Raw genomic sequence first — 57,112 nt, forward strand, 5'->3', positions numbered from 1 at the left:
CGGCAGTGTCGCGCCCTACGTGGTGCGCGCCTGACCGGACGGACCCGGGGCCGCATCGCCGGCCTTCCGAAACGTGGTGTGTGCGAAAGCCTGGGATGACATGACGCACGCGTACTCCGCGTAACGCGGTGGCGAGCATGCTCATCAGGTGATGCGCGACATCGTGGAACGTGGTGTGCGCGTGGCTCATCCGAGGCGCGGCGGGGTCGCTGCGCACACCACTCATCGAGCGGGAACTCACGGCAAGTGACGGTGCCGTGGGTTCCCGCTCGAAGTGTGTTCAGTCCGGGTGCCGCTTTTGGGTTCAGTCCGGGTGCACCGTGAAGTCGACGCCGGTGAGTCGTTCCGCGAGCTCCCAGAGCTGGGCGGCGACCTTCTCATCGTGCGAGGCGGCATTGGAACTGACCCGGACCGGATGACCGCTCCAATTGAAGTGAGCCGGCCCGTAGTAGCCAGCGGGCTCCGCCTCGGGCGCGGTGGCGGCGAAAAGCGTTGGCAGCGCGCCCATATCGGCGTTCTGCGCGATCAGCCGATTGCCCAGATCGATGATCTGCTCCAGCAGGTTCTGGGTTTTGGAGTTGATCTCGGTGGCGGCGTAGCCGGGATGCGCCGCCAGCGCGAGTTTGGCCGATCCGGCCGCGAGTAGTCGCCGCTGGAGTTCGTAGGTGAACATCAGCACCGCGAGTTTGGTCTGCGCGTAGGCCCCGAAGCGGGAGTACGCGCGGCGCTCCCAGTTCAGGTCTTCCAGATCGATGCGGCCGATGTAGTGCGTGATGCTGGAGACGTTCACCACGCGTTCGGAAATGCGGTCCAGCAGTAGGCCGGTGAGCGCGAAGTGGCCGAGAAAGTTTGTGCCGATCTGCGTTTCGAAACCGTCGACGGTGTGGCCGTACGGCACGGCCATCACACCGGCGTTGTTGATCAGCCCGTGCGCGTGATCGACGGTATCGGCGAAGGCGCGCACCGAGGCCAGATCGGCGAGGTCCAGCACCCGGATCTGCGTTTTGCCCCGGATGGTCTTGGCGACCTCGTGCGCCTTGATCTCATTGCGGCAGGCCATGATCACCATCGCGCCCGCCTCGGCGAGACCGCGTGCGGTGGACGCGCCCAGCCCGCTGGTCGCACCGGTCACGATGTAGGTCTTACCGGTCAGGTCCGGGATATTCGACGTATTCCACCCACCCATAGATGAACCCTATGATGCCGGTGTCCGCGTGTCCTGCGGAAACGCGGTGACGAAGTGCACATGCCCAATGCGCCCGATCTCCGGTACCCCGGGTGCGGTCACCGCGAATCCATGCTCCCGCGTGCCTCAGTGGGCGGCGCGCAGCGCCTTCTTGTCGATCTTGCCGACGGCGGTGATGGGCAGGATGTCGTTCTGCCGCAATACATCCGGCAGCTTGTAGGTGGCCAGGCCGCGTTCGGTCAGGAAGGTCTTGATCTCGGCCAGGGTCGGCATATCCGCCTCGACAACCAGTACGGCGCAGACTCTTTCGCCGAGTACGTCATCGGGCAGCCCGACGGCGGCCGCGTGCCGGACGCCCGGATAGGCGAGCAGATGCTCTTCGAGCTCATCACAGGAGATGTTCTCGCCGCCGCGGTTGATGACGTCCTTGATACGGCCCGAGACCATGAGGTGCCCGCTGGGCAGGCGGCGCACCAGATCACCGCTGCGATAGAAGCCGTCGGGGGTGAAGGCGCGCGAATTGTGTTCCGGCGCACGGTAGTAGCCGCGCAGCGTGTACGGGCCGCGGGTGAGCAGCTCACCCTCCTCGCCGTCGGCGACGTCATTGCCCTCGGCATCCACCACGCGCACCTCGTCGGCGGGGGAGAGCGGTCGCCCCTGGGTGGTGCAGACGATCTCGTCGGAGTCCTCGAAGCGGGTGTAGTTGAGCAGTCCTTCCGCCATGCCGAACACCTGCTGGAGCTGAACATTCAAGGCGGGCCGCACTTCTCGCGCGTTGACCTCCGCCAGGCGCGCGCCGCCGACCTGGAGCAGGCGCAGGCTGGCGAGATCGGCCTCCTCCCATTCCACTGCCGCGGTCCACAATTGGGCCAGCGGCGGCACCACGGCGGTGACCGTCACGCCGTGTCGTTCGATGGCGGCGAAGGCGTGCTCCGGGCTCGGATCGGTGACGAACACCATGCCGCCGCCGGTGGCGATGGTGCCCAGAATGCCGGGGCAGCTCAGCGGAAAGTTGTGCGCCACGGGCAATGTCGCGAGGTAGACGTCCTCGGGGCGCAGTTCGCACACCGCGGCGCTGGCGGTGGCGTTGTAGTAGTAGTCGTCGTGCGTGCGCGCGATCAGCTTGGGCAGGCCGGTGGTGCCGCCCGAGACCAGCATCAGCGCGATATCGGTGGCATCGACCTCGGGCAGCGCACCGCCCGGGGTGGGCACCGAATGCAGATCGGTGAACGCGCCGGGATCGCCGAGCACCAGCACATGCCGCAGCGTGGGCACGGCGGCGCACACCTGATGGGCGAGCGCGCGATAGTCGAAATCGCCTGCCCTGTCCGCGATCACGTACGCGACCGCACCCGAGAGCCGGGTGAGATGCTCGATCTCGGCACGCCGATGCGCGGGCAGGGTGAGCACCGGAATGATGCCCGCGCGCAGCAGTCCGAACAGCACCGGCACGAATTCGAGCACATTGGGCAGCTGCACCACGACTCGATCACCGGGCACCAGGCCGAGTTTCAGCAGTCCGTGCGCCATGCGATCGGCGGCGGTGTCCAGATCGGCGTAGGTCGCGCCCGCCCCTGGCGTGCCCGGATCGCCGAGCAGGGCGATGCGGTCGGGCCACTGCTGCGCCGCGTCGCGGAGCAGTTCGCCGAGCGGGCGGCCGGCCCAATATCCGGCCTGCCGGTAGCTTTCGGCGAGTTCGGCGGGGAAGGGGACGAAGCCGTCGCGGTGGTCGCGTGCGGTCGATAGCGATGTCACGATGCTGAGCCTCTGGGAGTAAGGGTTGCTTTATGAAGGTTAGGCAACCCTATCTCAATCAGTGAGTGCCGGGCAGCTCGCATCCGCGGTCGAGGATGCCGAGATCGTGCGGCAGCTGATAACAGGCCGGATCATCGGGCAGCTTCCAGTGGAAGCCCTCCAGGAAGAACGTCGCCACCAGATTCACGATGATCACCAGCGCGAGGAAGCCGAAGGCCAGCTGCCCGGCCATCCGATGCGGCCGAGCCGGAATCGTCGTGGTCGACGTCGCGTACGAAAACGTCAGCACCACACCGATTGTCGTGATGGCGGCGACGAACAGAATCCACGCCCACACGTACAGGTGCAGGCCGAACACCGCGCCCATGTAGCCGGGATCGCCCGGCAGGATGTGCAGCATGGTCTGCCGCCACGCGGTGAAACCGCCGCCGAAACAGGCCACGATCGCCATACCCCAGCCGACCGCGTAATCGCGCGGCGCGATGGTGCCGGTCATGCCCTTGCGCACGATGTACGCGCCGCCGAGCGCGGCCAGCATCATGAAGTAGCGCTGCAGCATGCACAGCGGGCACGGGTACTCCCAGTTCACGAATTGGAAGCCGAGACCGCCGCAGATCACCCCGGCCCAGCCGACCATGAAGATCAGCGCCAGCCAGAATTGCAGCTGATTCAGTACTCCGCCACGGCTTTCCACGGTTCCGGGTGCGGTATCGGTCACCATGTCAGCCCCAATCCGAGGCTGCTGGTGATGTGCAGCTTCAGCAGTACGCCGCAGGCGATCGCCGCGATCCACCAGCCGGTCAGAATCGCGCGCCGCGAACTCTGTTTGAGAATCAGGTACAGCACGCATAGCAAACCCGCGAGTATGAGCGTGTCCATAGCCGCGGACGCTACCGCTTTGCCTGGTCAGGGCCTATCAAACGGACTCGGACACGCCGCCGTTCCGAATTGTTCCGCGAACGTATGGCGAATTTCGGGCACGGGCCGGTTGGTGGCGAGATCCGGCGGGCGGGCGCGCGCGCCCCTAGACTCGACCTCGTGAGTGGTTGGGGCATAGCCGACATCCCGGATCAGGCCGGCCGCACGATCATCGTGACCGGCGCCAACAGCGGGCTGGGCGCGGTCACCGCGCGAGCCCTCGCCGAGGCCGGGGCGCAGGTGATCATGGCCTGCCGCAATGAGGTCAAGGCGCGCTCGGTGGCCGACAGCATCGGTAAGAACGTGCAGGTGCGGCGACTCGACCTGGCCGATCTGGCCTCGGTGCGCGAATTCGCCGATTCGGTCGAGGCCGCCGATGTGCTCATCAACAACGCGGGCCTGATGGCGGTACCGCTCAAGCGCACCGCCGACGGCTTCGAAATGCAGATCGGCACAAACCATCTCGGCCATTTCGCGCTGACCGGGCTGCTGCTGGACAAGGTGAGCGATCGCATCGTCACCCTCTCCAGCGGGATGCACGCCATGGGCAAGATCGATCTGGCGGATCTGAACTGGGAGCATCGCCGCTATCAGCGCTGGCTCGCGTACGGGCAGTCCAAGCTGGCGAATCTCATGTTCGCCTACGAATTACAGCGCAGGCTGACCGCGGCAGGCTCATCGAAGCTGTCGCTGGCCGCGCATCCGGGCTACGCCGCGACCGAATTGCAGGGCAAGACCGAATCGTTCCAGGATTACTTCCTGGCGGCCGGTAACCGGCTCTTCGCGCAGAGCGCCGAAATGGGCGCGCTGCCAAGCCTTTTCGCCGCCACCGCCGCCGAGGTGCGGCCGGGCGGATTCTACGGCCCGACCGGATTGCGCGGCCTGCGCGGCAATCCCGGGCCCAGCGGCTCCACCGCCGCCTCCCGCGACGAGGTCACCGCGCGGCGGCTGTGGGAACTGTCCGAACAGCTGACCAAGGTCAGCTACGCGTTCCCGCGGCGGTAGCGGTGAGCATTCCCTTCGACCGGCGCGATCAGCTGGAGAAGATTCAGCAGGGGCTGCTTCAGGGTGAGACGATCCTGGCGGTGTACGACGCCATCGGGGTCGGCACCGGATTCCTGGGGCTCACCGATCGGCGCGTGATCATTCAGGACAACTCGTTCGTGGGGAAGAAGATCGCCATCACGAGCATTCCGTACGCGCGGATCAGCAGCGTCAGCGTGATCACCAATAAATCGTTCGCCGGACAGTTCTTCTCCTCCGGGCACATCGTGATCAGCACCGGGCACAACAACTACGAGGTCGAGTTCCGCGGCGATGAGAAGACGCGGCATGTGCACGATGTGATCCTGCACTACATCGCGCGCTAGCTACGGCTCGGCAATCAGGTTCCGAGCGGGCGATTTTCCCGAATGCCGTCCCAGTCGATGGGACGGCATCCCACTGTGTGTCGGCTGCCACACGCAATTTCCGTCATCTCTGATACTGTGCCGGGCATGCAGCGCGTGTATTTCTGGTTTAGCCAGCCGGCCCCGGGTGGGCTCGGCGGCGCGAACCTGCGCTGACCTTCTCCACCCCGAGCCGGATGAACAGACCGGCTCCGAGGGGTTCACAGTCAGAAATCCCCGTGGGTCGGCCTGAGAAAAGGAACCCACGAACATGACTACCGCTGCCGATCTCGATCCCCGGCATGCCGATCTCGATGACCAGCGCACTCTCAGCGTGAGCCCCTTGCGCTCGCCGGCCGAGGTGCGCGGCGACTACCCGCTCGACGATGCGCTCGCCGATACCGTGCGGGCGGGCCGCAAGGCCACCGTCGAGGTGCTCAATGGCGAGGACGACCGCCTGATGGTGATCGTCGGACCGTGCTCGGTGCACGACACCGCCGCCGCCATGGAGTACGCCCGCAAGCTCGCCGCCAAGGCCGCCGAGCTCGGCGACCGGCTGCACGTGGTGATGCGCGTCTACTTCGAGAAGCCGCGCACCACGCTCGGGTGGAAGGGCCTGATCAACGATCCGCACCTGGACGGCAGCTTCGACATCAACACCGGACTGAACGTCGGCCGCGAACTGCTGCTCGACATCACCGGGCTGGGTCTGCCAGTGGCGGTCGAATTCCTCGATCCGATCACCCCGCAGTACATCGCGGATCTGGTGTCCTACGGCGCCATCGGCGCGCGCACCGCCGCCAGCCAGGTGCACCGGCAGCTGTCGAGCGCGCTGTCCATGCCGGTCGGCATCAAGAACGGCACCGACGGCGATGTGCAGGTCGCGGTCGACGGCGTGCGCGCCGCGGCGGCCAGCCACGTCTTCCCCGGCACCGATCTGGACGGGCGTTCCGCGCTCATCCGCACCGCGGGCAACCCGGACTGCCACGTCATCCTGCGCGGCGGCAGCAACGGCACCAACTTCGACGCCGACTCCTGCGCGGAAGCCCTTATCCGCCTGGAGAAGTCGTCGCTGGCGCAGCGCCTGGTGGTCGACGCCTCGCATGGCAACAGCAATAAGGACCACAACAAGCAGGTCGATGTGGTCACCGATATCGCGGGCCGCATCGCCGCCGGTGAGGACACCGTCGTCGGCCTGATGATGGAGAGCTTCCTGGTCGCGGGCCGCCAGGACCTCACCCTCGGCCACCCGGAAACCCTCACCTACGGCCAGTCCATCACCGACGCCTGCCTGGACTGGGATGTCACCGCCACCCAGCTCGATGTGCTGGCCGATGCGGTAGCGGCCCGTCGCGCGGCGCGCGGCTGACCTAGCCTGGCTGAAATAGCCTGCGGGAGAGCGGGTTCCGGTGTCGGGCCGGAACCCTCCCGGTGCGGCCGCCTGCCCGGATCGACCCTTACCGCGCGGACGCGCGACCGGATCGAACCGCTCGGGCACGTCCCGAACCCGAACGCAAACCCTTGTCTTCCCGGCGCGTTTTTGGCCGGGATCCACTGAAACCTGTTGTCCGGCAGCAGGTGTGGATCCCGGCCAAAAGCATGCCGGGATGACGGGGGTAGTGCTGCTTGGGATGACGGGGGTAGTGCTGCTTGGAATGACGGGGGTAGTGCTGCTTGGGTGGGTGGTGTTGCTTGGGATGACGGGGGTGGTGTTGCTTGAGATGGGGGTCAGATTCCCGCGGGCCAGGTGGGGGCGGGGGCGGGGGGATCGGTGCGGAGTCGGGCGGCTATCCAGCTGTCGAGGCGGGTGCCGCGCTGGACGCAGCCGCTGCGGAGTAGGCCCTCGTAGTGGAAGCCCGCGCGGCGGGCTACGGCGGCGGAGGCGTGGTTGCCGACTATGGCGCGCCATTCGATGCGGTCCAGGGTGAGCCAGCCGGGGGCGAAGGCGGCCTCGCAGGCGAGGTGCACGGCCTGGGTCATGAGGCCGCGGCCGCGGACTTCGGCGGAGAGCCAGAAACCTATTTCGGCCGAATTGTGGTCGCGGCGTGAATCAATCGGGCCCAGGCCGATCATGCCGACGACCGGAGCGTGTTCACCCAGGCGCAGTGCCCAGGTGGGGCTGCGGTCGGCCCAGCCGGGGGTGACCATGTCGTAGATGAACTTCTCGGCGTCGGCGCGGATGTAGGGGACCGGCATGGTGGTCCAGCGGCCGACCGAGGGTTGTTGGCAGCACGCGGTGATGTCGTCGATATCCAGGGCGGTCGGCGGGGACAGCCACACCGTGCCGTTAGTGAGCGTCCGCGCGTCCATTCCGCCATGCTGTCACGGAACCTCGCACGGGCGCATCGGGTTTGCGGTGGTCGGCCGCGGTGGTGCGGACGCCGTCCGGGGCGGTGCCCGATTGGTCCGACCGCGACCGTAGGATCGGGTCGATGGTCGCCGCTCTGCTCACCGATTTGTTCGAAACCCATCGGCCACACCTGCTCTCGGTGGCCTATCGGTTGACGGGCAGCGTCGTCGATGCCGAGGACGCGGTGCAGGAGAGCTGGTTGCGGCTCGCGGTGGCCCGGCAGCACGAGATCGAGGATCTGCGCGCCTGGCTCACCACCGTCGTCTCGCGAATCTGCCTGGACCGGTTGCGCAGTGCCGCCGCGCGACGCGAGCAGTATGTGGGTCAGTGGTTGCCCGAACCCATCGTGACCAGCGCGCAACCCTCCAGCGCACCAGATCCACTGGCCGCGGTGGTGCGCAAACAGGATGCGCGGTTCGCCGCCCTGGTGGTCATGGACACCCTCACCCCGCCGCAGCGGGTGGCTTTCGTACTGCACGACGGCTTCGCGGTGCCGTTCGACGAGATCGCGGACATCCTGGGCGTTTCCGTCGAGGCGGCGCGGGCGCTGGCCTCGCGGGCGCGAAAAGCCTTGGCGCACAGCCCCGAACCGGTCACCGATGCCGAGCACAATGCCGCTGTGCAGCAACTGCTGGAGGCGCTCTACCGGGGTGACGTGAATGCCGTTGTGGCGGCGCTGCATCCGGATGTGCGCACCATCGGCGATGCGGGCGGCACCACCGCCACGGCGATCAATGTGGTTGCGGGCGTGGACAAGAACGCCCGGCTCTGGCTCGGGCTGCGTACCCGGCACGGTTTCGACGATCCGGCGGTCTACGAATCGGGCGCGTTCGAATTCGTGCTCGTCAACGGCCAATTGGGGATTCTGGTGCACGAGCGTGCCTCGGAACAGGGGCGTCCCGGGACCCCTCCGCGCGTCTACGGGTTCACCGTGCGGGACGGAAAGGTCTGGGGCGTCTACGATCTCGTCAATCCGGCCAAGCTCGAGGGCCTGCGACTACCGCACTGACGTACGGTCCCGAGACCCGATGGGCGGCACACCCCCGACCGACATGCCGCACATCGGCGCTCATTACTTCGGGGGGTAGGTGAACCCGGAGCCGGAGCTGCAATCCATACCGCCGGACAGGCTGACCGAACCGGTGGGCATGCAGTTTCCGATACCCGAACCGGTACCGGAGCCGGACCCGCCCGAGCCGGAGGGCGGGAAGCTGGAGCCGAGGTTGAAGTCCCCGGTCGACCAGTTGCCCGCAATAAGCTGATGCGCAATCTGATGTACGAAATCGACCGCCGCCGCCGGGTGCAAGAGAAGTTCTAAGTACGAGGGCATATTTCGCCCCTTTCGAGAAACCGCTGATAGGCGGTTGTGAGATAAAACACGGGCAGGCTAGCCGCCTTTAGGGCATTGCACAACGAGCCAGGTAGGGAGCTCGATCCCAAAGTGAAACATAGCCTTTCGCTATCGTTTCGCAACCATTGCGGCGGGTGGACTATCCTCCGGACATGCGCCCGATTCCGACCGTCGCCCGGCTGCGCCCGTACGCCTCGACGATCTTTGCTGAGATGACCGAACTCGCCGTCCGGCACGGTGCCGTCAATCTGGGGCAGGGTTTTCCGGACTCCGACGGCCCCGTCGGCATGCTCGATGTGGCCCGGCAGGCCATCGCCGACGGTTTCAACCAGTACCCGCCCGGTCGCGGCGTACCCGTACTGCGCCAAGCGATTGCGACCGATCGCGCCCGCCGCTACGGCACCCACTACGACCCGGACAGTCAGGTGCTGGTGACCGTCGGCGCCACCGAGGCCATCGCCGCCACCATCCTCGGACTGGTCGAACCCGGTGACGAAGTGGTGCTCATCGAGCCCTACTACGACTCCTACGCCGCCGCCGTGGCACTGGCCGGGGCGCAGCGCCGCACCGCGCGCCTGGTCCCGGACGGTGACGGCTTCGCCCTGGACCTGGACAGCCTGCGCGCCGCCATCACGCCCAGAACCCGCATGCTGCTGGTGAATTCACCGCACAATCCGACCGGCGCGGTGCTCTCGCGTGCGGACCTGACCGCGATCGCCCAGCTCGCCATCGACCACGACCTCTACGTCATGTCGGACGAGGCGTACGAGCATCTGACCTTCGACGGGCATCAGCACATCAGCATCGCCACCCTGCCCGGCATGTTCGAGCGCACCGTCGTGATCTCCAGCGCCGCCAAGACTTTCAGCGTCACCGGCTGGAAGATCGGCTGGGCCTGCGCCCCCGCCCCGCTCATCGACGCCGTGCTGGCCGCCAAACAGTTCCTCACCTTCGTCGGCGGCGGCCCCTTCCAGCCCGCTGTGGCGCACGCCCTGGAACATTCACAGGGCTGGGTGGCCGCACTGCGGGATACGCTCTCGGAGAAGCGCCTTCGCCTCTCCGCGGCCCTGTCCGAGGCGGGCTTCGGCGTAAAGCGCAGCGACGGCACCTATTTCGTCTGCGCCGACATCACCCCGCTCGGCGCGACCGACGCCTACGACTTCTGCCGCGAACTCCCCGAACGCCTCGGCGTGGCCGCGGTCCCGGTCAGCGTCTTCGCCGATGACAAAGCCTCCTGGAACCACCTGGTCCGCTTCACCTTCTGCAAGAAAGAGGAGACCATCGCCGAGGGCGTCCGCCGCCTCCGCGCGGGCCGCACCGCCTCCGCCCGCTGACCCGCCGGGGAGGACAAGGGGGCAGTCCACTCGGTTGTCACTGGCCCGCGACAGGGCGGGCCAGTTCGCGCAGGATCTAGGTCATGATCCAGATGGCCGCGGTTCTCGGTGTCGCGTCGATAGCGCTGGGCATGGTGCTCACGCCCGGCCCGAACATGATGTACCTGGTCTCACGGACCGTGTCGCAGGGCCGCCGCGCCGGATTCATCTCCCTGACGGGTGTGGCGGCCGGATTCGCGGTCTACCTGGCCGCCGCCACCGCCGGTATCACCGCGGTGTTCGCCATGGTGCCCGCGCTGTATCTGGCCCTGAAACTGGCCGGTGCCGCCTACCTGCTCTACCTGGCCTGGAAAACCCTGCGCCCCGGCGGCCTTTCGGCCTTCGCCCCCGAAGCCATGCCCGCCGACCCCACCCGCCGTCTGTTCGCCATGGGGTTCGTCACCAACCTGCTGAACCCCAAGATCGCCATCATGTACATGGCGCTCATCCCGCAATTCGTGGTCCCCGCCCGCGGTTCGGTCTGGTTGCAGAGCCTGAGCCTGGGCGCGGTCCAGATCGCCATCGCCATCACGGTCAACGGCCTCATCGTGCTCAGCGCGGGCGCTCTCGCGACCTTCCTCGCCGCCCGCCCGCTCTGGCTGCGCGCCCAGCGCCTGGTCACCGGCTCGGTGCTGGGCGTGATGGCCGCCCTGGTGGCGACCGACCGCGCCCGCCCGCTGCCCGCCTGACCGGTCAACAGCCGGAACAGGCGGCGCGGCTTGTGGTTTCGCCGCTCAGGAGCGCAGCGAGCCCGGGTAGAGGTATTCGTCGGCCGGGGGTTCGGAGCGGTCCAGCCAGGCTGCCAGGAAGCCGGTGAGGTCCACCGGGGTGCGGGACTGCATGAAACGGCGGAACTCCGGCATGGAGGCGTTGCCGTAGCGGTGACCGTCCACGAAATCGTGGACCGCGCCGAAGAACGCGGCATCGCCCATGGTGCGGCGCAGGGCGTGCAGGAAGAGCGGGCCGCGGTAGTAGACGGCGGTGAATTCGTTTCCGACACCGGGGTTTTGCAGCATGATGCGCCAGAACTTGTCCTCGCCACGGTATCTGGCGACGGTGTCGCGATACATCGCGTCGACGTCCTTGCCCCCCGTGCGCTCGGGCCACAGGTAGTCGGCGGTGTAGCTGGCGAAGCATTCGTTCAGGCAGATATCGGACCAGTGCTCGACCGACATGGAATCGCCCCACCACTGGTGGGTCAGCTCGTGCACCACCGTGTCCAGATCTGTCCAGGGCGCGTAGATGGGCCGGGACTGCGTCTCCAGGGAGAACTGCAGATCGGTGTCGACGTAGATGCCGCCCGCGGTGTCGAACGGGTACGGGCCGTACAGCTGCTCCAGGAAGTCCAGGAACTCCGGCAGCCGTGCCTCGGTATCGCGGGTGGACTGTTTGACGTCCGGGGCGAAGGCGCTCAAAAGCGGTGTGCCATTGGCGCGCTGCTGCGCCAGGAAATCGAATTTGTCGATGGCGATGGTGGTCAGATAGCCGACCACGGGCTGGCGCATCTCCCAATCCACCGTGCGATTGGCCCCGTGCACCTCATCGCGGATCTTCAGACCGTTGGACATGACCTCCCATTCGGCGGGCACGGTGGCGTGCAGCGCGAAAGTGGCCTTGTCCAAAGGGGTGTCGTTGAGCGGATACCAGGCCGAGGCCGAATGCGGTTCGCCCGCAACGAAAGCCCCGCCGCTGGGCGAGAGCACCCAGCCCTCGCCGTCGGTGCCGGTGATATCGCCGCCGTACTCCACCTGCACCGTGAACGGCAGGCCGGGCAGCAGCGGCAGCATCGGCGTGATCACCAGCTCGTGCTCCTGGGTGCGATCGAACCAGGCGGGCAGGTTGTTGACCGTCACCTTCGAGATCGCCGGGCCGCTGTAGTCCAGGTTGAACGTGCGCAGCGCCTGGGTGGCGACCGCGTCCACCCGGGTGGAACCGGTCATGGCGTGCGAGGCCGGATCGTAGCCGAGGGTGATGTCGTAGTTCTTGGCGTCGTACCCGCCATTGCCGTCCAGCGGGTAGTACGGATCGCCCAGTCCCGGCGCACCGGCGAACGGATCGCCCGGATCACCCTGTGCGGGAACGGCGTTCGCGCCCGCCAGCAGTATCGCGCCGACCACCGTGTACCGCCACCAGCTGTGCCTCATACGTCGAACCGCCCCTTTCCCGGCGCGAAATGAAAGAACCCCCGGGCGATGCTAGTCGCCGCCGCACTCAATGACTGGTGCCCGACACGGCCACGCTGGCGCCGAGTCCGATGATCATCACCCCGCCCGCACCGCCGACCGTCTCCAGCCGCTTGGGCGAGCGCGCGAACCAATCCCGCGCCAATCCCGCCACCAGCGCCCAGGCGCTGTCCGAGACCACCGCGATGGCCAGGAAGATGAGGCCGAGGATGAGCATCTGCACGGGGACCGGACCACTGTCCGGATCGACGAACTGCGGCAGCACCGCGGAGAAGAAGATAATGGCCTTGGGATTGCTGATCCCCACCAGGAACGCCTGCCGCAACAGCTTGCCGCCCTCGGCGACCTCGCGCCGCGATTCCCACGCCTCGCGCAGTGATTTGCGTTCGCGAATGGCCTGTACGCCCAGGTAGATCAGGTACGCGGCACCGGCCAGCTTCACGGTGTTGAGCGCGATGGCCGAAGCCGCCACGATCGCGCCGAGCCCGATCGCGACCAGGGTGAGCACCAGGAGCACGCCCACGGCGTGACCGAGTACCGATAGCAGGGCGGCCTTGCGCCCGGAGGTGAGCGCGCGGCCGATGACGAAGAGCACTCCCGGTCCGGGAATGACGATGAGGACGGTGGCCGCGACGAAGAAGGCGGCAAGATTCGCGCCGGGGATCATCGGATCATTCTACGTTCCGGGGCAAGGGATTTCGGGTCGCTTACCCCGGCGCCTACCCGGTTACCCGCCGGAGCTCCTCGGGGAGCTGTTGCGGATCCAGCAGCAGCCGTTTGGCATCCACGTGCCGCACCTTGTCCGCCAGATCCAGATTGTCGGTGAGCAGCTGCCATTCGACATCGCGGATCGTGGTGCGAGCGCGTTCGATGACATTGAGATCCCGGGTGCCCCAGGCGATCGGCATGGCGCTCACCGACTGCCACAGCTCCCCGACCGAACCGGGCGCGCGATCGATCCGCACCGTCACCGACGGCACCTGTTCGCCGACCCGCGTCCGATGCCCGGGCAGGGCGCGCACCGTGCGGGTCACCAGGGCGTACCGCGGGCCGTCGGTATTCGGCTTGGCCAGATCCACCAGCGCCAGCAGCGTCGCCCCCGAACCGCTGGTCTCCGACACCACCGCGGGCACCAGTTCGCCTGCGGCATAGAGCTTGTCGACCCGGCCCCGATGCGGTGTCCACAGGCCGATGAACAGCGAGGTGATGGCCCCCAGCAGGAAGGCCACCGCCAGCAGCCACGACCACGGGTGATTCACCCACACCAGGAAAGCGGTGCCCAGCCCCAGCACTACTGCCGCGCCCACCCCGAGCACCCGCAACCGCCGCAGATCGGCGACGACTTCGTTGACCGCCCGGGCATGCTCACGGTCGACCGCGAATTCGAAGCGTCGCACGTGCCTTCCCTCCCGCCTTCCGGAGGCTAGTCCTCCAGTTATCCTAACGTCGGCCCCAGCAGGTCGTCCGCATCGGTGATGCGATAGGCATACCCCTGCTCGGCAAGGAAACGCTGCCGGTGCGCGGCGTATTCGGCGTCCAGCGTGTCACGTGCGACAACGGAATAGAAGTGAGCCTGGCCGCCATCCTGTTTCGGCCGCAGCAGCCGCCCCAAACGCTGCGCCTCCTCCTGCCGAGACCCGAAAGTGCCCGAAACCTGCACCGCCACAGAGGCTTCCGGCAGATCGATGGAGAAATTCGCGACCTTGCTGACCACCAGCACCGGAATCTCCCCGAGCCGGAAGGATTCGAACAGCTTCTCGCGCTCCTTGGTGCTGGTGGAACCCTGGATGACCGGGGCATTCAGGTGTTCGCCCAGCTCATCCAGCTGATCCAGGTACGCGCCGATGACCAGGCTCGGCGAGCCCTTGTGCTGGGCCAGAATCGATTCCACCACCGGCAGTTTGGTGCGCGCGGTGGAGCACAGTTTGTAGCGCTCCTCGGGTTCGGCTGTGGCGTATGCCATACGTTCGGCATCGGTGAGCGTCACCCGCACCTCGACGCAATCGGCCGGGGCGATCCAGCCCTGCGCCTCGATATCCTTCCAGGGCGCGTCATAGCGCTTGGGTCCGATGAGCGAGAAGACATCGCCCTCGCGGCCGTCCTCGCGCACCAGGGTCGCGGTCAGGCCGAGCCGGCGGCGGGACTGCAGATCCGCGGTCATGCGGAAGACCGGCGCGGGCAGCAGATGCACCTCGTCGTAGATGACCAGACCCCAGTCGCGGCTGTCGAACAGCTCCAGATGCCGGTACTCGCCCTTGGTTTTCCGCGTAATCACCTGATAGGTGGCGATGGTGACCGGGCGAATCTCCTTGCGCTCACCGGAGTATTCGCCGATCTCCTCCTCGGTGAGGGAGGTGCGGGCCAGCAGCTCGCGCCGCCACTGCCGCCCGGCCACGGTATTGGTGACCAGGATCAGCGTGGTCGCCTTGGCCTTGGCCATGGCCGCCGCGCCCACCATGGTCTTGCCCGCGCCACAGGGCAATACGACCACGCCGGAACCGCCCGCCCAGAAGGAATCGGCCGCCATCTGCTGATAGTCGCGCAGCTCCCAGTGCCCGCCCTCGTAATCGAGGTCGATGGCGTGCGCCTCGCCGTCCACGTACCCCGCGAGGTCCTCGGCGGGCCAGCCGATCTTCAACAGCATCTGTTTGATGCGCCCGCGCTCGGACGGATGCACCACCACGGTGTCGTCGTCCACGCGCGCGCCGAGCATGGGGGCGATCTTCTTATGCCGGAGCACCTCCTCCAGCACCGCGCGATCCAGGCTGACCAGGGTGAGCCCGTGCGCCGGATTCTTCACCAGTTGCAGGCGGCCGTACCGGGCCATGGTGTCGACGATGTCCACCAGCAGCGGCTGTGGGACGGCGTACCGGGAGAACTTCACCAGCGCGTCGACGACCTGCTCGGCATCGTGACCTGCGGCGCGGGCATTCCACAGCGCCAGCGGGGTGATGCGGTAGGTGTGCACGTGCTCGGGCGCCCGCTCCAGTTCCGCGAACGGCGCGATGGACTGCCGGGCGGCATTAGCGGCCTCGTGATCCACCTCGAGCAGCAGTGTCTTATCGCTTTGGACGATGAGCGGTCCGTCGGTCACGGCACCTCCTGGCTTGTCGGCCCCGAACAGGGCCGTTGTCCATTGTTCCTGATGGCACCGACAGCGCGGCGGGGGGTAATTCGGCGAAAACGGTCAAGCCCCGAGTTTCGGTGGCTACGATCCCTTCCAACTTGGGCGGTTGTCCAGATAGTCCGTGTTGTGTCGAAGTTATGTCGAAAGCTGAATAGAGGTGCCGATGCGCAGGGTATTACGGGGCAGACGATGGCAGGTGGGCCTGGTCGTCGCGGCACTCGGGGGAGCGGTGCTGGTCACACCACCTACCGCGCAGGGCGCGCCGACCGGCACCGCGGCCGTTCACGCGGACGGGAACAGCTTCGTCGACGAATTCGGGCGGGTCGTGCTGCTGCACGGGGTCAACAATGTCGACAAGGACGCGCCGTACATCGAACCGGGGGACGGGTTCACCCTCACCGCCGAGGACGCGGCGCTCCTGGCCGGGCACGGCTTCAACACCGTGCGACTCGGGGTGTCCTTCGACGGTTTGATGCCGACCAAGGGGGTGGTCGACACCGCCTACCTGGATCGCGTCGCCACCGTGGTGGATACGCTGGCGCAGAGCGGGATTCACACCCTCCTGGACAATCATCAGGACGGACTCTCGAAAGTGTGGGGCGGCAACGGCTTTCCCGAATGGTCGCTGAAATCCCGTCCGGGAGCACTGGAACCGAACCTCGGCTTCCCGCTCTACTACCTCATGCCCAGCATGAATCAGGGCTGGGATGAGGTGTGGAACAACAGCAATGGGGTCCTCGACTACCTCGGCCAGGCGCTCGGCGCGCTCGCCGGGCGGCTCGACGGGCATGCCGGGGTGCTCGGCTTCGAGCTCATGAACGAGCCGTGGCCGGGCAGCGCGTTCCTGTCCTGCTACCCCAACGGCTGCCCCGGCTTCGACGTGAAATACCAAGCGGCCATGCAGAAGCTGACCGATGCGGTGCGGGCGCACAATGCGAACACCATGGTGTTCTGGGAGCCCAATGTCACCTGGAACGAGACCATGCCGTCGAACCTCGGCAGGAATCCACCCATCACCGCGCCCGATATCGCGTTCGCCCCGCACGACTACTGCATTCCCAGTCAGCTCGCCATCTACCTGGGCCTGCCCGCCTTCCTGCGCGGGCTGTGCCCGATGCAACAGGACAAGACCTGGGGCAATATCGACTCCTTCACCAATCGCACACATCTGCCCACCCTGGTCACCGAATTCGGCGACGGTGATCCGACCGTGCTGCGCAACACCGTGATTCGCGCCGACGAGCGGTTCATCAGCTGGCAGTACTGGCATTACGCCTCGCGCTTCGGAGCGCCCGGACCGCGACCCGATCCCTTCCTCGGCGATATCGGCAGACAACTGGTGCGGACCTATCCGCAGGCCACCGCGGGCACGCCGGGGCGAATGATCTTCGACGCGGACACCGGCGACTTCGCCTACCGCTACACCCCGCACGCCGGGCCGCGGCCGACCGAGATCTACGTTTCCGATCTGCACTATCCGAACGGCTACGAGGTCCGGGTGGACGGCGGCACCGTCACCTCGCCCGCGGGAGCCCGCGTGGTGACCGTGCAACCGGCCTCCGGGTCATCGGTCACCGTCTACATCAACCGCCCGGGCTCCAAGGGGGCTACTGTGCCGACAGGTCCGATCGGGACCGGATCGGCCGGCTCGTCGGGTTCGGCGGGTTCGTCGTCCGGTTCCGCCTCGGGTTCGTAAATCCCCAATTTCGGTGATGCGGTCGGCGATAGCGCAAAGGTATCCTCACCGCGTTCACGGCAGCCGTGAATTGTACGGTGAGAAAGGTTTTCGCAGGTGAAGTTCACAGGAACGAGGCCGCTACTGCGCCTCGTGCTGGCCCTGGTGGCCGTGGCGGTGGCCGCGCTGGCAGTGACCGGTTGTTCGATGATCAAGGACGCCAGCAAGTCCGATACCGCCAAGGCGAAGGTCGGCGACTGCATCAACGTGATCGAGGGGTCGATGGTCGACTCCAAGACCGAGCCGGTCGACTGCTCGTCGGAGAAGGCGGTCTACAAGGTCGCGCAGATCTTCGACAAGAAGACCGACTGCAAGGAAGAGCAGACCTCCTACGAGGAGACGCTCAATGGCGGAACCACCGCGTTCCTGTGCCTGACGCCCAACTTCAAGGAGGGCGCCTGCTACAACGAGAGCCAGACCACCGGCTACAAGAACGTCGAGTGCACCGCGCCCGAGGCGTCGTTCAAGGTGACCAAGCGCATCGACGGCCAGGCCGACGAATTCCTGTGCGATGCCAACACCGCGATCGGCTTCCGGACGGTCTCGGACCCGAAAACCACGTTCTGCCTCGGGAATCCGAAGTAGGACCTATTCGATCAGCGCTACCGACGCGATGCGGTGCAGGGTGAAGTGCCGGATCGCGCCGGTCACCGGGTCCAGCGCATCCAGTTGGCCGCCACCGACTTTCAGCGGTTCGACCACGCGCTGGGTGGCGACGCCGGAGGCGTCCACATAGCCGATGTGCACCGGACGCCTGGTGCGGGAAGCCAATTGGAGCAGGTTGAGGGTGGCGGCGGTGGTGGTGCGGGTGCCGTCCGAGCGGACGGTCTGACCCGCCCGCGATTGCGCCGCCCGCTCACCCGCGCGCAATTCCGCCACCAGCGCCTGAAGTTGTTCGGTGCTGGGCGGATTCGGCCGCCAATTCGGCTTCTGCCCGGAGCGGGCCGGTATGCGGGCACCGCGCGGGCGCAGATCCACGATCGCGCCGGAGGAGTCCTCACCCGCCGGGCTGAAGCCCGCCGCGCGCAGATGTTCGAGCACCTCGCCCAGGGCGGCCTGCGAAATGGCGACCGTCGGAGCCACCGCGCGCAGCGCCAGCTGACTCGCCACGGGGGCGGCCAGCACTTCCGCCAGCAGCGCGGGATCCTCACTGCGGACGAAGGATTGGGCCATCCCCGCGCGTAGTCGCCCGTGCCGCCGCGCCACATCGTCGATGAGATAGGTGAGCGCCTGCGGTACCGGGGTGCGCGAATGCGTCGTGAACAGGTTATGCAGTTCCGCCGCTGTCGCACCCGCGTCCAGCGCGCGCCGCACCGAATTCTCACTCAGCCGGTAAACCGTTGCCGCACCGGCCGATTCGACATCGGCGACCAGGGAGATTCGATCCAGCAGCTCGGGTACCAGCGGCCCGGGCGCGATCACCGTCAAATCCGCCTGTACGAGAACATGATCCACGGGTTCGGGCAGGGCGGCCGCCATCTCCGATTCCGCGTCCTCCGCGCTGCCGTGCAGCAGTGCCCGGCCCGCCGAGGTGACCGCACCGCGCGCCACCAGGCCCAGCGTCTCGGCCTCGGCGAGCGTGCGCTCCACCGCGTCCAGCCGGTAGTGCCGTCGCCAGCGCGGTTGCCGCCAGGCCAGCGCCCGGCCCAGATCGGCGGCGGAAACCGCGTTGCCGGAAGGGTATTCGGCCAGCAGGCGCAGGATCGCGCGGCGATCGCGGACCGCGTGCACATTGCGCAGTTCGGCCGAGAGTGCGGCGAGGGGTTTGTCATTGGCGTCCCGCGCGCCGATCATCCACGGGAAGCGATCCAGCTCCAGCCAGGCTTGCGCGAGCACCACCCAACGGCGGGCGGGGACCACGGCCAGCCAGGCGTCGGAGGTGGTGGTCGGGGCCCAGAAGTCCTCGGTGCCGTCATCGGGCAGCGGTTCGGGCGAGCCCTTGTCCAGCAGCCGGGCCGCGGCCAGCACCTCGGCGATCAGCCCGATCCGGGTCTCATCGACCCCGGTCTGCTTCACCACCCGCCGGATCTCCCGCACACCCAGTCCGCCCGAGCGCAGTGCGGGCGCGGGGGCCTGGGCGAGCACATCCAGGATGGCGGCGCTGTGCCGCAACAGTTCTCCGACCTCACCGGCGGCCGCCGCGTTCACATCCGCGCTGCCCTGCTTGCGCAATTCGGGCTGCGGCGGGGTGAGCGCGTGCGGATCGGTGACCGGTTCATCGCGCAGCACCTGGCCGACCGAGATCGGCAGTTCCACCGTCTCGTCATCGATCCAGCGCAGTAGTCGGCGGGCCAGCAGCCGTTGCACCGGCCGGTCCTCCGGCGTACCCGGTGCGGCATCGCGGGTGCGCCCGCGCGGCCCGGTGGTCGCCAGCTTGTCCAGCAGGCCGCGTTCGGGCGGAAGCAGTTCCGCCAGTGCGGCATTGATCTCGGGCTCGGTGAGCGAATCCGGCAGTTCGGTGGTGCTGCCCAGCGGCCACGGCAGCGCCTCCTGTGCGGAGGGGGTCAGATGCAGTGCCTTATCCGATCCCCACACCAGCGCCCGCGCCCGCAGCTTCGCCACCGACGCGTCGATGGCGGCCTTACCGACGCGATCCCCGAGAACCTTGGTCAGCACGGTGCGCGGAGCGGGCTGCGGATCGCGCAGATCTCCCGCCCGTTGCACCACAAGGGTTTCGATGACCGCGAAGTCGAGCGTGTCCAATTCATCGGTGGCCCGCAGTACCGAAGCGCGCTGTTCGGTCCGAGCCGCCAGCACCGCCATGGACGCGGGCAACGGCACCGCCAGATCCGGCCGCACCTGTAAAAGCTCCACGAGCGCGTCATCCCCGAGCGCCGCCAGCCATTCGGTCAGCGTCGCCGCCTCGGCGGCTTTCGCCGACTTGCGAGGTTTGGCGGTCTTGACCGCCTTGGCGGGCTTATCCGGCGCCGCATCGGGCGCGGCGGAGGATGCGCCGTCAGCGTCGGCGGGGGGAACGGTATCGGTCACTTCACCCGATCCAGGCGGACGAATGCGGTTGCCTCGAAAGCACGGCGAGACAGGTGGAATGGGGGCCGTGCGCAGCGGCCGGAGGTGATCCGGCCGGGGGCACGGCACAGACGCGGTGTGACGCACGGCTGCGCGGCCGCCGCGGGTGCGGCGGCCGCGCGAATGCGAGCCGTGCCGTTAACCGCATGGTTATCGGTGTAGCGGCTGATCAGCGGTTGATGATCGTGTGCGGGTGCACGTAGGGCAGCTGATCCACGGGAAGCGGGAACTCGGTGTCCTCACCGTACGGGGAGAGGCCGCCCGAGCGGGTCGACGAGAGCTCGGTGACGGCGTGATCGCCATTGGCCGTCTCCGGCCAGCCATTGTCGACGTAGGGTTTCTTCGATTTGTTCACCACGCGCTCATTCTGACATGAGCGTTACCGACGCGCCCCCTCCGGCACCCGGATGTTTGCCCGGCGCACGGCGTTCCGGCAGCAACATCGGTCCCCGGAAAACACAAACGCCCCGCATCGTCATTGATGCGGGGCGTTTGTATACGCGAACGAGGTGTCTCAGTGGGGGAGCAGACCCTTGTTCGCCTGGAAGAAGTTGACGATCGTGGGATCGAGCTGAGTGTTGTTGGCCTTGCTGACATTCAGGAAGTCCAGCACCGGCTGCGGGATGTTGATGCCCTGCGACTGCGCGATCTCCATGGCCTTGTCGACGGCCTGGAAGACCTGCTGGCTGCCGTCGGCGGCCTGGACATTGCCCGGGCTCGGCGGATTCCACTTGGTGGGCGCTTCCGTCTGCGGAGCGGTGCGCTGCGACGGTGCGCTGTGCAGGCCGAGGCTCGAGGAGCAGGAGGGCCAGGCGCCCCAGCCCTGCGAGGCGAGCACCTTCTCGGCGACCGTGATCTGCTGTTCGCGGCTGGCCTGGTTGGCGGTGGGGGCGTATTCGCCGCCGCCGTGGGCGGTCCAGGTGCTGGGCGAGAACTGCAGCCCACCCTGGAAACCGTTGCCGGTGTTGATGCCCCAGTTGCCTCCGGCCTCGCACTGCGCGAGGCGATCCCAGTCGGAGTCGGGTGCCGCGCTGGCGTTACCGGCCAGGGCCACTCCGGCTCCACCGAGGGCGATGCCCGTCAGGGCTACCTTGGCGACCGTGCGACCGGTGTTACTCGGCTTGCGATGGCGTCCACTCATTTTCGGGTTTTCCTCTCGTACGCGCCTCGAGGGTTGACTACCGGGGGCGAACTGAGAGGTCGTCCGCTCCGGCGCGCTGGTGCGCGCTGTTCCTCGTCCTCACCCCTGGGTTCCAGTTGGGGTCCGTACCCGCGGGGTGAGGTTCGGTGCGGCGGGCCGGTGGCGCCGGGCTGACCCGGCTGAAAAATGACCATACGGCGGTCCCCGCGAAAAATCACCATTTGGTAACCGTCGTGTCTGTCCGGGTCAGTAACCGGCGCAAGGGGTTCCGCTTACCGTCTGTGCAGGTGGTCACGGCGAGTCTGCGTCGATAGGGGTCTGTCACTCCGCCGTGACCGTTCTGTAATGTGACGAAGGTCACATGTGTGGTCCGGTAACGAAGTGGGCAATCGGACGTGTCACAGACGGAGTTGACCGGAATGCCGGTTCAACGTGCGCGGCGACCCGACCACAGCGCGAATACCAGCGCCAAGAGGAACCCCAGCGGCGCCGCCATGGCGAGCAGATACAGCCACACCCCGGGTTTCGAATCGGTCAACAGCCCTACGCCGAAGATTGCGACAATGGCCAGCAATCCCACCGCGAACAATGTCATGGCGAGATAGAGGAGCCAGCTTCCGGACCTGCGCGGAGCCTGCTCGGGAGAAGTATCGGACACCCCAGAACCGTAAAACTCACGTGCTGGGGCCTTTCGCACCGGGGTAGACTCGAATCCAATCGCGTCCTGCCATAGCTGTGGGGCGCGTTCTTTTCGCAAACGCAAGGTCTCGGACGATCGGTCCGCCGACCACAACTGTGCCCGGCGAGCCCGGGCATCGAATGACGAACGGGTGAGCGCAGTGCCGACCGGCAAGGTGAAGTGGTACGACGTCGAAAAGGGCTTCGGCTTCCTTTCCCAGGACGAGGGTGAGGATGTTTATGTTCGTTCGTCGGCGCTGCCCGAAGGTGTCGAAGCGCTCAAGCCCGGACAGCGGGTCGAATTCGGGATGGCGGCGGGTCGCCGCGGTCCGCAGGCGCTGAGCCTCAAACTGCTCGAAACCCCCACTGTGCGTGGCAATGAGCGCGAATCCCGGGAACGCCGTCCGCGCAGTGACGCCCCCATCAATCGCAAGTCCACCGATGAGCTGCACGGCCTCATCGAGGACATGATCACCATCCTGGAGACCAAGGTGCAGCCCGATCTGCGCCGCGGTAAGTACCCGGATCGCAAGACCGCCCAGCGCATCGCGGAAGTCGTGCGCGGCGTGGCGCGCGAGCTCGACCACTAGGTCGTAGCCGAAAAGCCAACGGGCCCCGGTGAGTTCAACTCACCGGGGCCCGTTTTTCTGCGAATGGGCTTGCGCCGCAGGTCATTCGATATTGAGGCCCTGATACGCCGGGGTGTGGATGGACCAGATCGCGCTCGGCACCCAGCCCACATTGCCCTGCGCGTCCATCGCGGGCACCGGCAGGTACAGCTCGGCCACCGCGAGTTTGATCTGCGGATCATTCGGGGTCGGCACGGTGATCGCGGCCGGGGTGCCCGAGGTCTCGACCTCGGTGTTGACCAGGCCCTTCTTGTAATCCTCGTAGGTGAACGCGCCGACGGCCACATTGTCGCCGGGCAGGCGGTAGAACAGCTTCATCCGCCAGGGGGCCTTGGCGATCTCCTTGGGCAGCGAGATCTGCAGCGGGGAACCGGCGGGGACATCCAGATTCGAGACGGCTTCGGCATTGCTGCAGTCGCTCAGATCGATCTGGCCGTTCGCCACCTTCGGATCGCAGAACATGAAGGGCGACACCGTCACCGACTTACCGTGCGCGTACGCGGTGAGTTCGGGCTCCGGCTTGGTCGCGCGATTGGCGACGACCACGATGACGGCGACATAGGCAACGGCCACCACGAGCAGGGCCGCCAAGAGCGCGACGATCGTGCGGGCATTGGGTTTGCTCACCGTGGATTCCTGTCCTTATGTGGTGGGCTCCTCGGCGCCGTGGGCGCCGGGGATCTCCTGTTGCGCGTGTTGCGGGCGGTTACCGCCCAAACCGGGCAGCAGCGAATGACCACGGTAGCTGACCACCGTTTGCACCAATCCCAGCGCCATCACCCCCGTGACCGCAGCGAAACCTTTCCACCACTCGGTGGGCAGCAGTACGCCCATCGAGCCGCCGATCACCCAGGACAGCTGCAATACCGTTTCCGACCTGCCGAAACCCGAGGCGATCGATTCGGCGGGGAGATCGTCCTGAATGGACGCGTCCAGCGAGACCTTGGCCAAGGCGCTCGCGCCCGCCGCGACCAGCGTGGCCGCGGCCGCGCCCAGCAGATTGCCCAGTACGGCCGCCGCCACCGCGACACCGACACAGGACAGCGTGCACAGCAGCACGATCAGGGTCGGGCGGCCCAATTTCATGCGCGCACCCGTGGCATTGCCCGCGAAATTGCCGACCGCGGCGCAGACGCCGACCACGCCGAGCATGGCGGCCTGCTGCACCGGGCGATGTTCGGTGGCCTTGGCGACGAACGCCACGTAGAAGGTGAGGAATCCGGTCAGGATGCGGACCGTGCCGTTGCCCCACAACCCCGTGACCACGGCGCGGCCCAGCGGCTGGCGGCGCTTGCTCGGCTGAATCTGCTCCGCCCGTTGGGCATCGAGGACCTCGGTGTGCGAATCATCGCCGTGATAGGTCAGCGTCGCGGGCACCTCACCCTCGGTGACCTCCACCCAGGACGGGATCTTCAAACTGAGATAGCAACCCGCACCGGCCAATACGGCCGCGAACAGCAGTGCGCCCGCCGAATGCGCCACCGAGGCGATCAGTCCCGCCACACCGCCCGCGCCCAGCGTGCCGCCCACCAGGCCGAATACCGTGAGCCGGGAATTGGTGCGCACCAGGTCGATTCCCGGCGGCAATACGCGCGGCGTCACCGCGGATTTCAACACCGAGAACGATTTACTGAGAATCATCATGCACAACGCGAGCGGATACAGCGCCCAGTTATCCACATTGAAGATCAGCAGCACCGCCACCAGCACACGCACGGCGAACGATCCCGCCAGCGCGAGTCTGCGACCCCGCTGCAACCGGTCCAGCATGGGCCCGATCAGCGGTGCGATCACCGCGAACGGGGCAATCGTGATCAGCAGGTACAGCGCGACCTTGGTCTTGGATTCGGCTGTCGCACTGGCGAAGAACAATGTGTTCGCCAACGCCACGGCAACCGCGGCATCGGTCGCGAAATTCGCCATCGTCGCGTAGACCAGCGCGGTGAGACCCGACTCCTCGGCTCCATCGGCCTTCGCCGCTCGCTGAAAAGTAGCGAATCCGCGCTCGGTCAATTCGATGCTCCGCCGCGCCGCCACCCGCGTCACCGTCAACTTGCGCGGCGGCTTGTGCAATCCGGCATCCCCGACCTGCTCCGTCACACCCTCCTCCGCCTGCGGCAGTGGCCGAGTCGCCTCCGGCCGCGTTCGATGCGGGTCTACCCGATCCGAGCGGTCGGAATCATGTCCGGGCTGTGCGGGGGCACCGGCGGGTAACTCCGGCCGCGGGCCGCCCCGGGCATTCGGGGAGCTCACGGCCCGGGCTTCCGGGACCGCGCCGCGTGGATCCGCGGGCTGAGCCCCGCGCAGGCGCTTGGTCTCCGCTTCGGAAGGGGTCAGCGGGCGTTGCGCCCCAGCGGAATCCGGTACCTGCCGGGCATCCGCGGGATAGTCGCCGCGCGCGCCGAAATACCTGGTGGTCGTGGCTTCCGGCGCGGGCGTTCCGGACCGTCGCCGGGACCATCGCGAAACCCGCCGCCGCTCTTGCTCTTCGGCGGCCTGCACACCCGATCCCGAAGGATGTCCGGGTTGTGCGGCGGCGCGATGCGTCAGGAACTCCGGCACTTCCTCGTCGCCGCGCGATCGCCGGGACGGGGTATTGGCCGGGGGATAGCGGTCGAAGCCGGGGTGCCGTTCGATGAGCGGAGACTCCTCGTCGCCCCACCGGCCGGGGTCGGCGTCAGGTTCGCGGGGAGTCGTCACGCACCCAATTCTTGCAGTGCCGGACGACAGGGGTGCGACTACGGCGGGTGTGCGGGGACACAAAGCCCGCTTGACGGTCGTGAATTCGCGATGCCGTGCCTAGTCGGCCGGGACATTCGCGCTTCGGGGCGGGTGTTGATTCTCACCGGCGGGAGTGGGCGTGGTGCCCTCGCCCGCGCGGATCGCGGCGACCTGGGCGGGCGAGCCCGGCCTCGGTGCCGGTGGGCGGCCGCGATCGGAGCGGGTGATTCCGGTCAGTCGGGGAGGAAGCGGACCTCATAGGTGGTGGGCCAGTTCTTGCCGGTGAGGAGGAAATGATCGGTGCCGGGGAGATGGGTGATGCCGTTGAGGACATCGGTGGCGGGGGTGCGGGCGGAGCGGGGGAGCAGGTCCGAGGCGTCGATCGCGTGCAGGACGGTGCCGGTTTCGGGGTCTATGTGCAGGATCGTGTCGGTCGGCCAGACATTGGCGTACACCGAACCGTCCGGGGCGCAGTCGAGTTCGTTGAGTTTGGCGTCTTTATGGCTGGTGAGGGCGATTGTGCCGGTGGGAGTGAAGGTTTCCGGATCGCGGAAGGTGAGGGTGGCCGAGCCGTTGGACATGAGGACGCGGCCGGCGCGGGTGCACAGACCCCAGCCCTCACCGTCGAAGGTGGTGCGGCGCAGTTCGGTCAGGGATTTCGGATCGCGGGCGAAGGCGATGCCGTCGCGATAGGTGAGCTGCCAGAGCAGGTTTCCGGCCACGGTCACGCCCTCGCCGAACAGGGGTGCGGGCAGGTCGGCGCGCGCGAGCTCGGTACCGCCGTCGAGGGTGGTGGCGCGGATGTACGACTGTCCGGAAAGTCCGGTGCTCTCGTAGAGCGTGTCGCCGTCCACTTCCAGTCCTTCGGTGAACGCCCGCGTGTCGTGCGGGCGAGTCGCGATGACTTCGACACGCAGGCGCGGCGTGTCGTCGGCTCTGTCACAACCGGTGATTGCGGCGGCCAGGCACATGGCCGAGCACAGCATGATCTTCGCGGCCGCTACCGGTGCACGACGTTTGCGCTCCATACGGCAAAATGTAGGGCGTGAGCGCGGTTGGAGTTTCGGAGTCCGGTGTTCGGCCGATCCTGGCGGAGGCGGTCGACCTGGCTCGCCGTGCGCTCCTGGAGTTGGAGCCACTCGGCGTCGGCAGGCATATAGGTGTTACGGCCGAGGATGATTCGGCCGCGACACATCATTTCGAGGCCACGCTGCCCGGCTATCGCGGCTGGCAGTGGGCGGTCGTGGTGGCCGCCCCGCCCGAGGCGACCCGGGTCACGGTGAGCGAATCGGCGCTGCTACCCGGCCCGGACGCGCTCGTCGCCCCCGACTTCCTGCCCTGGGATCAGCGCATCCGCCCCGGCGACCTCGCCCCCGGCGATCTGCTGGCCCCGCCCCTGCACGACCCCCGCCTCGTCCCCGGTTACATCGCCTCCGGCGATCCGGTCGTCGACGAGGTAGCCCTCGAACTCGGTCTCGGCCGCCCCCGCGTGCTGAGCCGCGAAGGTCGCGAGGAAGCGGCCGACCGCTGGTTCTCCGAATTCGGCCCCGATACAGACATGGCCCGCGCCGCCCCCGCCACCTGCGGCACTTGCGGCTTCTTCGTCCCCCTGGCGGGCGGCCTGCGCGCCGCCTTCGGCGTCTGCGCCAACGCCATGGGCGCCGACGGCCGCGTCGTCAGCCTCGAATACGGCTGCGGCGCCCACTCCGACACCGAACTCCCCACCGGCGCAGGCTCCCCGGCCTACGAAGCCTTCGACGACGCCGCCGTCGAAATCATCCCCCCCGAAGAACTCCGCAAGCCGGAACCGCTTGCGGCCGAAGGCGATTCCACCCCGGCAGGCGAGCCAGCCACCGAGACCAGCGCCGCCGACGAGACCAGCGCCGAATCCACCCCCGTGGAAGCAACGCTCGCCGAAACCGCTTCGCCGGACTCGGCATCCGCCGCTTCCGACCTCGTCGACCCGTCGCCGGTGAGCGAGTCGGCCGAGGTGGCAGCGAATACTCCTGCGCCCGAACCGAATTCGCCGGAGCAGCCATCCTCCGCGGCCGCACCCGATGTGGTTGCGAACGAACAGGCGTCGGTTCCGGCGACCGTAAACACCCCCGTCGCAGCTGAGGCCATCGCCGAAAGCGCCACCGCCGAGGCCATCACCGCCGTGGCGGAGGTGGCAGCCGTGACACCGCTCGAATCCGAGATCCCCCAGGTCCCCGCCGACAACGGAATTCCCACGCTGTTCGACCTCGCAGACCCCGACATGGTGGTCGACGACGCCTGGGGCGTGAGCGCGGTCCGCGTCGAAGCCGAAACCGCCGCACCGCAGATCGGCGACCCAGGAGCCTCGGAGTCGCACTGACCCCCGAGAGCCGCCGAGTCGCACCAACTCCCGGGAGCCGCGGAGTCGCACTGACTCCCGGGAGCCGCGGAGTCGCACCAACTCCCGGAGCTCGCTCTGGCGCTGCGCCGGTTAGGAAATCCGGTCGCAGCCCGGCGGGCCGATCCCGCCGTGCGGATCGTCATCTGGTGGGAACGACCGCCCGCGATCTAGTGGACGCGAAGCTGCACAGGCTGCTGTCCTGGCGCTAGACGGTGCGCGTGATCACCTGGAGCCCGTGCGCCAGTTCCAAGCGGTTCGTGGCCACCCGCGCCCGGTGGTCGGTGTGCCCCATCACGGCCGAGTAGTGAAGCCACCGTGGCGTGACCGTGAAGGTCGCACCATCGTCCAGGGAGCGTCTGAGCCTTCGGGTGACTGGGTCGGCAGGCCAACGTCATTCGCGATGGGCGATGTTCACTGTCGCGTGTGATCGCGGAGCTGGACCAGCGGCGCACCGCCATTTCCGCGTTCAACCCGGGCGGGATGTGTGACCACCAGTTGCCGGTGGTCTCTTTTCAGATGCGCGACTGGTTGGAGAGGCCGCGCGGGCGGCTCGGGTGGGGGTCCGGGTGCTGGTTCGCGGGGTGGGTGGGGGCTATGGGTGAGTGGGTGGGGGGAAAGGCGCTTAAGGTGTGCTGTCGCGTCCGGGTCGGCCGGGCGGGTGGGCGCTGCTGGCGTTCATGAGCGGAAGGGGTGCGTGGGTTGGACGGCGGTAGGGCTGTGGGGGATCCGTTCGATACCGCGGGGTTGCGGGCCGGGGTGATCGCGGCGTGGCGGGGGTCGCCCACGCGGTTGCGGGAGGATGCGGCCACCGAGGCCGATTTGGTGCGGGCCGGGTATCGGGATCGGGTGCTGACCGAACTGGCGCAGAACGCCGCCGACGCCGCGGCCAAGGCGGGGGTCGTCGGGCGGCTGGCGGTGTGGCTGGACGGGCGCGTGCTGCATGTCGCCAATACGGGTGTGGCGTTGGATATTTCGGGGGTGCACGCGCTGACGGCGTTGCGTGCGTCGGCGAAGACCGCCGGACCGGCCGCGAGCGAGGCGGCGGTGGGGCAGTTCGGTGTCGGGTTCACCGCGGTGCTCAGTGTGGCGGAGGAGGTCGAGTTCCGGTCCACGGGTGGGTCGGTGCGCTTCTCGCGGGCCGAGACGGCGGCGCTGCTGGCGGCCGAAGGCGTCAAGATTCCCGAGGTGGAGGGCGAATTCGTACCGCCCGCGCTGCGGCTGGCGTGGCCGAGCGATGCGAAGCCCGCCGCCGGGTTCGACAGTGAGATCGTGCTCGAACTGCGGCCGGAGGTGGATGCCGACGCGCTGCTCGCGGGGATGCGAGCGGAAGCGGTGGATCTGCTGCTGGAATTGCCCGCGCTCCAGAGTGTTTCGATCGCGGATGACGAAATCCGCTGTGCTGTCACCGATCTCGATAACGGACTACAGGAAGTCCGGGTCACCGGGGAGTGGGAGGACCGGCGCTGGTGGCAGTACCGCGCCCCGCACGCGCGCTGGCTGCTGCCGCTGCGCGAAGGCCGTCCGGTGGCGGTGCGCCCGGATGTGCTGCGCGCCCCGACCCGCTCGGATGAGGAACTCTCGCTCCCCGCGCTGCTGATCGCCGATATCCCCATGCAGCCCGATCGCCGCCGCCTGCTCCCGGGTGCCCGGATCGCCGAATTGGCCACGGGCTACGCCGATTTCGCCCTGGCACTGCCGCCCGCCGACCGTCTAGTGCTGGTGCCCGCCCCCGGCTTCGCGCGCAGTGAGCCCGATACCGTCCTGCGCGAGGCCCTCATCGCCGAACTGCGCGAACACCCCTGGCTCCCGGTCCTGCGCGGCCCCGTCTTCGGTTCGGGCGGCGAAGCACTCGGCGACCCCCGCCTCATCGGCAGCGATCACGCGCTCGGCGGCAATCCCGAACTCGGCGCGGACCCCCTGCTCGAATTCGACGCGGCCCTCGAGGCACGCGCGGGCAGCGGCTATGACGTCCCGGCCGGAGTCGGTAGCCCCGATGAGGATGCCGCACATCAGCTGGAGTTGACGTTCGGCGATTCCGGTACGAATGGCGTACTGCGCCAGGATCTCTCGCTGCGGGCAGGCGCGCCCGAAGGAGAGGCGATGCCCGAGGCCGCCGCATGGCCGGAGGTCGGTTCGCTGCCCCGGGCCGCTTCCGCGTCGGTGGCCGAGGAGCTCGGTGAGCGGCCGCGGCGGGCGAGCGTATTCCCGGGTGCGACGCCGGAATTGGCTCGATTGCTGGCGGAAATTGTTGGGCCGCTGGTGATTCCGGAGCTTTCCGGGCGTGCGGGGTCGGATGCGCTGGCCGCGCTGGATGTGCATCGGATCGGGTTGGCGCGGATCGCGGAATTGTCGAGCAGTCTGGAACGTCCCGCGCAGTGGTGGTATTCGCTGTACGACGCCCTGGAACCGTTCGTGCTGGATCCGCTGTCGGTGGAGGAATTGGGGGCGCTGTCGGTGCCGCTCGCGGACGGGCGGCTGGTGACCGGGCCGCGCACCGTGGTGCTGGATCTCCAGCTGGAGAACGCCATTCCCGTGCACTGGGCGCGCCTGGTGCATCCGGAGGCCGCGCACGAGTTGCTGGGCCGCTTGGGCGCGCGCGCCGCGACGCCCGAGGATTTGCTGAATGATCCCGCGCTGCAGGCGATCCTGGAGGACGATCCGAGCGATCCCGATACCGTGGAGGCGGTGTTGAGCCTGGCGGGCACCGCCAGGCCGGGCACCCTGCCGACCTGGCTCGGCCTGCTCGAATTGCCGGACGACTCAGGCGAATTGCTGCCCGCCGACGAACTGCTGCTGCCCGAGGCCCCGCTGGACGGTGTGCTGGTGGCGGATTCGCCGTTCGAGATCATCGCCGAGGAGACGCTGGAGAAGTACGGCCGCGACGCCTTGCGCGCCATCGGTGTCGGCTGGAGCTTCACCCTCGCCGTCGAGGAGGACCCGACCGGCCCGGATCATCACCTCGATGACGAGGACGCCTGGTGGGAGGGCCTGCAGGAGGATCCGCCGGAGCTGCGCGCGGTCCGCGACCTCGATCTGGTCGACGACGCGAAATGGCCGGAAGCCCTGCGCCTGTTGCTCTCCGACGAGAGCACTCGCCCGCTGCTGTCGGATCGCGACGGTTACACCGCCTGGTGGTTGCGCAAGAACGCGCATATCGACGATATCCCGCTGGGCCTCATGCGCCACCCCGAGGACGAGAGCCTCGCGGGCCTGCTCCCGCAACTTCTCGGCTTCTCCGAGCAGGATTTGCTGGTATTGCGCGGGGTGCTCGCCGCCCCGGAGATCATGACCGCGCAATTGGCGGAGGAACTCCTGGACGCCCTCGCCGACCCGACGAGATCGCCCACCCCCGAGGCGATTTCACAAACGCATCGCCGCCTGGGGGTGGCGATGGCCGAGGGCCTGCTCGATGTCGAGGACCTGGATTTCCCGGATCATGTGCGCGCCCTCTCCGGCGCGGTCATCGATCCCGCGGACGCCTTGATCCTGGACAAGTCCTGGTTCGGCCCGGCGCTGCCCGCGGATCGCCTCATCGTCGGCGATATCGCTTCGGCCCCATCCCTTTCCGCACTGCTGGACATCCCGCTGGCCTCGGAGGTGGTGACCGCCGAAGTCCTCGGCGAGGGCCGTCGCACCACCTGGAATACCGATCCGCTCGGCGTGCTGTTGCGCCTGCAATTCGGTTCCGCCTCCACCGCAGGCGATCTCGTCGTTCACGATGAGCTCCGGGTGCGTCTGACCGGTGCGGTGGAGACCACCGTCTCGGTGCCGTGGTGGCAGGACGGCGATACCGTTCACGTACGGGCGCAACCGTTTAGCTAATCATCCGCATGAAAAAGACTCCGGCGCGCGTGAATACGCGCGCCGGAGTGGTGGACGGGGTGGTCAGGCGGTGTACGAGCAGACCATCTTGGCTAGCAGGTCCAGCTGTTCGCGCACGGCCGCGCTGTCGTTGTCGACCAGCCAGCGCAGCACGATGCCGTCGATGGCGGCGAGGGTGAAGCGGCTCAGGGTGGTGACCGGAACGGTCCACTGGGTGCCGGTGGCCTCGCGGGCGTGTTCGACGATGTCGGCGAGCGTGGAGTCGTTGAATGTGTACTGCTCGCGGGCGATTGCCAGTTTCGCCGGAGTTTGTTCGCCTTCGCGAAGTGCGTAGGTGGTGGTTTCGTAGGTGAGTAGTTGACGTTCGGGTGTGGCTTCGACGTTGAGCCACATGAGTTCCAAGGCAGCGCGCACCAATTTTTGAAGCGCTTCTTTTCCAGTTCCGACGTCTTGCCATACCGTTTCGTTGGCATCGACGGAATCGCGCAATTCCATCGAAAGCGCCTTGACCAGCTCGGTCATCAGCTGATCTTTGTTTTCGAAACAGTAATGCACCACACCGAGCGAAACACCGGCTGCCTGTGCAACATCGCGCGTGGTAACTCCTGCCACGCCCTTTTTTTCGGCAAGGCCGATGGCCGCCTCGATAAGGTGGGCCCGTCGTTCTTCGACGCTCAATCGGGAGGACACTCCAGGGAGTTAAGCGTCCGGGAAGCGCACAGTCAATTCGCAGGGTCGGAAAATCTGGCCTGGACGAACGTCCAGTTGTGTGGTTCGCTGCCTTCCAGAACGGAAGGAGACGCGAATGGCGCTGTCGGACAAGGAAACGGCCGATGCGGGCGAGGTCACGACCGTCTCCCGCCGAACGGTGCTGGCCGGAGCCGCGATCGGCGCCGCAGCGCTCGGAGTGACGGCAACATTCGCGCTACCCGACTCGCGCGCAAACGCGGATTCCGGTGAATACCTCGTCGGAGTGGGCATTTCCGACATCACCGGTCCCGCCGCCGAATGCGGGATGATGGGCTACTCGCAATTCGGACAGGACACCGCGGGCATCCACCTGCGCCCCCGCGCCCGCGCCTTCATCTTCGGCAGCGCGGACCAGCGCGTGGTCTACGTCGTCGCCGACAACGGCATGATCTTCCAATCCGTGCACCGCGGCGTGATGGCCGCGCTCGCAACACGATTCGGTGATCGCTACACCGAGCAGAACGTCCTGCTCACCTCCACGCATTCCCACGCCACCTGTGGCGGATCCAGCAATGACTACGCGTACAACCTGTCCATTCTCGGATTCCAGCAGCAGGTGTACGACGCCGAAGTGAACGGCATAGTCGAGGCCATTGCCGCCGCGGACGCCGACCTTTCCCCGGGCAGCCTCGCACTCGGGCGCGGAGAACTGCACGACGCCAGCGTGAATCGATCCAAGATCGCCTGGGATCGAAATCCCGACGCGGACAAACAGGTTTTCCCCGACGCCATCGATCCGGCGGTCACCGTGCTGTCGCTGCGCAAAGGCGGGCGCGAGGTCGGTGTCATCACCTGGTTCGCCACCCACAACACCTCGATGAGCAATACCAACCGGCTCATCAGCGCCGACAACAAGGGGTACGCCTCCTACTCGTTCGAACACGAGGAACACGGCGTCCGCTACCTGGACGGCTGCGATTTCGTCGCCGCCTTCCCACAGACCAACTCCGGCGATATGTCGCCCAACCTGAATCTGCACCCGACCGATGGTCCGACGCAGAACGAATTCGACAACACCCGCATCATCGGCGACCGCCAATACCGCGCCGGGAAAACAGCTCTCGCGGCCGCGAGCCCGCTCAGCGGTCCGGTCGCCAGCCTGCTCTGCTACATCGATATCGCGGATATCGAGGTCGACGGCCGCTGGACCCCGAACGGTCAGCCCCGGCACACCGCACCCGCCTGCGCGGGTGTCTCACTCATCGCGGGCAGTGTCGAGGACGGTCCGGGCCTGCCCGGCGTGCCGATTCCCGAGGGTGTGCGAAACCCGTTCGTGGACGCGCTCGGTGGCGTCAACCAGCCGGTACCCGATTGGCTCGCCGACGCCCAGGCCCCCAAGGCCATCGTCGCGCCGCTCGGCATCATGCCGCCGGTGCCGTGGGTGCCGAGCGTGGTGCCGATCCAGCTGGTGCGCATCGGCGACCTCTATCTCGCCTGCGGCGGAGCGGAATTCACCATCACCTCGGGCCTGCGCATTCGCCGCGTGGTCGCGGAAGCCCTCGGCGTATCGCTGGATCAGGTCCTCATGCAGGGCTATGCCAACTGCTATCACGAATACGTCGCCACCCCCGAGGAATACGACGCACAGCAGTACGAGGGCGGCTCAACCCTGTACGGCCGCTACACTCTCCCGGCCTATCAGCAGGAATTCCACCGTCTCGCAACAGCTTTCGCGGCGCGGCAGGCGGTCCCGCGCGGCCCCGCCCCGCGCGACGTGTCCAACCTCCAGCCCAATTTCGTCGCCGCCCCCGGCCCTGACGCCACCCTGCCCGGCACGAACTTCGGCGACGTCCTGACCCAACCGGCCCCCGCCTACGCCCCCGGTGACCAGGCTGCGGCCGAATTCGTCTCGGCCCATCCGAAACACAACCCCCGCCGCAACGGCACCTTCCTGGAAATCCAGCGCGCCACCGACTCCGGCTGGACCCGCATCGCCAACGAAGGCGAATGGCCGGTCAAATACTTCTGGTCCAAACGCGGCGCGGACGTCTCCATAGCCCGCTTCACCTGGGACATCCCCGCCGGCACCCCACCGGGCCGCTACCGCCTCCAGCACTACGCCGACCAACTCGCCGCCGACGGCACCCTGCACCCCTTCACCGGTACAACCACCGAGTTCGACATCCGCTGACCGCCTGCGCTTCTCGTCCCCGCCTGCCGTGTGCACGACGGGGGTATGGCTGCCGCCATGAGTTTGTGCGGGAGTGGTTAGTCCAGGCCGAGCTGTGCGCCCTTGTCGCCGCGCCGCGCGCCGCGGCGCTGGATGGCGAAGATGGTGTAGCCGAGCAGGCCCACGCCCAGGCCCATCAGGCAGATCGGGCGGGCGGTCGCCCAGTCGTCATTGAGCCAGACCACGATCGTGGCGATCAGGAAGCCGAGGCTGCCGACGGCCAGGACCGGTCGCGGGTCGGTGAAGCGCTGCGGGATTTCCGGTACGGGCTGGGTCACGAGATCCAGGGTAGAAGGTGGAGCGGTCGGCGGGGGATCGGCGGGGCCGCCCATGTGGAGTTCCGGTGGTCGCGGGCCGCAATGCGGCGCTGCTCGAGCCATGGGAGATACCGGAGGGATGCGGATTTTCGACATTGGGGAAATGTCTGGTTTGGGCGGGGATGGTGTGGGGGTACTAGGGGGTGGGGGCGCGTACCGGTCGGGTTCGCCGCCCGGTGGCGGGGGTGTGCGCCGGAACAGGCGTCGTGTGCGTGAACGGTCACGTATCGTTTCGCTCTGTGACAACGCCTTCCGATATTCGAGCGCTCGCCGGTGAACTGTCGCTGGCGGTGGTGCGCTTGACGCGACATCTGCGCGGGCGGCGTGCCGATGCCCAGATTTCGCTGACTCAGCTCTCCGCGCTCGCCACCCTGAACCGGGACGGCGCCATGACGCCGGGCGCGCTGGCCGCCAAGGAGCGGGTACAGCCGCCGTCCATGACGCGGGTCATCGCGTCCCTGTCGGAAATGTCGCTGGTGCAACGCGATCCGCATCCCACCGACGGTCGGCAGATCATCGTGTCGCTGTCCGAGAGCGGGCGCGCCCTCATCGCCGATGAGACCCACGCCCGCGAGGCCTGGATGACCGATCAGCTCTCCAATCTCAGCCCCGACCAGCTGGCCGTGCTGGAGCAGGCCGTCGGGATCATGAAACAGATCGTGGACGAATCCGAGTAAAGATATCTCGCGCGGCTCCACTTCCCAGTGCTGGAAATCCGGGTGCCGCGACCGGCTAGACCGGGGTTCGGCCGTAGTGCTCGTATTCGCGGGACAACTCGTCCCGCAGGCTCTCGGTCAGCGGTTGGTAGCGCAGGGATTTCGTATCACCCAGGTACACGGGATCTTTCGTGAGCCAGGAATCGCGGCGCAGTGCCGGTTTGTCGATCTTGCGGGTCGCGGTGACCGGAATGGATTCGGTGACGCGCACGAAGCGTGGCGCCCATTTGGTGCCGAGATCGGGTTGCGCGGCGAGGAATTCACCGAATAGTTCCGGATCGAATCGCACACCCGCATCCAATTCGAGGGTCGCCATCACCTGATCGCCGGTGCGCGGATCCGGAATCGGGTAGACCGCCGCCAATTTCACGCCGGGAAACCGGGCGAGAATGCGTTCCACCGGTGCGGTGGCGAAGTTCTCGCTGTCCACGCGCAGGCGATCACCCGACCGTCCCGCGAAGTAGAAGAATCCCGCCTCGTCCTGATATCCGAGATCCCCGGTGCGGAAGGTCGCGCCGTCCACGCGTTCGGCACTGGCTTCGGGATTGCGGTAGTAGCCCTCGAACATGGCCGCACCGGCGATATTCACGATCTCGCCGATCGCCTCGGATGCGTTGAGCAGCGTGCCATCGGCGGCGAAAAGTGCACGCGGGCACTGTTTTCCCTGCTCGTCGTGAATCTCCACCGGCATGAACTCGGGTGCGCGGCCGAGCGCTCCCGACGGTGAATCGTCGGTGAGCCGAATGACCACCCCGCCCTCGCTGGATCCGTAACTCTCCACCGGCGTCACCCCGAACCGGCGCGCGAATTCGGCCCGGTCGCGCGGCGCGGCTTCGGTCCCGAAAGCAGTGCGCAACTTGGTATCCCGCTCCAGCGGCGACTCCGGAGCGGACAGCAGATAGGCCAGCGACCGCCCGACATAGTTGAAATAGGTCACCCCGAACCGCCGGATATCGGGCAGGAACCCGCTGACCGAGAAACGGCGGCGCATGGTGAAGGTCGCACCCGTGAAAACCGAAGGCGCCCAACAGGCCATGATGGCGTTCCCGTGGAACAGCGGCATGGCGTTGTAGGTGACATCGGCGCGGGTCAGCGAACAGTGATTCATCGCCCCCAGCGCCGCCAGCCGCCCGGTCGTGCAGATCACCGCCTTGGGCGCACCGGTGGAACCGGAGGTGAAGGTCAGCAGCAACCGCGTCGACCGATCCCGGGCCTCGGGCGCGACCCATGCGTCCACCGCGCCGCCGCGTACGGCCTGGCCCGCATGCGCATCCGTGGTGAACGGGTCGCGCGCGGCCGTCGCGAACTCGGCGGAAACCCGCTCCCGCCAACGGGATTCATCGATATCCAGCACGCGATCGGCGTCCACGCCGGTGTCCAGCCCGGCGAGCACCGCGCGCTGTTCCCCGTCGGTGATGATCAGATCGCAATCCACGCCGCGAATATCGCCCGCCAGTTCCGCACCGCGCCGGGTCGGATTGATGCCGATGAGCGTCGCCCCGGCGAAGGCCGCGGCCCCGAGCAGGAAGATGTACTCGGGCACATTCTCCAGCAGCACCCCGATGTGGAACGGCCGTCCGGGTCGGCGAAATTCCCGGAGAACCGCTGCGCGAGCGGCGCATTCGCGTACCACCTCGCCCCAGCTCCAGGTCGATTCCTCGAACCGGAGCCCCGGATGGTCGTCAGCTGCGCGGAGCAGCAGCAGATCGGTGAAGGTCAGCCCCTGCTCGGCGGCCTCGGCGGGTGTGAGGCGCGGTATCTCGGGGCCGGTCGCCCACAGCGGATTGTCGTGCATACCACCACTGTGCCGCGTGAGCGCGGGGCTTATGCCCCGAATGCCCGGTCGCTGGGAACGATTTCGCGGCCGAGCGGGAACAGCGACACCGGGATCAATTTCAGGTTCGCCCAGGCGAACGGAATACCGATGATGGTGATGGCCAGGGCGATGCTGGTGAACAGATGCCCGAGCGCCAGCCACCAGCCGGCCACGATGATCCAGATGATGTTGCCCAGCATCGACGCCACGCCCGCGCCCGGCTTCTCGACGGCTTCGCGCCCGAACGGCCACAGTACGAACGAGGCGATGCGGAAGGACGCGATACCCCACGGGATGGTGATGATCAGGACGCAGCAGATGAGCCCGGCGACCACATAGCCCAGCGCCATCCAGAATCCCACCAGGACGAACCACAGGATGTTCAAGAGCAACTGGATCGGTTTCACGTCTTCCAGCATGCCAGCGCCGCGCGGTCGCCGACACCGGGAAAACCCTGACTTCCAGGTGTGAACACTGCCCAGGGTTGGCTGAATCCGTGGTTTGACCTCGAAAAGGCGTTGCCGCCCCCGACGTGATTGCTAATCTCTGGCAAGTTAAATATGTGCAGATCTAACCCGTTTCTCCCGTCAAATAATGGACAGGGGCAAATTTTGAGCAACAGACTCAGGTTCGGTGCGGGCGCGGTCGTGCTGACATTCGCGGCCGCGAGCGCGCTCACCGGCTGCGGCAGCGACGATTCCTCCGACTCCGGTTCCAGCTCCAGTGCCACCTCGACCTCGGCCGCCGCGAGCGCCGCCGGTTCGGGCCCGGCCCGCAACCCCTACCTGGCCGCCGATAAATTCGCGGTCACGCACCTGGACCCCGCGCAGTCCGACAGCTTCCCGGACGAGGTGCCGCGCGGCACCTTCCATATCGACCCCGCCCAGATGCAGCGCGTGCCCACCGGCCCGGTCAGCATCATGACCCTGGCCTCGCCGTCACCGGACTACATGTGGATCTCCTCCACCTCCGGCCCGCGCTACGTGGACGTCTCCAACGGCGGCTTCAAGGAAGTCGCGGCCATGGATGCCCCCGGCGTACAACCGATTTCGCCGCAGCAGCTGGATCAGGTGCTGAACCAGCAGTTCACCGATACCGGTCAGATCGAGGCCGCCATCGCCCAGGACTGGGGCGGCGCGAACTGGCAGCGCATCGCCAACGGCGTCTACGCCATGGTGGACAAGGACAACCACTTCTATTTCCTGAACCAGAACGCGGAGCTGTTCGTCTTCGGCCTGAAGAACAAGGACAAGCCCGCCGACGGTATCGAGATCGTCGCGCAGAAGGATTTCAAACCGCTGCTGTCGACCTCGATGACCACGCTCGGCATTCCCGAGACCATCGTCGGCGCGGATATGACCTACGACGGGCACCTGGTGGTGCTGGCCTCGCGCGCGCTGTACGTGCTCAACCGCGATCTCACCGGTGAACCGCAGCAGATCCGCATCGGCGATGACGAAACCGTCTCCAACTCCATGGCCGTGGATCCGGACGGCGGCATCTACTTCGCCTCCGACAAGGTCATGCGCAAGGCGGTCTGGAAGGACGGCAAACTCTCCACCGATGAGGCGGACGGCGGCTGGGCCTCACCGTACGACTTCGGCCGCCAGCCCCCGGCGGTGAAATTCGGCATCGGCACCGGCTCCACGCCGACCCTGATGGGCTACGGCAAGGACACCGACGAGCTGGTGGTGATCACCGACGGCTCCGACCATATGAAGCTGGTCGCGTTCTGGCGCAATAAGATTCCGGACGGCTTCCAGCAGAAGCCGGACACCAAATCGAACCGCATCGCCGATCAGATCCAGGTGACCGCCGGACTCGACAATCCGCCGGAGTTCATCCAGTCCGAACAGTCGGTGGTGGTGAACGGGTACGGCGCGTTCGTGGTGCAGAACATCGGCGCGGGTGGCTCCCCGGACCGCCTGGTGGATGTGCTCGCCAACGGCCCGGTCGCCGAACCGCCGCACGGTATGCAGCGCTTCGAATGGGATCCCAAGGCGCACCGGTGGAATTCGGCGTGGACGCGCGGTGATGTGGTGTCCACTTCGATGGTGCCCGCGGTATCCACCGGCTCGGGCATCGTCTTCGTGAACGGCTACTCCAAGGCCGACGGCTGGGAGGTCACCGGCCTGGATTGGAAGACCGGGGAAACGGTGCACCGCACCATCTTCGGGCAGACCAACCTCGGCAACGGGGCGTACGCGATCGTCGAGGCGTTCCCGAACGGGGACCTGCTGTTCAACAGCATCGGCGGACCGTTCCGCGCCAAGATCGGCAAGTAGCGCGGCAGCTACGGGAAAAGGGTTGGGCGGCACAATGGGTGCCGCCCAACCCTTTTCACTTCACGAACTCAGAAGAACCAGCCCAACTCCGGATCTCGATCGCCCGTGAAAGCCGTATCGAAGGAGCGTAGCAGTGCCGCGTCCTTCACTTGAATTCGGTTGGCGGCGGCGAACACTCGCGCCCGGTGCGCGCCGAAGTACAGGCTGCTCAGCACATCGATGCCGAGTTCGATCTCCGCCGCGCGGTCGGTGCGCTCACATTCGGCCACCCCGTCCCGCACCCGCAGCGCGAAGGTGCCGCCCGCCTCGCGGAACGGATCATCCACCGCCAGTACGGTATCCAGGTCCTCGCGGTAGGTGCGGGCCGTGAGCGCCGCGGGGACGTCCATGACGCGCGCCCAGAGCCCGTCGTAGCGGCTCTTGGTGCGCACCAAACGCGGATCGGTCACCAGGAAGGGGAGTGGATCGTCGTCGACGAGGTCGGCCTCGATCTTGTCCAGCAGATCCAGGCTCAACAGCACCCGCCACAGCGCGATATGGGCCTCGGGGGTGACGGCCTTGAACTCGGATACGAGCGCGACCGACTCATGATCGCGCCACTGCCGCCGATACAGCACGTAGCCGTCCGGATGGGTGAGCACGAACAGCGTGGACGCGCCGTCGCGGTAGCGGTCCGGATCGCCGAACCAGATGTTCCAGTTCGCGTCGGGCCGATCCTGCCCGGCGGGCACCAGCCGCCGCCAGCGGTCGTACACCTCGCGAATGTGATCCTGCGAATCCGCCAGGGTGGCCGTTCGCACGCCACCGGGATCCGGTGTGCCGGGCCGGAATTCGGCCTTGCGGCGATCGATGGTGATCTCGCTCGCCACCGTTGCGGGACCATACCCGAAGCGGCCGTAGATGGTGCCCTCGCTCGCGGTGAACATGGTGAGCGGAATGCCCTCGGCCTCGGTGCGGGCGTGCTGTTCGGTGTACAGCGCGCGCAGGATGCCGCGGCGGCGATGGGTGGGCGCGACCGTCACGGCGGAGACGCCGCAGGCTCGAATCGTGTTCTCACCGGGAACGGTGACCGTCATGGTGCGGTCGACGGTGTGGCCGACGATACGGTCGCCGTCGACGGCGACGATCGCGCGCTCGATCGGGAACAGGCCCGGGATATTGTCCTTCTCCACCTGGTCGTAGCGCATGCCGAAGCAGACTTCGGCCAGCTCCAGGATGGCGGGGAAGTCGCTCTCGGTGGCCGAACGCAGGGTGATGCCATTCGTGAGTGCCATAGTCCGACCATCCCATGAATCGGGCATTCCGCGCATCGGGTTTTCCCCCGCGCGTGGCGCCACCCACCCCCCGACAGCTCCGGGTGGCGCCACTCGCCCCTGATCCCCCGGCTCGGCGCCTCCCCGCGCCTCACCATCCCCCAGGGTGGTTCCGCGCCTCCCAACGCGTCACCGTCCCCCCGAATGGCTCCGCGCCTCCCAACGCGTCGCCGGTTCCCCCGTGTGGCCGAACGCCTCCCCGCGTCCAGCCGGTTCCCCGTATGGCTCGGCGCCTCCCCGCGCTTCACCGGTTCCCCATGTGGCTGAGCGCCTCCCCGCGCCCTGCCGGTTCCCCCCGTCGAGATCGTCTCGATCTCGTGAGAACTACTTTGCCGGGCGGCGCTGATGATCTCCTTAAAAAGACCTTGCAGTGTTAACGGCTGTGCCGGAACGGCTTCCGGAATGACGAAACTCGCCTGCCAAGTGCGGCAGGCGGGTTCGATGTCGGGTGCGACGGGGGAGCGATCAGCGCTCGGTGATGCCCCGGTAGTCGCGCGCCTCGTAGCCGGTGTAGATCTGGCGCGGGCGGCCGATCTTCAAAGGCTCGCCGTGCATTTCACGCCAGTGCGCGATCCAGCCCGGCAGCCGGCCCATGGCGAACAGCACGGTGAACATGCGGGTCGGGAAGCCCATGGCGCGGTAGATGACGCCGGTGTAGAAGTCGACGTTCGGGTACAGGCGACGCTCGATGAAGTACTCATCGGTGAGCGCGGCCTCTTCCAGCGCCTTGGCGATATCGAGCAGCTGATCATCGCCGCCGATCTTGCGCAGGATGGTGTCCGCGGCCTGCTTGACCAGGGTCGCGCGCGGGTCGAAGTTGCGGTAGACGCGGTGCCCGAAGCCCATGAGCTTCACGCCGTCTTCCTTGTTCTTGACCTTGCGGATGAATTCCTTGACGTCGCCGCCGCCGGCCTTGATGTCGTCCAGCATCTCCAGCACGGCCTGGTTGGCGCCGCCGTGCAGCGGACCCCAGAGCGCGTTGATACCGCCGGAGACGGAGGTGAACAGGTTGGCATCGGACGAACCGACAAGGCGCACAGTCGAAGTCGAGCAGTTCTGCTCGTGATCGGCGTGCAGGATGAGCAGCATGTCCAGCGCCGCGGCGACCTCGGGATCGACCTCGTACGGCTCGGCCGGGAAGCCGAAGGTCATGCGCAGGAAGTTCTCCACCAGCGACAGCGAGTTGTCCGGGTACAGGAACGGCTGACCGACCGACTTCTTGTAGGCGTACGCCGCGATGGTCGGCAGCTTGGCCAGTAGTCGGATGGTGGACAGCTCGACCTGCTCGGGATCGCGCGGGTCCAGCGAATCCTGGTAGTACGCGGACAGCGCGTTCACCGCGGACGACAGCACCGGCATCGGGTGCGCGTTGCGCGGGAAGCCGTCGAAGAAGCGCTTCAGATCCTCGTGCAGCAGCGTGTGCCGGCGGATCCGGTCGGTGAAGTCATCCAGCTGGGCCTGGGTCGGCAGCTCACCGTAGATGAGCAGGTAGCTGACCTCGATGAAGGTCGACTTACCGGCCAGCTGCTCGATCGGGTAGCCGCGGTAACGCAGGATGCCGGCTTCACCGTCGATGTAGGTGATCGCGGACTTGGTCGACGCGGTGTTCATGAAGCCGGGGTCGTAGGTCACGTACCCGGTGCTGGCCAGCAGCTTGCCCAGGTCGATCCCGTCGTTGCCCTCGACGGCCTTGGCGACCGTCATCGGGTACTCACCACCGGGGTAGGACAGCACCGGCTTGGCGTCTTCGTCGACGTTGATGATGTTCTCAGCGGGCACGGAAGGATCCCTCTCAGGCTTGAAACCATAGGCATCGGCGCGGTGGCGCACGACGCGCTTGGCTCAACGCTAGTCGCTGTCCGGTAAGCCCGACTAACGAGGGTGGTCCTTAACTACCTCACAGTCACATGGTCGCGATGTGAGGATCGGTGCGGTTATGCGCTATAGGCATGGGCCGCACCGCCCGTCCCGGCGTGTCGGCTAGTCGTTGCATACGGTCTTGATGATGCGCGAGTCGTACGCCACGCGGGCGCGATCCTCGGCCTCGTCGCGGGTGGAGCCGTAGCGGCCCACGTACTGGCGCAGGCTGTCGGAATGGCTGATCGAACCGCATTCGGTGAAGGCCACCAGCACCTCGCAATTGCGGCCGTTGCAGCGATTGAGCGCCTCGGCCTTGGCCGCGTCCTTGGTGGAGTAATTCCACGATGCGTGCCAATTGCCCTCGTCGGAGACGGCAATGGCACCCCAGTAGGTGCCTGTGGCGCCGGCCTGCGCGGGTACCAGGAGTCCCGCGCCGCCGATGGCGGCCATGGCGATAGCGGTGGTGATGGCCTTGGTGGTGAAGGACTTTCGCATGATGTTTCCCCGTGCATCCGGTGGTGCTGTGCTCTGGACGCTTATGAAATTAGGGGCCGGACTTTGCGAAGTCCTTGGAGAATTCTTATCGGACGCTCAGGCAACGACCGGGGGTTTCAGGCCGGAACCTCCGCGTGCGCCCGCGCCACCCGGTACCGCACGAAGGCCGGGAAGATCAGCGCGGCGATCACCATGCCGATCACCACGAGCACGCCACCGCCCGCCGCGGCGGCCGCGGTACCCACCGCCGCGGCCGCGAAACCGTGTGCAACATCACCGATTCTGGGGCCGCCCGCGACCACCACGATGAACACGCCCTGCAACCGTCCGCGCATCTCATCGGTGGCCACCGACTGCAACATGGTGGTGCGCAACGCCGCCGAGAACATATCCACCGCACCGCCGAAAGCCAAGGACCCGAACGCGATCCAGAGCGCCACCGTGGTGCTCAGACTGTGCCCGGCCGCCCCGACCGCCAGGCCGAAGCCCACCATGCCCAGACCCCACAGCACGATCAGCACCACAACGGCCAAGCCCTGCCTGCGAATTCGCGACAGCCAGCCGGAGAACACCCCGCCGAGCACCGCGCCCACCGACATGGCCGCGAACAGCAGACCCAATGCGTGCCCGCTGCTCGCGGTATCACCGAAACTGTCCTGCGCGATCTGCGGGAACAGCGCGCGCGGCATGCCGAACACCATGGCCACCACGTCGACGGCGAAGGACGCCAACAGGATTCGCTGCGTGGCCAGATAGACGAAGCCGTCCGCGACCTCGCGCAATCCGGCGCGCCGGGACTCACCCGTCGGCGGGATCGGCGGCAGTTTCCAGGTGGCCCACAGCGTGGCCAGCAGCGCGATGGAATCCAGCAGATACAGCGTCGAGAGCCCCGACACCGGAATCAGCATGCCCGCCACCACCGGCCCGGCGATCGCGCCGAACTGCATGACGGTCATGGACAGCGAATTCGCCGCCGGGAGTTGATCTTCCGGCAGCAACCGCGGGTAGATGGCGCTGCGCGCGGGCTGATTCACCGCGAAGAACGCCTGCTGCACCGCGAACAGCACCAGGATCAGCCAGGGGTTGTTCAGTCCGGCCGCGGCCTGTCCCCAGAACGCGAGCGCCGTCAGGCCGGTGCCGGTGCTGGTGATGAGCAGCAGTTTGCGGCGGTCCATCACATCGGCGAGCGCACCGCCCCACAGGCCGAACACGATGAGCGGAATCAGGCCGAAGAGTCCGGCCAGTCCGACATAGGAGGAGCTGTGCGTGATGTCGTACAGCTGCTTGGGCACCGCTACCACCGAGAGCTGCGCGCCGATCACGGTCACGACACCGGTGGTCCACAACCTCCGGTAGTCGGGGTTGCGCAAGGGGGTTATATCGGCGAGCAGCTTCACCGCGGTGACAGTAATGGGATGAATTGCGGTGCGACTAGCCTTTTCCGGGGGTCGTCCCATGATTCGGACGTGAGAAACCCCACGCGCCGAACCATTGCGATCATGCTGGTCAGGGCTGCAATCGTTCGATCTTCATGGCGGCGATATCGGGATTGCCCGGTTCCACCAGGACACGAATGCGATTGTGCATCCGGCTGCGGCGGCCCTGCCAGAACTCCAGCGATTCGGGCCGCAACAGGAAACCGCCCCACTGCGGCGGCACCGGAATCGGATCGACCTCGGCGAAACGCGCGGTCAGCTCGGTCAACTGCCGATCCAATTCCTCGCGCGAGGCGATCGGCCGCGATTGCAGCGACGCCCACGCCCCCAATTGCGAACCGCGCGGCCGGGACTGCCAATAGACCGCGGTGGTCTCGGGCGCGACCTTGTGCACCGGACCGCGCACCGTCACCTGCCTGCCCAATGCGGGCCAGACGAAAGTGGCCGAGGCATAGGGCGTCGCGATCAGCTGCCGCCCCTTGAACGATTCGTAATTCGTGTAAAAAGTCACACCCTCGGGCGAGAGTCCTTTGCACAGCACCGTCCGCGAGGACGGTCGCGGCCCCGAATCGGTGAGTTCCACGGTGGCCAGCACCATGGCATTGGAATCGGTCACCCCGGCCGCGGTGGCGTGCTCGATCCAGTTGCGCAACAACGGTTCCCAGCCGTCCGCCAACCAGCTCTCGTCGAGGTCGGTTTCCAGGCCCGGATGATTGTCGCCGGCGTCCACTCCGTACTCCACGCGCAGTGCCGCGATATCGAGGTCGGGAGTGGCGTAATTCTCCTGGTCGCGCATGGGCCAGACGTTACTCCGGAGTAATGCGCGCGTTAAGGTCTAGGGGATCGGCGTGGCTGCCCATGGATCGGGCAGCCCGATTTGCAAGGAGAGTCACAACATGACTGCCAGCGCTGCGGCCAGCCCTGTCATCCCAGCTGATTTCGTCAGCGGCCTCGAAGGCGTGGTGGCTTTCACCACCGATATCGCCGAACCGGATAAGGATGGTGGCGCGCTCCGGTACCGCGGCGTCGACATCGACGACCTGGTCGCCAACCGGGTCACCTTCGGTGACGTGTGGTCCCTGCTCGTCGACGGCGAATTCGGCCACGGCCTGCCGCCCGCCGAACCCTTCCCGCTGCCCATCCACACCGGCGACGTCCGCGTCGACGTACAGGCCGGGCTCGCCATGCTCGCCCCGATCTGGGGTTACCAGCCGCTGCTGGATATCGACGACGACACCGCTCGCGACAACCTGGCCCGCGCCTCGGTGATGGCGCTGTCCTACGTCGCGCAGTCCGCGCGCGGCATCTACCAGCCCGCGGTCCCGCAGAAGAAGATCGACGAGTGCACCACCATTACCGAGCGGTTCATGACCCGCTGGAAGGGTGACCCGGACCCCAAGCACACCGAGGCCATCGACGCCTACTGGGTGTCCGCCGCCGAGCACGGTATGAACGCCTCCACCTTCACCGCCCGCGTCATCGCCTCCACCGGCGCCGATGTGGCCGCGTCGCTGTCCGGCGCCATCGGCGCCATGTCCGGCCCGCTGCACGGCGGCGCGCCCGCCCGTGTGCTCCCGATGATCGAGGAAGTCGAGAAGACCGGCGACGCACGGGCACTGGTCAAGGGCATCCTGGATCGCAAGGAAAAGCTCATGGGCTTCGGGCACCGGGTCTACCGGGCCGAGGACCCGCGCGCCCGCGTGCTGCGCGCCACCGCCCAGCGCCTGGACGCGCCGCGCTACGAGGTCGCCGCCGCCCTGGAGCAGGCCGCGCTGGCCGAACTGCGCGAGCGTCGCCCGGACCGCGCCATCGAGACCAATGTCGAGTTCTGGGCCGCGGTCATCCTCGACTTCGCCGAGGTCCCGGCGCATATGATGCCCGCCATGTTCACCTGTGGCCGCACCGCCGGTTGGTGTGCGCACATCCTGGAGCAGAAGAAGCTCGGCAAGCTGGTTCGCCCGGCCGCCATCTACACCGGTCCGGCCCCGCGCCTGCCCGAGACCGTGGCCGGCTGGGAGACCGTCGTCCGCAAGTGATCTCGTTCGCGAGTGATCAGGTGTTTGCCCGGTAGGCAACGCCCGCAAGACAATTCGAGGCCCGCAGCGGAATCCGCTGCGGGCCTCGACTTTTCGAGCCGGACGCTACTGCACCTTCACCACGACGGTGTTGACGATCTTGTCCGCCAGGGTCTGCCGCTTGGTATCCCACAGCGGCATCAGCCAGCCGATGTAGCAGGCGAAACTGTCCACCACGTGCAGCAGTTTGCGGCCGAGCGCCAGGCCGAAACCGACCGGCTGACCGGTGGCCTCGCGCACCAGGCGGATACCGACGATCTTCTTACCCGGCGTCTGCCCGGTGCTGCCCTCGCGGTAGACCAGGAACAATCCCGCGCCGATGTAGAGCGCCAGCGCCAGCAGAATGCAGATCAGGCCGATCGCGTTCATACCGCCGGCGGTGCACGCGGAGGAGTAGCTGCGCGATGAGCTGTAGGTGTTGTTGTTCAGATACGACGAGCAATCCGGCGCGTCCGTGCCCACCGTGCCCGCCAGGATCTGCAGGATCACCGCGGGCAGGAAGAACATCAGCCCGTCGAGCAGATACGCGCCCGCCCGCGCGCCCCAACTCGCGTACTCACCGAGCGGTGCGACCGGCGCGCCGTAGGGGGAGTAGCCGCCGTAGGGCTGTTGCTGCTGGTTGTAGTCGTACGCGGGCTGCTGTGCGTAACCCGGCTGTGCATAACCCGGCTGCTGTGGATAACCGGGCTGCGAAACCGGCTGCTGCTGTTGATAACCCGGCTGTGACACGGGCTGCTGTGGATAACCGTAGCCCGGCTGCGCGTCCTGCGGCGGGTAGCCGTAGCCCGGCTGCGCCGGGGGCTGCTGGGGTGGATAACCGTATCCGGGCTGCTGCGGCGGATACGGGTTGTTCGGGTAGGTCATGTACTTCCTCATCGCGCGTCGAAACGGCCGGTACCGGAAAGGGGATCGGTACCGGGCACCCCCCGATTGCCGCCGAGTGGCTGTCGGCGGCAAGGTGACTGGGCCGATACAGTCTGGAGCACCCGGGCGACAACGGCGCGCCGGGGCTCTCCACGGTTGAAAGCGCGAGGCGGAACATGACACGTTCTGCGAGTCCTGTGGCCGAACAATGAATTACGTGTGCCCGAATTGTGGTGGTGAATTGGTTGCGCGCCCGCGAAGGTCGAAATAACGGTGATCGGAATCCTGGGCTTCGGGTCGTAAGTGGCATAACCTGCGCAAGTGCTCGATGCAGGACTCTCGCGGAGAACTTTGTTCACGGTCGGTGCGGCCCTGGCCGCCGGCGTGGTATCCGCAGGCTGCGGTAAGGCCAGCGGAAATGCCGCGGACCGCGTGCTGGAAGCGCCGCGGCTGCGGCCGGATAGGGGGCTGACGGCGAATCTGCCGCTGGCCAAGGGCGGTTTGAGCCCCGACGCGGTGGCGGCCAAATACGCCGGGAAGAAACCGAACCAGTGGGGAACGGATATCTCCGGCATTCTCACCAATTTCGATACCTCAGGTAAGCAATTCGCGCTCACCTTCGATGCCTGCGGTGGTCCCGGCAATAACGACATCGACGAAAATCTGCTGAGTCTGCTCATCGCACAGCAGATTCCGGCCACCCTGTTCCTGAACAAGCGCTGGATCGACGCGAACCAATTGCGCGCCGCCCAGCTCGCGGGCAATCCGCTCTTCGAACTCGCCAACCACGGCACCGCGCACCGCCCGCTCTCGGTGAACGGTCACGCCGCCTACGAGATCAAGGGCACCGGCTCACCGCAGGAGGCCGTCGACGAGGTGTGGGGCAATCACGAACGCCTCACCCAGCTCACCGGCCACGCACCGCGCTTCTTCCGCACCGGCACCGCGCATTACGACGACCTGGCCGTGAATATCGTCCAGGACCTCGGCGAAGTGCCGGTCGGCTACTCGCTCAACGCCGATTACGGCGCGACCTCCAATGCCGCTCAGGTGCAGGCGAACATGATGAAGGCCGCGCCCGGCGGCATCTCGCTGGCGCATATGCACCGCCCCAAATCCGGCACCGGCCCCGGCATGTACGCGGCGCTGACGGCCTTGAAGGGCAACGGTTTCCAGTTCGTCCGCCTGCCCTAGCGAATCGAAGTTCGCGCGTATCAGTCGAGTTCGCGGGAAGCCTTCCAGTCGACCGTCACCGATTCACCGCGATCGACTGTGAAGAACGCCACTTCCAGGTGGCGGCCCAGGTCCACCAGTTCCAGCGCGGCCAGGGGAACCGGCTGAATGATGCGAATCCGCCAGGGCGCGGGCTCATCCCAGGCGTGCAGTTCCAGATCCAGGCGCAGCACCGGATCATCGCGGCCGGTGTAGTCGGCGGCCACCGGGGTGGCCGCGAGCACGGTGGCGCGGGCGCGGCGGCCGTCGGCGAGGATTTTGGCGATATTGGTGCGGCTCGCCTCCTCGACGGCCGGGACGTACAGCACCACGCGATCGTGATCGCCCGGATCGACGCGGCAGGAGATCACATCGCCGGGCTGCATCCATTCCTGGTCAGGGGTATTGACGCGCTGCCGCACCCGGGTCTCGTACGCGTGCCGGTCCTCGAGCTGGACGCGCACCCAGAATTCCTGGCTCGGCCCGGGGAAATCCCGGGTCCGGGGATCGCCGTCCGGGCGCTGATCGGCGGGCCGCGGGGCGCTGTCGGCCGCACCGGGCTTGACCTCGGAACGGACGCTGAGAATTGTCGCGGTGCCCTCGGTGCCGTGCATGAGCAGTTCACGGCGGGCGGCATCGTCCAGGGCCGGACCGCGCCGGGTGAGCCCGTGCGAGCCGAATTGGGTGGACAGCTGCAGTCCGGTCAACCGGCGCAACAGGCCCGGGCGCGGCTCCGATTCCGGATCGGCAACCGCTCGACCTGCGATAACACCTTGTGCGACGGTCGAATTCGGGGGCTCGGCGGTATCACCGGCGGGAGATCCAGGTCGCTCGTGCGCGGCCATGTTCATGCTGCTGAACGGTAGTGCGTCTGTGGTCCTCACCACAGCGATACCCGCCGTTTGCCGAAGCCCGAGGTCCGAACGTGTTGCAGGGCCGACCCACTCGTTTCGCGACGGATGCGCAGCCTCTACCCTTGTCGCCATGACCTCTGCGTTCCCGACCATCCCCGACGATCTCAAGCCCGCCGACGGACGGTTCGGCTGCGGACCCTCCAAGGTGCGTCCCGAACAGCTGCAGTCCCTGGTGGATACCGGCGCCTCCGTGTTCGGTACCTCCCACCGGCAGAAGCCGGTCAAGGACGTGGTGGCCCGGGTGCGTTCCGGCCTGCGCGAATTGTTCGCCCTGCCCGACGGTTACGAGGTCGTGCTCGGCAACGGCGGCACCACCGCGTTCTGGGACGCGGCCGCCTTCGGCCTGATCCGCGAGAAGTCGCTGCACCTGACCAACGGCGAGTTCTCCTCCAAGTTCGCCTCGGTGGCCAAGGCCAACCCCTTCATCGGTGACCCCATCGTGGTCAAGGCGGAGCCGGGCAGCGCGCCCGAGCCCACCTCGGACCCCTCGGTCGACCTCATCGGCTGGGCGCACAACGAGACCTCCACCGGTGTGGCCATCCCGGTGTCGCGTCCCGCGGGCTCGGAGAACGCACTGATCGCCATCGACGCCACCTCGGGCGCGGGCGGTCTGCCGGTGAACATCGCCGATTCCGACGTGTACTACTTCGCGCCGCAGAAGTGCTTCGCCTCCGACGGCGGCCTGTGGATCGCGCTGATGAGCCCCGCCGCGCTGGCTCGCGTCGAGGAGATCAAGGAATCGGGTCGGTTCACCCCCGAATTCCTGTCGCTGCCCATCGCGGTCGACAACTCCACCAAGGATCAGACCTACAACACCCCGGCGCTCGCCACGCTGTTGCTGTTCGCCAATCAGATCGAATGGATGAATGGCAACGGCGGTCTGGACTGGGCCGTGAAGCGCACCGCGGATTCCTCGTCGCGCCTGTACAACTGGGCCGAGACCAGCGAATTCGCCACCCCGTTCGTGGCGGATCCGGCGCACCGCTCGCAGGTGGTCGGCACCATCGACTTCAATGATTCGGTGGATGCGGCGCAGGTTGCGAAGGTATTGCGCGCCAACGGAATCGTCGATACCGAGCCGTACCGTAAGCTGGGTCGTAACCAGCTGCGCGTCGGTATGTTCCCGGCCATCGATCCCGAAGATGTTTCCCAGCTGACCCGCAGCATCGATTGGGTTGTGCAGCAGATCGGCTGAACCGCAAACTAAGACACAGTAGGCGGCGCGAGAGTCTGGCGACAGATTTTCGCGCCGCGTGTCTTGCCCCACGAATCACAGAAGTGCACTACTGTTCCAGAACGTGGGCGGAGAAGCGAGCCTGACAGCTGTGTAGACGCAGCACTGTGTTCGATGCAGTGACAAGGAGGTAACGGTGCGTGAACTTCGAGTAATCGGATTGACGCCCGATTCCACGCACATCGTGTGCATCGATACCGAGAGCGGTCAGAAGTACCGGCTCCCCGCCGATGACAAACTGCGTGCCGCTGCCCGCGGAGATCTTGCCCGGTTCGGACAAATCGAGATCGAAACGGAAGCCACGATGCGCCCTCGCGATATCCAGGCTCGAATCCGTGCCGGTGCTTCGGTGGAGCAGGTCACCGAAGAGTCCGGAATGCCCGCCAGCCGGGTGGAGCGTTTCGCGTATCCCGTTCTGCTGGAACGCGCCCGGGCCGCCGAGCTCGCGCAGAAGGCGCACCCGGTCCGCAACGATGGTCCCGCCGTCGAAACCCTCATCGAGATCGTCTCCGCCGCCTTCGCCGAGCGCGGCCACAATATCGACGTCGCCGAATGGGACGCCTGGAAAGACGAAAAGGCGTACTGGGTCGCGCAATTGCAGTGGCAGGCCGGACGTTCGGTGATCGCCGCGCACTGGCGCTACCAGCCCGACGCGCACGGCGGTTCCGTTGTGCCGCTCGATGATCCGGCCTCGGACCTGATCGATCCCGACTTCGGCCGCGCCCTGCGCGGTCTCGCCACCATCCTGCCGGATCAGAACGAACCGGTCATGGTGGAGGCCCCGGCGTCCACGCCGCGCACCACCGCGCCCGTCCCGCGCGAGGAGCGCGCCGACTACGAGTCCGCGCCCGCCCGGGTCGCCAGCCAGCAGTCCATGGACGGCTACTACGAGCAGCGCGCCGCCGTCGGTGACGGCACCGTGCCCGCACCGTCCGCCGCCGCGTCGGCTCCGGCCCCGGTGGCCACCCCGACGCCCCCGGTGACGACTCCGCCTGCCGCCCCGGCACATTCGACGCCGGAGCGCACGCCCGAACGCACCGCGCCCGAACGCACCGCCGCGACCGCGCCGGATCGAACCGCGCCCGCCGCTCCCGAGCGGACCGCGCCCGAGAAGGCCGAGCCCGCTCCGGCGCAGTCGGCGCCCGCCGCGACTCCGGCCGCGGCGGCTCCGGTGGCGGAACCCGCTGTCGCGGAACCGGCCACGGCGGCTCCGGCCGCCGCGGCGACCACCGCGCCCGCGACGCCGCCCGCCGCCAAGCCCGCGGCGAAGCAGAATCGGGCCAAGCGTGGCGGTAAAGCCCCCATGCCGTCCTGGGAAGACGTACTCCTGGGCGTGCGCAGCTCCGGTCACTGACGCGCGTCCCGCGGTTTTTCGGCCGTGGGACCGAATTCGAAGCTGAAAGTTTGCTACAGCGCTGAAATTGTTGCGCCCCGATTGCCGCGGGCGCTTTTCCGCGTTTCCGGTTGCCGAATCGGTGCCGATAGCGGCGGGAATGCGCCGTTGCATTGGCAAACTGCCTGAATTGTCCGAAGGTTCCCAGGCGGCGGCAAGTTCGCCGCGCCGGGGGAGACCTTGCACAACAGCGACATTTCGACGGTCGGGCAGGTAGATTTTATAGTGGTGGCGGTGATGGCCGGGGCCGTCCGCGCCGACGCCGAGAGCGGCCACCGAATGTTGCGGATAGTTTGCCAATAGTGGTTCGCAAGGAATTCGGGAGGTGCGAAATGCCATCCACTGTCTCGTCCCTCTGGTACGTCGACGCCTCCGATCCGGTCGGCGTACTGCGCGCGCATCCGGGACCCGATCCCGACGCCGCCTTCGCGCTGGCCCGCCAGCTCAATCCGGATCGCGATGTGGTGCCCGCCGCCTCCGGCACCATGAAGGTGTGGGCCGGGCCGGATCCCGAATCCATCTATATCGGCTGCTATCCCGGCGTCACCGTGGTCTGCTCCACCCAGGCGGCACTGCCCAGACCGACGAGACTCCCCGAACTGCTGGTCCGTCCGCTCGCCTCCGAGCACACCTATCTCGTGTCCTATGACCTGTCGCTGGGCTGGGGCGCTTTCGCGGAATGGGAGCGCGGGGAATTCCGGCGGTCGTTCAGCGCCAGCCGGGTGAACATCCTCGAGGACGAGGGCATGCCCCGGGTATGGGAGCGGCCGTATTGGGCGGGCGAACACCCCATCGAATTGGAACCCGGCGAAATGGCAGACCCACAGCTATTGCCGTTCGACCCACCGGATTTCGCCGATGCCGCCAATCAGGAATGGCTCGGCTTCCGCTATCGCGGCAAATTCTCCGAGGACGCGCTCACCCCGGATCTGATCGAGGTCTGCGGATTCTCGCTCTTCCCCAAGGGTCAGGCCCCCGCTGTGGATGAACCCGCCGCACCGGTCGCCGTCGAACGCAATGGCAAGCGCGGGCTGTTCGGCTGGCTGCGCGGCAAGGACCGGGACCGCGTGTCCTGAGCGCCGCGGGCACCGCACGGCTCGACGCGCGAAACCGGCTGGGACGCACGCCGAGTCGGCCGGATCAGTGAGTTCAGCTCGCCAGCAGGGCGATCCAGGCCAGCAACACGCCCACACCCAGACCCGCGATCACCCAGCGTGTCACCGGCTGGAAGCGCCAGCGCCAGGCCGTCGGGGTGACACCGCCCACCGCGACCACATTCACCAGCGCCGAGAGCAGCGGATGAATCTGCGCCAGTGCGGATCCGAAGGAGTAGACCCCCGCCGCGGTCAGCAGCGCCACGAAGGCGATGACGGCGATACCGCTGGCCCACGGGGTCGGCTCGGAATAGCCGTAGCCGTAGGGGCCGTCGGGCGGATAGCTCACTGGGCCGGTCCTGAACTCACTGGGCACGCACTCTTTCGTAGAAGGCCATGGCGGCGGCGGTCGCCACATTAAGGGAATCGGTGCCCGGTGTCATGGGGATGCGGGCGCGAATATCGCTGGCGCGCATGGTGTCCTCGGTCAGGCCGGGGCCCTCCGCGCCGAGCAGCAGGGCCACCCGGTCGCCGGTCATGGCGTGCGCGAGGGTGTCCGCCTTCGGATCCGGGGTGAGCGCGATGATCTGGAAACCCTTGTCGCGCAGGATATTCAGGCCATCGGGGAGTTCGGGCAGCGGTGCGAAGGGGATACGCAGCACATGCCCCATGGAGACCCGCACCGACCGCCGGTACAGCGGATCGGAGCAGCGATCGCCGAACAGCACCGCGTCCGCGCCCAGCCCCGCCGCGTTCCGGAAGATCGAGCCGATGTTCTCGTGATCGTTCACGCCCTCCAGCACCGCGACCGTACGCGCCCGCGCCAGCACCGCTTCCGCGGTGAGTTCGGGCGGCCGTCGTGCCGCGGCGAGCACACCGCGATTGAGATGGAATCCGACGATCTCCGCCATCACCTCGGCGGTGGCCCGGTAGTACGGCACGTCGATACCGGCCAGCTGCTCGGCCAGCACCTCGTATTTGCGCGCCACCCCCAGCAATCCGGAGGGTGTGAACCGCGAGGCCAGCATGCGTTCCACCACCACGGTGCCCTCGGCGATGACCAGCCCTTTACCGCCGGGCAGGTCCGGTCGCCGATCGGCATTGCTGAGGTCGCGGAAGTCGGCGACGCGCGGGTCGGCGGGGTCGTCGATATCGATCACTTCGGCCACGGGGCTATTCTCGCGCGACGCCGTTCCGGGCTCTTGCGGGGCACAGCTCGAGGTCGATCCGGGGCACAGCATAAGGTGATTGACGATCCCGATCCCCTATCGAAGAGGACAACCATGACCAAGCCGGAAATCGAGTTCCAGGACGGGCCCGCCCCCGCGACGCTGGTGATCAAGGACCTCGTCGAGGGCACGGGCGCACTGGCAGAGCCCGGCTCCACCGTCGACGTGCACTACGTGGGCGTCGAGTTCGACAACGGCGAAGAGTTCGATTCCTCCTGGAACCGCGGCGAGTCCATCAAGTTCCCGCTGCGCAACCTGATCCAGGGCTGGCAGGAAGGCATCCCGGGTATGAAGGTCGGCGGCCGCCGCCAGCTCACCATCCCGCCGGAGCTGGCCTACGGCCCCGCCGGAGCCGGACACCGCCTCTCGGGCAAGACCCTGGTCTTCATCATCGATCTGCTGGACGTGCTGAACTAAGCGCTTCGCGGTCGAAAGCGAACGCCCGCCTCGTGGAAGCGAGGCGGGCGTTCGTGTGTGTGGGCATCTTCGCACTTCGGGGTTCCGGGGTGTGCCCCCGAAATCTCTCCTCGGTGTGGCTGTCAGGAGCCGACGATGGTGTTCATGATGGTGCCGGCGCTGGTGGCCGTCGCACCGCCGAGCATGGCGTTGGCGACCATTTTGGGGGAGCCCGCTCCGCCGCCCCACTTCTCCCAGGCGAACTTTCCGCCGCCGTAGGTGATGGCGGCGATGCCGGACATCTGGGTGAACCAGGTGAAGTAGCGGAACATCTTCATCATCTTGTCGGCCATGGGCGGGGTCTCGGCCGTGGGATTGCCCATTTGTGCGAGGACTGTGCCGTACATGTCGTGCGCGGCCAGCAGCATGCTCACGATCGTTTCCTCTCCGGTACCGGGGCGCTGGGGGTGGAGCCGTGGCGCGGGTGGGGCAGGAGCGTCAAAAACTGATCGATTAGAACAATTCGGTCATGAGTGTAACCGGAAGAACCGCCGATTGTTGCTGATTGTTTGCCAACGCTTTATTGGCGCAGATTATTTGCGGACGATCTCCACCGGATCGGTGAGCGCCGACGCGATCGCCGACTGCTGCGGCACCCCGCGCTGCGGCAGCGCGTTCAACGCCTGCGTGGCCTGATTGCCCAGCGTGGTCGTGACCGCCTGCAATTGCGACACCCCCGAGGTCAGCGCGTTCAACGCCGCGACCAGCTGCGTCTTGCCCTGATCCGCCAGCGCCGGAATGCTCGCGGCCAGCTGCCCGCCCTGATTCAACTGCGCACTCGCGTCACCCAGGCGGGTCGCGCCATCGTGCAGCAACTGCCCGATCCGCGTTTCGGGGGTGACGGTGGTGCCGACCAGATCGCCCACCCCGTTGAGCTGGCCTCCGGCCTGGTTCGCCACGACCTGCAAACCCTGCAGCTGAGTGATGATGCTCGCCAACTGCGGATCGCCCGCGAACGGCAGCCCCTGCAGCAGCGGCACGATGGCATTGATGCCCGAACTCAGCTGATCGGCCGCCTGTGACACCTGTCCGACGGTGACCCCGGTCGAATCCAGCGCCGTGCCGAGATCATTCGCCTGCTTCGTGGCCGCGCCGACCGTGGTGTTCAACTCGGTGATGGCCGAAGTGATCTGTCCCGCACCGGCTTTCGCCTGATCCAGGAAGGCCAGCATCTCATCGGCCCCGGAGCCGAACTGCTGTGCGCCGTCGGCGGCGGCCTGTACGCCCGCGCTCAGCAGCGTGCTGGTCATGGAGACCTGCTGCAATTTCCCGCGCGCGCTGTTCATCGAGGCGAAAAGGGTGTCGAGTCCGGACGCGCTGATTTTCTTTGTCACGTCATTCACCGCATCGTTCACGATATTCGTGTCGGCGCGATCATTGGTCGTCACCGTCACCTGCGCCCGCTGCGGTTTATCGGTGCCGAGCGAGGCGATATCGGCGGACAGTTCGGTGGGCAGTGTGATGATCACCGCGTAATCGTCGGTGCTCGCCGAATCGACCACATCCCACTCGCGAGTTCCGCTGTCCTGCAACGCCCTTGCGATTTTGGCCCCGGTGGGCCCGGTATCGCCGTTGATGAGCGCCACCCCGGTGGGCGCGGGCGATATGCGCAGATACGCGATCACACCGGTGGTGACCGCGGCTACCAGTAGGAGAGCGAACAGGGCCAGCCGAGTGCGATTTTTTCCCAACACTATTAAGACCGTAGAGGTACCTATTGCC

At 67.1% G+C, this 57,112-nt stretch carries 53 protein-coding genes and 1 pseudogene (1 of these 54 only partly in view); 22 read left to right on the forward strand and 32 right to left on the reverse strand.

From position 1 onward, the window contains the following. Positions 1–34 carry the end of a salicylate synthase gene (locus ACFC0O_RS27740; protein WP_375962708.1) on the forward strand. 1,301 nt of this gene lie to the left of the window's left edge, so the window shows 34 of its 1,335 coding nt (coding positions 1,302–1,335); its start codon lies off the left edge, out of view; the stop codon is at positions 32–34. A gap of 270 nt (positions 35–304) precedes the next feature. Here ACFC0O_RS27740 and ACFC0O_RS27745 read toward each other — a convergent pair whose 3' ends face one another. From ACFC0O_RS27745 to ACFC0O_RS27760, 4 genes are all read right to left on the reverse strand, one after another. Further along, entirely contained in the window at positions 305–1,186 is an 882-nt protein-coding gene (locus ACFC0O_RS27745; RefSeq protein WP_375962711.1) for an oxidoreductase, read from the reverse strand. Between the two features lie 126 nt (positions 1,187–1,312). Continuing rightward, positions 1,313–2,941 carry a (2,3-dihydroxybenzoyl)adenylate synthase gene (locus ACFC0O_RS27750; protein ID WP_375962713.1) on the reverse strand — a complete coding sequence of 543 codons (1,629 nt, stop codon included), beginning with the start codon at positions 2,939–2,941 and terminating at the stop codon, positions 1,313–1,315. A 58-nt stretch (positions 2,942–2,999) separates the two neighbouring features. Further along, positions 3,000–3,662 (reverse strand): disulfide bond formation protein B, encoded by a 663-nt coding sequence (locus tag ACFC0O_RS27755; RefSeq protein WP_375962717.1) that lies wholly within the window; start codon positions 3,660–3,662, stop codon positions 3,000–3,002. Next, entirely contained in the window at positions 3,656–3,820 is a 165-nt protein-coding gene (locus ACFC0O_RS27760; protein WP_375962719.1) for a DUF5993 family protein, read from the reverse strand. The genes ACFC0O_RS27755 and ACFC0O_RS27760 overlap by 7 nt, the downstream gene beginning before the upstream one ends. A 159-nt stretch (positions 3,821–3,979) precedes the next feature. On the opposite strand from ACFC0O_RS27760, the gene ACFC0O_RS27765 reads away from it, so the two are divergent. The 3 genes from ACFC0O_RS27765 to ACFC0O_RS27775 all read left to right on the forward strand — a co-directional run bounded on the left by ACFC0O_RS27765 (position 3,980) and on the right by ACFC0O_RS27775 (position 6,616). Beyond that, positions 3,980–4,864: an oxidoreductase gene (locus tag ACFC0O_RS27765; protein WP_375962721.1), complete on the forward strand. Its 885-nt coding sequence runs from the start codon at positions 3,980–3,982 to the stop codon at positions 4,862–4,864. A 2-nt stretch (positions 4,865–4,866) separates the two neighbouring features. Then, on the forward strand, positions 4,867–5,229 hold the full coding sequence (locus tag ACFC0O_RS27770) for a PH domain-containing protein (RefSeq protein WP_364641476.1): 363 nt from the start codon (positions 4,867–4,869) through the stop codon (positions 5,227–5,229). 289 nt (positions 5,230–5,518) lie between these two features. Then, positions 5,519–6,616, forward strand: coding sequence for a 3-deoxy-7-phosphoheptulonate synthase (locus ACFC0O_RS27775; RefSeq protein ID WP_375962724.1), 1,098 nt, complete (start codon positions 5,519–5,521; stop codon positions 6,614–6,616). Positions 6,617–6,975: 359 nt separating this feature from the next. On the opposite strand, the gene ACFC0O_RS27780 is transcribed toward ACFC0O_RS27775, so the two are convergent. Beyond that, entirely contained in the window at positions 6,976–7,557 is a 582-nt protein-coding gene (locus ACFC0O_RS27780) for a GNAT family N-acetyltransferase (RefSeq protein ID WP_375962726.1), read from the reverse strand. Positions 7,558–7,679: 122 nt separating this feature from the next. On the opposite strand from ACFC0O_RS27780, the gene sigJ reads away from it, so the two are divergent. Continuing rightward, a complete protein-coding gene (gene sigJ / locus ACFC0O_RS27785; RefSeq protein WP_375962728.1) occupies positions 7,680–8,606 on the forward strand; it encodes an RNA polymerase sigma factor SigJ in 927 nt (308 codons plus the stop codon). Between the two features lie 63 nt (positions 8,607–8,669). Here sigJ and ACFC0O_RS27790 read toward each other — a convergent pair whose 3' ends face one another. Then, the gene (locus ACFC0O_RS27790; RefSeq protein WP_375962731.1) at positions 8,670–8,927 is read right to left on the reverse strand and encodes a hypothetical protein; all 258 of its coding nucleotides are present in this window, start codon (positions 8,925–8,927) and stop codon (positions 8,670–8,672) included. A 173-nt stretch (positions 8,928–9,100) separates the two neighbouring features. Here ACFC0O_RS27790 and ACFC0O_RS27795 point away from each other — a divergent pair, with 173 nt between their 5' ends. Then, positions 9,101–10,282 carry a pyridoxal phosphate-dependent aminotransferase gene (locus ACFC0O_RS27795; RefSeq protein ID WP_375962733.1) on the forward strand — a complete coding sequence of 394 codons (1,182 nt, stop codon included), beginning with the start codon at positions 9,101–9,103 and terminating at the stop codon, positions 10,280–10,282. 83 nt (positions 10,283–10,365) lie between these two features. Continuing rightward, on the forward strand, positions 10,366–11,010 hold the full coding sequence (locus ACFC0O_RS27800) for a LysE family translocator (RefSeq protein ID WP_375962735.1): 645 nt from the start codon (positions 10,366–10,368) through the stop codon (positions 11,008–11,010). A gap of 45 nt (positions 11,011–11,055) precedes the next feature. Here ACFC0O_RS27800 and ACFC0O_RS27805 read toward each other — a convergent pair whose 3' ends face one another. The 4 genes from ACFC0O_RS27805 to ACFC0O_RS27820 all read right to left on the reverse strand — a co-directional run bounded on the left by ACFC0O_RS27805 (position 11,056) and on the right by ACFC0O_RS27820 (position 15,598). Beyond that, entirely contained in the window at positions 11,056–12,465 is a 1,410-nt protein-coding gene (locus tag ACFC0O_RS27805) for a M1 family metallopeptidase (RefSeq protein ID WP_375962737.1), read from the reverse strand. A gap of 67 nt (positions 12,466–12,532) precedes the next feature. Continuing rightward, positions 12,533–13,171, reverse strand: coding sequence for a LysE family translocator (locus ACFC0O_RS27810; protein ID WP_375962739.1), 639 nt, complete (start codon positions 13,169–13,171; stop codon positions 12,533–12,535). 52 nt (positions 13,172–13,223) lie between these two features. Continuing rightward, complete coding sequence (locus tag ACFC0O_RS27815; protein WP_375962741.1) at positions 13,224–13,901, reverse strand: DUF3239 domain-containing protein; 678 nt, start codon at positions 13,899–13,901, stop codon at positions 13,224–13,226. A 38-nt stretch (positions 13,902–13,939) separates the two neighbouring features. Further along, complete coding sequence (locus ACFC0O_RS27820) at positions 13,940–15,598, reverse strand: DNA repair helicase XPB (protein ID WP_364641446.1); 1,659 nt, start codon at positions 15,596–15,598, stop codon at positions 13,940–13,942. A gap of 196 nt (positions 15,599–15,794) precedes the next feature. Here ACFC0O_RS27820 and ACFC0O_RS27825 point away from each other — a divergent pair, with 196 nt between their 5' ends. Beyond that, positions 15,795–17,327, forward strand: a complete 1,533-nt coding sequence (locus ACFC0O_RS27825; RefSeq protein ID WP_375962743.1) for a cellulase family glycosylhydrolase — start codon at positions 15,795–15,797, stop codon at positions 17,325–17,327. A gap of 96 nt (positions 17,328–17,423) precedes the next feature. Continuing rightward, positions 17,424–17,951, forward strand: a complete 528-nt coding sequence (locus ACFC0O_RS27830) for a hypothetical protein (protein WP_364641443.1) — start codon at positions 17,424–17,426, stop codon at positions 17,949–17,951. Between the two features lie 3 nt (positions 17,952–17,954). On the opposite strand, the gene ACFC0O_RS27835 is transcribed toward ACFC0O_RS27830, so the two are convergent. The 4 genes from ACFC0O_RS27835 to ACFC0O_RS27850 form a co-directional block, all read right to left on the reverse strand. Beyond that, complete coding sequence (locus tag ACFC0O_RS27835) at positions 17,955–20,219, reverse strand: helicase-associated domain-containing protein (protein WP_375963897.1); 2,265 nt, start codon at positions 20,217–20,219, stop codon at positions 17,955–17,957. A 343-nt stretch (positions 20,220–20,562) separates the two neighbouring features. Next, a complete protein-coding gene (locus ACFC0O_RS27840) occupies positions 20,563–20,751 on the reverse strand; it encodes a hypothetical protein (protein ID WP_067568388.1) in 189 nt (62 codons plus the stop codon). 156 nt (positions 20,752–20,907) lie between these two features. Then, positions 20,908–21,534 carry a resuscitation-promoting factor Rpf1 domain-containing protein gene (locus ACFC0O_RS27845; protein WP_364641439.1) on the reverse strand — a complete coding sequence of 209 codons (627 nt, stop codon included), beginning with the start codon at positions 21,532–21,534 and terminating at the stop codon, positions 20,908–20,910. Positions 21,535–21,961: 427 nt separating this feature from the next. Further along, a complete protein-coding gene (locus ACFC0O_RS27850) occupies positions 21,962–22,192 on the reverse strand; it encodes a hypothetical protein (RefSeq protein WP_364641436.1) in 231 nt (76 codons plus the stop codon). A 181-nt stretch (positions 22,193–22,373) separates the two neighbouring features. Here ACFC0O_RS27850 and ACFC0O_RS27855 point away from each other — a divergent pair, with 181 nt between their 5' ends. Beyond that, positions 22,374–22,802: a cold-shock protein gene (locus ACFC0O_RS27855; protein ID WP_364641791.1), complete on the forward strand. Its 429-nt coding sequence runs from the start codon at positions 22,374–22,376 to the stop codon at positions 22,800–22,802. Positions 22,803–22,883: 81 nt separating this feature from the next. On the opposite strand, the gene ACFC0O_RS27860 is transcribed toward ACFC0O_RS27855, so the two are convergent. From ACFC0O_RS27860 to ACFC0O_RS27870, 3 genes are all read right to left on the reverse strand, one after another. Further along, positions 22,884–23,468 (reverse strand): DUF2771 domain-containing protein, encoded by a 585-nt coding sequence (locus ACFC0O_RS27860; protein WP_375962746.1) that lies wholly within the window; start codon positions 23,466–23,468, stop codon positions 22,884–22,886. 15 nt (positions 23,469–23,483) lie between these two features. Further along, positions 23,484–25,094, reverse strand: coding sequence for an MFS transporter (locus tag ACFC0O_RS27865; protein ID WP_375963900.1), 1,611 nt, complete (start codon positions 25,092–25,094; stop codon positions 23,484–23,486). A gap of 701 nt (positions 25,095–25,795) precedes the next feature. After that, complete coding sequence (locus ACFC0O_RS27870) at positions 25,796–26,590, reverse strand: glutaminyl-peptide cyclotransferase (protein ID WP_375962748.1); 795 nt, start codon at positions 26,588–26,590, stop codon at positions 25,796–25,798. Positions 26,591–26,607: 17 nt separating this feature from the next. Here ACFC0O_RS27870 and ACFC0O_RS27875 point away from each other — a divergent pair, with 17 nt between their 5' ends. Further along, positions 26,608–27,918: a DUF3027 domain-containing protein gene (locus tag ACFC0O_RS27875; protein WP_375962751.1), complete on the forward strand. Its 1,311-nt coding sequence runs from the start codon at positions 26,608–26,610 to the stop codon at positions 27,916–27,918. Positions 27,919–28,656: 738 nt separating this feature from the next. Then, positions 28,657–31,761, forward strand: a complete 3,105-nt coding sequence (locus ACFC0O_RS27880; protein WP_375962753.1) for a sacsin N-terminal ATP-binding-like domain-containing protein — start codon at positions 28,657–28,659, stop codon at positions 31,759–31,761. A 63-nt stretch (positions 31,762–31,824) separates the two neighbouring features. On the opposite strand, the gene ACFC0O_RS27885 is transcribed toward ACFC0O_RS27880, so the two are convergent. Next, positions 31,825–32,439, reverse strand: coding sequence for a TetR/AcrR family transcriptional regulator (locus tag ACFC0O_RS27885; protein ID WP_375962755.1), 615 nt, complete (start codon positions 32,437–32,439; stop codon positions 31,825–31,827). A gap of 127 nt (positions 32,440–32,566) precedes the next feature. Here ACFC0O_RS27885 and ACFC0O_RS27890 point away from each other — a divergent pair, with 127 nt between their 5' ends. Beyond that, complete coding sequence (locus ACFC0O_RS27890) at positions 32,567–34,642, forward strand: neutral/alkaline ceramidase (RefSeq protein WP_375962758.1); 2,076 nt, start codon at positions 32,567–32,569, stop codon at positions 34,640–34,642. 77 nt (positions 34,643–34,719) lie between these two features. Here ACFC0O_RS27890 and ACFC0O_RS27895 read toward each other — a convergent pair whose 3' ends face one another. Then, the gene (locus ACFC0O_RS27895; protein ID WP_364641419.1) at positions 34,720–34,959 is read right to left on the reverse strand and encodes a DUF2530 domain-containing protein; all 240 of its coding nucleotides are present in this window, start codon (positions 34,957–34,959) and stop codon (positions 34,720–34,722) included. Positions 34,960–35,237: 278 nt separating this feature from the next. On the opposite strand from ACFC0O_RS27895, the gene ACFC0O_RS27900 reads away from it, so the two are divergent. Continuing rightward, positions 35,238–35,675 (forward strand): MarR family winged helix-turn-helix transcriptional regulator, encoded by a 438-nt coding sequence (locus ACFC0O_RS27900; protein ID WP_375962761.1) that lies wholly within the window; start codon positions 35,238–35,240, stop codon positions 35,673–35,675. A gap of 55 nt (positions 35,676–35,730) precedes the next feature. Here the strand turns inward: ACFC0O_RS27900 and ACFC0O_RS27905 are convergent, their stop codons facing one another. Continuing rightward, the gene (locus ACFC0O_RS27905; RefSeq protein ID WP_375962764.1) at positions 35,731–37,509 is read right to left on the reverse strand and encodes an AMP-binding protein; all 1,779 of its coding nucleotides are present in this window, start codon (positions 37,507–37,509) and stop codon (positions 35,731–35,733) included. Positions 37,510–37,538: 29 nt separating this feature from the next. Further along, positions 37,539–37,949, reverse strand: coding sequence for a YccF domain-containing protein (locus tag ACFC0O_RS27910; protein WP_375962766.1), 411 nt, complete (start codon positions 37,947–37,949; stop codon positions 37,539–37,541). Between the two features lie 192 nt (positions 37,950–38,141). Between ACFC0O_RS27910 and ACFC0O_RS27915 the strand changes: the two genes are divergently transcribed. Next, positions 38,142–39,815 carry a hypothetical protein gene (locus tag ACFC0O_RS27915; protein WP_375962769.1) on the forward strand — a complete coding sequence of 558 codons (1,674 nt, stop codon included), beginning with the start codon at positions 38,142–38,144 and terminating at the stop codon, positions 39,813–39,815. A gap of 68 nt (positions 39,816–39,883) precedes the next feature. Here the strand turns inward: ACFC0O_RS27915 and ACFC0O_RS27920 are convergent, their stop codons facing one another. The 5 genes from ACFC0O_RS27920 to pdxH all read right to left on the reverse strand — a co-directional run bounded on the left by ACFC0O_RS27920 (position 39,884) and on the right by pdxH (position 45,715). Then, a complete protein-coding gene (locus ACFC0O_RS27920; protein ID WP_364641406.1) occupies positions 39,884–41,089 on the reverse strand; it encodes a GNAT family N-acetyltransferase in 1,206 nt (401 codons plus the stop codon). Positions 41,090–41,593: 504 nt separating this feature from the next. Beyond that, on the reverse strand, positions 41,594–42,907 hold the full coding sequence (locus tag ACFC0O_RS27925) for a citrate synthase (protein WP_364641403.1): 1,314 nt from the start codon (positions 42,905–42,907) through the stop codon (positions 41,594–41,596). Positions 42,908–43,108: 201 nt separating this feature from the next. Then, positions 43,109–43,483 carry a DUF4189 domain-containing protein gene (locus ACFC0O_RS27930; RefSeq protein WP_364641400.1) on the reverse strand — a complete coding sequence of 125 codons (375 nt, stop codon included), beginning with the start codon at positions 43,481–43,483 and terminating at the stop codon, positions 43,109–43,111. A 116-nt stretch (positions 43,484–43,599) separates the two neighbouring features. Beyond that, positions 43,600–44,880 (reverse strand): MFS transporter, encoded by a 1,281-nt coding sequence (locus ACFC0O_RS27935; RefSeq protein ID WP_364641397.1) that lies wholly within the window; start codon positions 44,878–44,880, stop codon positions 43,600–43,602. Between the two features lie 109 nt (positions 44,881–44,989). Continuing rightward, on the reverse strand, positions 44,990–45,715 hold the full coding sequence (pdxH, locus tag ACFC0O_RS27940; protein ID WP_375962773.1) for a pyridoxamine 5'-phosphate oxidase: 726 nt from the start codon (positions 45,713–45,715) through the stop codon (positions 44,990–44,992). Positions 45,716–45,815: 100 nt separating this feature from the next. On the opposite strand from pdxH, the gene ACFC0O_RS27945 reads away from it, so the two are divergent. Further along, positions 45,816–46,955 carry a citrate synthase 2 gene (locus ACFC0O_RS27945; RefSeq protein WP_364641391.1) on the forward strand — a complete coding sequence of 380 codons (1,140 nt, stop codon included), beginning with the start codon at positions 45,816–45,818 and terminating at the stop codon, positions 46,953–46,955. A gap of 105 nt (positions 46,956–47,060) precedes the next feature. Here the strand turns inward: ACFC0O_RS27945 and ACFC0O_RS27950 are convergent, their stop codons facing one another. After that, complete coding sequence (locus ACFC0O_RS27950; RefSeq protein WP_375962775.1) at positions 47,061–47,858, reverse strand: RDD family protein; 798 nt, start codon at positions 47,856–47,858, stop codon at positions 47,061–47,063. A 193-nt stretch (positions 47,859–48,051) separates the two neighbouring features. Between ACFC0O_RS27950 and ACFC0O_RS27955 the strand changes: the two are divergent. Further along, positions 48,052–48,129, forward strand: a pseudogene (locus ACFC0O_RS27955) (DUF1272 domain-containing protein); the annotation flags it as partial. A 50-nt stretch (positions 48,130–48,179) separates the two neighbouring features. Further along, entirely contained in the window at positions 48,180–49,052 is an 873-nt protein-coding gene (locus ACFC0O_RS27960; RefSeq protein WP_375962778.1) for a polysaccharide deacetylase family protein, read from the forward strand. 20 nt (positions 49,053–49,072) lie between these two features. On the opposite strand, the gene ACFC0O_RS27965 is transcribed toward ACFC0O_RS27960, so the two are convergent. Further along, positions 49,073–49,921, reverse strand: coding sequence for a hypothetical protein (locus ACFC0O_RS27965; RefSeq protein ID WP_375962780.1), 849 nt, complete (start codon positions 49,919–49,921; stop codon positions 49,073–49,075). Positions 49,922–50,054: 133 nt separating this feature from the next. On the opposite strand from ACFC0O_RS27965, the gene serC reads away from it, so the two are divergent. From serC to ACFC0O_RS27980, 3 genes are all read left to right on the forward strand, one after another. Further along, entirely contained in the window at positions 50,055–51,179 is a 1,125-nt protein-coding gene (gene serC / locus ACFC0O_RS27970) for a phosphoserine transaminase (protein ID WP_375962782.1), read from the forward strand. A gap of 175 nt (positions 51,180–51,354) precedes the next feature. Then, complete coding sequence (gene sepH, locus ACFC0O_RS27975) at positions 51,355–52,572, forward strand: septation protein SepH (protein WP_375962784.1); 1,218 nt, start codon at positions 51,355–51,357, stop codon at positions 52,570–52,572. Between the two features lie 371 nt (positions 52,573–52,943). Beyond that, positions 52,944–53,687, forward strand: a complete 744-nt coding sequence (locus ACFC0O_RS27980) for a DUF6928 family protein (protein WP_375962786.1) — start codon at positions 52,944–52,946, stop codon at positions 53,685–53,687. A gap of 73 nt (positions 53,688–53,760) precedes the next feature. On the opposite strand, the gene ACFC0O_RS27985 is transcribed toward ACFC0O_RS27980, so the two are convergent. Both ACFC0O_RS27985 and ACFC0O_RS27990 read right to left on the reverse strand, forming a co-directional pair. Further along, positions 53,761–54,054, reverse strand: coding sequence for a DUF2537 domain-containing protein (locus ACFC0O_RS27985; protein ID WP_364641371.1), 294 nt, complete (start codon positions 54,052–54,054; stop codon positions 53,761–53,763). A 16-nt stretch (positions 54,055–54,070) separates the two neighbouring features. Then, entirely contained in the window at positions 54,071–54,874 is an 804-nt protein-coding gene (locus ACFC0O_RS27990; RefSeq protein WP_364641367.1) for an RNA methyltransferase, read from the reverse strand. A gap of 114 nt (positions 54,875–54,988) precedes the next feature. Between ACFC0O_RS27990 and ACFC0O_RS27995 the strand changes: the two genes are divergently transcribed. Next, complete coding sequence (locus tag ACFC0O_RS27995) at positions 54,989–55,351, forward strand: FKBP-type peptidyl-prolyl cis-trans isomerase (protein WP_364641364.1); 363 nt, start codon at positions 54,989–54,991, stop codon at positions 55,349–55,351. Between the two features lie 122 nt (positions 55,352–55,473). Here the strand turns inward: ACFC0O_RS27995 and ACFC0O_RS28000 are convergent, their stop codons facing one another. Both ACFC0O_RS28000 and ACFC0O_RS28005 read right to left on the reverse strand, forming a co-directional pair. After that, positions 55,474–55,758, reverse strand: coding sequence for a hypothetical protein (locus tag ACFC0O_RS28000; RefSeq protein ID WP_330185534.1), 285 nt, complete (start codon positions 55,756–55,758; stop codon positions 55,474–55,476). Between the two features lie 165 nt (positions 55,759–55,923). Beyond that, positions 55,924–57,084, reverse strand: a complete 1,161-nt coding sequence (locus tag ACFC0O_RS28005) for a hypothetical protein (RefSeq protein ID WP_375962790.1) — start codon at positions 57,082–57,084, stop codon at positions 55,924–55,926. Between the last annotated feature and the right edge of the window lie 28 nt (positions 57,085–57,112).

The sequence above is a fragment of the Nocardia sp. NPDC056100 genome, assembly GCF_042266325.1.
Lineage (GTDB): Bacteria > Actinomycetota > Actinomycetes > Mycobacteriales > Mycobacteriaceae > Nocardia.

Bases quoted from the DNA above. Each gene is read 5' to 3' on its own strand.
- ACFC0O_RS27890 (WP_375962758.1), top strand. From the start codon at position 32,567: ATGGCGCTGTCGGACAAGGAAACGGCCGATGCGGGCGAGGTCACGACC.
- ACFC0O_RS27995 (WP_364641364.1), top strand. From the start codon at position 54,989: ATGACCAAGCCGGAAATCGAGTTCCAGGACGGGCCCGCCCCCGCGACG.
- ACFC0O_RS27845 (WP_364641439.1), bottom strand. From the start codon at position 21,534: ATGAGTGGACGCCATCGCAAGCCGAGTAACACCGGTCGCACGGTCGCC.
- ACFC0O_RS27805 (WP_375962737.1), bottom strand. From the start codon at position 12,465: ATGAGGCACAGCTGGTGGCGGTACACGGTGGTCGGCGCGATACTGCTG.
- ACFC0O_RS27930 (WP_364641400.1), bottom strand. From the start codon at position 43,483: ATGCGAAAGTCCTTCACCACCAAGGCCATCACCACCGCTATCGCCATG.
- ACFC0O_RS27920 (WP_364641406.1), bottom strand. From the start codon at position 41,089: ATGGCACTCACGAATGGCATCACCCTGCGTTCGGCCACCGAGAGCGAC.
- ACFC0O_RS27760 (WP_375962719.1), bottom strand. From the start codon at position 3,820: ATGGACACGCTCATACTCGCGGGTTTGCTATGCGTGCTGTACCTGATT.
- ACFC0O_RS27825 (WP_375962743.1), top strand. From the start codon at position 15,795: ATGCGCAGGGTATTACGGGGCAGACGATGGCAGGTGGGCCTGGTCGTC.
- pdxH (WP_375962773.1), bottom strand. From the start codon at position 45,715: ATGCGCGACCAGGAGAATTACGCCACTCCCGACCTCGATATCGCGGCA.
- ACFC0O_RS27790 (WP_375962731.1), bottom strand. From the start codon at position 8,927: ATGCCCTCGTACTTAGAACTTCTCTTGCACCCGGCGGCGGCGGTCGAT.
- ACFC0O_RS27905 (WP_375962764.1), bottom strand. From the start codon at position 37,509: ATGCACGACAATCCGCTGTGGGCGACCGGCCCCGAGATACCGCGCCTC.
- ACFC0O_RS27755 (WP_375962717.1), bottom strand. From the start codon at position 3,662: ATGGTGACCGATACCGCACCCGGAACCGTGGAAAGCCGTGGCGGAGTA.
- ACFC0O_RS27910 (WP_375962766.1), bottom strand. From the start codon at position 37,949: ATGCTGGAAGACGTGAAACCGATCCAGTTGCTCTTGAACATCCTGTGG.
- ACFC0O_RS28000 (WP_330185534.1), bottom strand. From the start codon at position 55,758: ATGCTGCTGGCCGCGCACGACATGTACGGCACAGTCCTCGCACAAATG.
- ACFC0O_RS27980 (WP_375962786.1), top strand. From the start codon at position 52,944: ATGCCATCCACTGTCTCGTCCCTCTGGTACGTCGACGCCTCCGATCCG.
- sigJ (WP_375962728.1), top strand. From the start codon at position 7,680: ATGGTCGCCGCTCTGCTCACCGATTTGTTCGAAACCCATCGGCCACAC.
- ACFC0O_RS27780 (WP_375962726.1), bottom strand. From the start codon at position 7,557: ATGGACGCGCGGACGCTCACTAACGGCACGGTGTGGCTGTCCCCGCCG.
- ACFC0O_RS27950 (WP_375962775.1), bottom strand. From the start codon at position 47,858: ATGACCTACCCGAACAACCCGTATCCGCCGCAGCAGCCCGGATACGGT.
- ACFC0O_RS27945 (WP_364641391.1), top strand. From the start codon at position 45,816: ATGACTGCCAGCGCTGCGGCCAGCCCTGTCATCCCAGCTGATTTCGTC.
- ACFC0O_RS27795 (WP_375962733.1), top strand. From the start codon at position 9,101: ATGCGCCCGATTCCGACCGTCGCCCGGCTGCGCCCGTACGCCTCGACG.
- ACFC0O_RS27775 (WP_375962724.1), top strand. From the start codon at position 5,519: ATGACTACCGCTGCCGATCTCGATCCCCGGCATGCCGATCTCGATGAC.
- ACFC0O_RS27810 (WP_375962739.1), bottom strand. From the start codon at position 13,171: ATGATCCCCGGCGCGAATCTTGCCGCCTTCTTCGTCGCGGCCACCGTC.
- ACFC0O_RS27870 (WP_375962748.1), bottom strand. From the start codon at position 26,590: ATGGAGCGCAAACGTCGTGCACCGGTAGCGGCCGCGAAGATCATGCTG.
- ACFC0O_RS27965 (WP_375962780.1), bottom strand. From the start codon at position 49,921: ATGAACATGGCCGCGCACGAGCGACCTGGATCTCCCGCCGGTGATACC.
- ACFC0O_RS27800 (WP_375962735.1), top strand. From the start codon at position 10,366: ATGATCCAGATGGCCGCGGTTCTCGGTGTCGCGTCGATAGCGCTGGGC.
- serC (WP_375962782.1), top strand. From the start codon at position 50,055: ATGACCTCTGCGTTCCCGACCATCCCCGACGATCTCAAGCCCGCCGAC.
- ACFC0O_RS27745 (WP_375962711.1), bottom strand. From the start codon at position 1,186: ATGGGTGGGTGGAATACGTCGAATATCCCGGACCTGACCGGTAAGACC.